This window comes from Nocardioides ferulae, from assembly GCF_003660455.1.
In the GTDB taxonomy this organism is placed as follows: Bacteria; Actinomycetota; Actinomycetes; order Propionibacteriales; family Nocardioidaceae; genus Nocardioides; species Nocardioides ferulae.
On the sequence record NZ_QZVR01000011.1, the window covers coordinates 1 to 57,671 of the forward strand.

Sequence of the window (57,671 nt, forward strand, 5' to 3'; positions counted from 1 at the left end):
GACTACTGCAACTCCGGGGCCGGGCCGGTCGACACGTTCGACTACACGCTGAACGGTGGGGACTCCGCGTCGGTGTCGGTGACGGTGGCCTGTGTCGACGACCGGCCGGTGGCGGCTGGCGACAGTGCGACGGTCGACGAGGACGATCTGGCGACGGCGGTGGACGTGTTGGGCAACGACACCGACGTCGACGCCGGCCCCCTGGCCATCGCCTCGGTCACCGACCCTGGGCACGGCACCGTGGTGCTCACCGGTGGCGCGGCAGGTGCGCACACCGGACTGACCTACCGCCCGGACCTGAATTACTGCAACAGCCAGACCGGCGGCTCGCCGGACACGTTCTCCTACGAGCTGAACGGCGGCTCGAGCGCGACGGTTTCGGTGACGGTGACCTGCGTCGACGACGCCCCGGTCGCCGTCGGCGACTCCGCCACCGTGACCGAGGACGATCCCGCGACCGCGTTCGACGTGCTCGACAACGACAGCGACATCGACGCCGGGCCGATGGCGATCGCGTCGGCGACGGACCCCGCGAATGGCACGGTGGTGCTCACCGGGGGGAGCGCGGGCGCTCGCACGGGGCTGACCTACCGACCGGATCCGAACCACTGCAACACCCAGTCGGGCGGCACCCCGGACACGTTCGACTACACGCTCAACGGTGGCCGGTCCGCGACGGTGTCGGTGACGGTGTCGTGTGTGGACGACGCGCCGGTGGCGGTGGCCGACGGCGTGACGGTGACCGAGGACGACGCTGCGAGCCCGGTCGACGTGTTGGGCAACGACACCGACGTCGACGCAGGTCCGATGTCGGTCGTGTCGGTGACCGACCCGGCGCACGGGACCGTGGTGGTCACCGGTGGTGGTTCGGGGCTGACCTACGAGCCGGATGCGGACTACTGCAACTCCGGTGCCGGGCCGGTCGACACGTTCGACTACACGCTGAACGGTGGGGACACCGCGTCGGTGTCGGTGACGGTGGCCTGTGTCGACGACCCGCCGTCGGCGGTCGACGACAGCCCGACCCTGGCCGAGGACGACGCGGCGACGGCGGTCGACGTGCTGGCCAACGACGCCAACGCGGACGGCGGGCCGCTGTCGATCGCGGCCGCGACCCAGCCGGCGAACGGCACGGTGCTGCTGACCGGCGGTGTGGCCGGAGCGCACGAGGGGCTGACCTACGAACCGGACGCGGACTACTGCAACAGCCAGAGCGGCGGCTCGCCGGACACGTTCGGTTACACGCTGAACGGTGGGGACGCCGCGACGGTGTCGGTGACCGTCACCTGTGCCGACGACGCGCCGGCGGCCGTGGACGACAGCGCGACGGTGACCGAGGACGACCCGGCGACGGCGGTCGACGTGCTGGCCAACGACACCGACATCGACGCCGGCCCGATGAGGATCGCCTCGGCGACCGACCCCCAGAACGGCACAGTGGCACTGACCGGTGGCAGCGCGGGCGCGCACACCGGTCTGACCTACCGACCGGACGCGGACTACTGCGACACCGGGGCGGGCCCGGACGACACGTTCGACTACACCCTGAACGGGGGCGACACCGCGACCGTGTCGCTCACGGTGACCTGCGTGGACGATGCGCCGGTCGCCTTCGACGACACGGCCACCGTGCGGCTCGACGCCACGGCGACCGCGGTCGACGTGCTGGCCAACGACACCGACATCGACGGCGGACCCAAGCGAATCACCTCGGCGACCGACCCCGACCACGGGACCGTGGTGCTGACCGGCGGCACGCCCGGGGCGCACACCGGCCTCACCTACCGGCCCGACCCGGCGTACTGCAACGACCCGCCCGGCACCTCGCCGGACACCTTCGACTACAGCCTGGCCGGTGGCTCGACCGCGACCGTGTCGGTGACCGTCGTCTGCGACGCGCCGCCCACAGCGGTCGATGACAGCGCCACCGTCGCCGAGGACGCCGCCGCCACGCCGGTCGCCGTGCTCGCCAACGACACCGACACCGACGGTGGCCCGAAGGTCGTCGCATCGGCCACCGACCCCGCGAACGGCACGGTCGCACTGACCGGTGGCACGGCGGGCGCGCACACCGGCCTGACCTACCGACCGGACGCGGACTACTGCAACTCCGGTGCCGGGTCCGACGACACGTTCAGCTACACGCTCAACGGCGGCTCGACCGCCACCGTGTCGGTGACGGTGACCTGTCTCGACGACGCGCCGGTGGCGGTCGACGACAGCGCGACCGTCGACGAGGACTCCGGCGCGACCGCCGTCGTCGTCCTGACCAACGACACCGACGTCGACGACGGGCCGAAGACGATCACCACGGTGACGCAGCCGACGAACGGCACGGTCGTGATCACCGGCGGTGGCTCCGGGCTGACCTATGCCCCGGACGCGGACTACTGCAGCAGCCAGACCGGTGGGTCGGCTGACGCGTTCACCTACACGCTGAACGGTGGGGACACCGCGTCGGTGTCGGTGACCGTGACGTGTGTCGACGACGCGCCGTCGGCGGTGGCCGACAGCCCGACCCTGGACGAGGACGCCCCGGCGACGGCGGTGGAGGTGCTGACCAACGACGACAACGCGGACGGCGGGCCGCTGGCGGTCGCCTCGGCGACCCAGCCGGCGCACGGGACGGTGGTGCTGACCGGTGGCGTCGCGGGGGCGCACGAGGGGCTGACCTACGAGCCGGACCCGAACTACTGCAACAGCCAGACCGGCGGCACGGCCGATACGTTTGACTACGCGCTCAACGGCGGCTCGAGTGCGACGGTGTCGGTGACCGTGACCTGCGTCGACGACGCCCCGACCGCCGTGGACGACGTCGCGACCGTGCGCCTGGATGACCCGGCGACGGCGGTCGACGTGCTCGCCAACGACACCGACATCGACGCCGGCCCGATGAGGATCGCCTCGACGACCGACCCCGCGAACGGCACGGTGGCACTGACCGGTGGCACCGCGGGCGCGCACACCGGCCTGACCTACCGACCGGACCCGGGCTACTGCAACGAGCCCCCGGGCACATCTCCGGACACCTTCGACTACACGCTCGTCGGCGGGTCGAGCGCGACGGTGAGCCTCACGGTCATCTGCGACACCCCGCCCGTCGCGGTCGACGACACCGAGACGGTGGCCGAGGACTCGAGCGCCACGGCCGTCGACGTGCTGGCCAACGACACCGACGTCGACGGCGGGCCGATGACGATCGCGTCGGCGACCGACCCGGTGAACGGAACGGTGGTGCTGACCGGCGGGACGGCGGGCGAGCACACGGGCCTGACCTACGAGCCCGACGCCGACTACTGCAACCTGCCACCGGGCGCGACGCCGGACACCTTCACCTACGCCCTCAACGGCGGCGACTCCGCGACGGTGTCGGTGAGCGTCACCTGCGTGGACGACGACCCGGTCGCCGTCGACGACCTCGCCACGGTGGCGGAGGACTCCGGAGCCACCGCGATCCCGGTGCTGGCCAACGAGAGCGACGTCGACGGTGGCCCGAAGACGATCACCGCTGTCACGCAGCCCGCGAACGGCACGGTGGTGATCACCGGCGGCGGCACGGGCCTGACCTACGCCCCGGCTGCGAACTACTGCAACGAACCGCCCGGCACGGCGACCGATGACTTCACCTACACCCTCGCCGGCGGTCCCACGACCGCCACCGTCTCGACCACGGTGACCTGCGTGAACGACGCACCGGTGGCCGACGACGAGTTGTTCGACGGGGCCGGCAGCGCCGTCGGCAACACGGTGCTCGTCGTCGACGACCCCACCGACGCCGCGCCCGCGCACAGCGGGCCCCGCAAGGCGATCACCGGCGACATCCTCGCCGGGGACACCGACATCGACACCACCGGACCGCTCGCCGTCACCGCCGGCACCTTCGCGACCAACGACGGTGGCTCGGTCGTGCTCCAAGCCGACGGCGACTTCGTCTACACCCCTGCCCCCGGCTGCTCCGACGGCTCGGACCACTTCGACTACACGGTCTCCGACCAGGAGACCCCGACGCCGGGCACCGACACCGGACGGGTGACGATCAACGTCAGCGGCTGCGTCTGGTACGTCGCCAACGACGCGGCCGGCAACGCCGGCACCTCCACGGCGCCGTTCGACACGCTCGTGCAGGCCCAGGCGGCGTCCGGCACCGGGCACACGATCTACCTCTACGAGGGCGACGGCACCGCCACCGGCCATGCGGCCGGCATCGACCTTAAGGCCGACCAGCGCCTGCTCGGCGAGCTCGCCGACCTCGAGGTCGGCGGCCACCTGCTGGCCGCCGGCGTCGCCGGCGCCCGCCCGATCGTGGCCAACGCTGGCGCCGACGTCGTCTCGCTCGCCGCCGGCAACACGGTCCGCGGGCTCCGGATCGACCCCCAGGGCAGTGGCGGCGGCATCGCCGGTGGCGCGGGCGACGCGGCAGGCACGATCGCGGACGTGCAGATCGTCGACACCGGTGTCGCCGGGACCCAGCCGGGCCTCGAGCTGGACGGCACCAGCGGCACCTGGTCGATCTCCGACCTCGTCGTCGACAACAGCGCGGCCACCGGCACGTCGGCCGGCTCGGTCGGTGTCCGCCTGAGCAACGCGGGCACCGTCACGTTCGCCGACGCCGGCACGGTGTCGGTCACGACCAAGGGTGCCAAAGCCCTCGACGTGACCGGCACGGGGCTCGGCACCAGCGTCTTCGACGCGCTGACCGTGACCGGCTCCTCGTCGGGGGCGGTGTCGCTGGTCACCACCACCGGGAGCACGACGTTCTCGAACCTGGCGCTGGCCACGACCTCCGGGGCGACGGCCGCGTTCGCGCTCGGCAACGCCGGCACGGTCACGGTCCCCGCCTCCGGGACCGCGAACGTCACGGCCGTGGGCGGCCCGGCCATCGACGTCACCGGCACCGCCGGTGCCACCTTGGGCTTCGACACCGTCATCTCGACCGACAGCGCGCACGACGGGGTCAACCTGTCCGGCCTCGGGTCCGGCACGTTCAGCGCCGGTCCGAGCAGCGCGATCAGCAACGCCACCGAAGTCGACTTCGACCTGGACGGCGGCACCGGCGCGGTCACGTACGACGGCACGATCACCGACGACGTCGGCCAGCTGGTGCGGGTGGCGAACGCGACCGGCGGCACCAAGGACTTCAACGGGACGATCACCGACGGGGACAACGGGAGCGGGCAGGGCATCGCCCTGAGCGCGAACACCGGCGCGACGGTCCGCTTCGACGGCGGGGTCACCCTGTCCACGGGCACGAACCCGGCGTTCTCCGCGACCGACGGCGGCACGGTGGCGGTCACCGACCCGGCCGGAGCAGCGGCCAACGCGCTGACCACCACCTCGGCCACCGCGCTCACCGTCACCAACACGGCGATCCACGGCGACGGCCTGACCTTCCAGAGCATCACCTCGAACGGGGCGCCCCGCGGCATCCTGCTCAGCACCACGGGCAGCTCCGGCCGCCTGGTCGTCACCGGTGCAGGCGGCACCTGCACGGCCGCGTCGTCCGCGGGCTGCAGCGGCGGCGTCATCGCCAACGGCTCCGGCGGCGACGACTCGGGCGCCACCCCGACCGGCACCGGCATCGTGCTGGCCAACACCCTCGGCCCGTCGCTCACCCGGATGTGGATCCACGACCACACCAACTACGCCATCCGGGGCACCGGCGTCACCGGCTTCACGCTGGCCGACAGCGTGGTGAACGGCGCCAACGGCAACAACGGCGGCACCCCGTTCGACGACTCGAGCATCCGGTTCGAGAACCTCGCCGGCGCGGCATCGATCACCGACAGTCACATCAGCGGCGGCTTCGAGGACAACCTGCGGGTGCAGAACGACACCGGCTCGCTGAACCGGCTCACGATCACCCGGACGACGTTCGGTCTCGGCAGCGACCGGCCGACCAACGACGCGGTGTTCCTGGGGTCGACGGCCGGGGCCGGCCAGCTGCAGGCGACCATCACCGACAGCACGTTCAGCAGCGCCGGCGGCGACCTGCTGCAGTTCGACCACATCGGCTCCGGCGCCGGTGACCTGGTGCTGACCGGCAACACGTTCAGCAACGCAAACTCGACGATCGCCACCGGCGGCGGCGGCGTCTCGCTCTTCTCGGGCGGCACCGGCGCCGGCACCACCATGACGATCAGCGGCAACAGCTTCCGCGACGCGGTCGGCACCGCCGTCCTCCTGGTGAAGACACCCGGATCCGCGGGCCAGACCGGCACGTTCCAGAACAACATCGTCGGGGTGAGCGGGGTGGCCAACTCCGGCTCGGCGGAGGGCTCCGGGGTGAAGATCCAGCACGCCGGCGGTGGGACGCAGCGCTGGTCTGTCGCCGGCAACCAGATCCGGCAGTACAACAACTTCGGCATCGACGTGCAGGCAGGCGCCGGCGTGGTCGCGGACGGCACGGTCGTCACCACGATCACCGGGAACACGATCGAGCAGCCGGGCAACTCCTCTGGCACCGTGGGATTCCAGAAGTACGGCCTCCACTTCAACATCGGCGTCACACCCAGTGACTCGTTCCTCGCGTGCGGCGTGATCACCGGCAACACGCTGTCGGCGAGCGGCTCGAACTCCGGCAACTTCGACGTACGGCTCCGGCAGCGGCAGAGCACGACGTTCCGGCTCCCCGGCTACCCCGGCGTCGCGGGCGACACCACTGCCGTGTCGGCGTTCGTGAGCGCCGCCAACGGCGCTGGTACGGACGTGTCGGCCTCGGCCGCCTATCCCGGCTCGGGTGGAGGCTTCACCGGCCAAGGCTGCCCCTGACCGGTGAGGCCCGCCCAGACCTGCCCAGACACCCCCGACCCCCACCGAGAGGAGACCGACCATGGCCGAGCCCTTCCTGTCCGAGATCCGGTTGATGTCGTTCGGCTTCGCCCCGAGGGGGTGGGCGCAGTGCAACGGGCAGTTCCTCCCGATCAACCAGAACCAGGCGCTGTTCTCCCTGCTCGGCACCACCTACGGCGGCAACGGGCAGACGACCTTCGCCCTGCCCGACCTCCGCGGGCGGACGCCGATCCATGTCGGCGCCGGGCACACGCTCGGGGAGCGCGCCGGCGAGCAGGCGCACACGATCTCCATCGCCGAGATGCCCCAGCACACGCACCCGGTCAACGTGTCCTCCGTGGCTGCCGGTGGCAGCGCGAACCCGGCGGGAAGGTTCCTCGGCGGGGCCAACAACGCCTACCAGACCGGGCCGGGCTCGACGTCGCTCAACCCCGCCACCGTGACCAACGTGGGGGGAAGCCAGGCGCACCTGAACATGCAGCCGTTCCTCGCCCTCAGCTTCTGCATCGCCCTCCAGGGCATCTTCCCGAGCCCTACCTGAAAGGAGCGCCGCCATGGCCCAGCCCTACGTCGGCGAGATCAGGATGTTCGCCGGCAACTTCGCCCCCGCTGGCTGGATGTTCTGCGAGGGGCAGATCCTTCCGATCTCCGAGAACGAGACCCTCTTCCAGCTGATCGGCACCACCTACGGCGGGGACGGGGAGAACACGTTCGCCCTGCCCGACCTGCGCGGCCGGATCCCGATCCACCTGGGCAACGGGTTCATCCTCGCCGAGACGGGTGGCGCCGAGGAGATCACGCTCACCGTGCCCCAGATCCCCGCGCACTCGCACCCCCTCCTCGCGGTCGCCGAGGGTGCCGGCAACCAGATCAGCCCGGCCGGCAACGTTCCCGGCCCGTCGTACAACGTCTCGCCGTACCTCAACGACAGCCCCACCGGCGACTTCAACGCCGCCGCGATCGCGCCGGTGGGCGGAAGCCAGCCGCACACCAACCTCCAGCCCTACCTGTGCGTCGACTTCATCATCTCGCTGTTCGGCATCTTCCCCTCCCCGACCTGAGCCCCGCGAAACGAGCACTGACCATGGCCGACCCCTTCGTCGCCGAGATCCGGATCTTCCCCTTCAACTTCGCACCGAAAGGCTGGGCGTGGTGCGACGGGCAGCTGCTGCCCCTCTCGCAGAACACCGCCCTGTTCTCGCTGCTCGGCACCACCTACGGCGGCAACGGCAAGTCGAACTTCGCGCTGCCCGACCTCCAGGGCCGCGCCCCCATGCACCCCGGTCAGGGGCCGGGCCTGAGCCTCCACGATCTCGGTGAGAGCGGTGGCAGCGAGACCGTCACGCTGCTGGAGAGCGAGATCCCGCACCACACCCACACGCTGCGCGCGAACACGTTGGACCCCGGGGACGTGAACGTCCCGAGCCCCTCCGCGGTCTACGCCAACTCCACGGGAGGGACCCTCTACCAGTCCACGACGGACGCCCAGCTGGCCCCGGGGGCGCTTGCGCCCACCGGCGGCGGCCTGCCGCACAACAACATGCAGCCCTACCTGACGTTCTACTTCTGCATCGCGATGCAGGGCGTCTTCCCGCCGAGAGGCTGAGCCCGATGAGCAGTTCGCCCGCCACCGACGCCGCCGCTCCCGCCGGCGTCGTCTCGCTGCGGCCCACGACCGACACCGACCGCCCGTTCCTGCTCGAGGTGTACGCCGCGACGCGCGCCGAGGAGCTCGACCAGGTCGTCTGGGCGCCCGGTGCCCGCGAGGCATTCCTGCGCATGCAGTTCGAGGCCCAGGACGTGCAGTACCGCCAGCACAACCCGCACGGTGCCTTCGACGTCGTGGAGGTCGACGGCGTGCCCGCCGGGCGGCTGTACGTCGACCGGCGCCCCACCGACGTCCGCATCGTCGACATCGCCCTGCTCCCGGCGTACCGCGGAACCGGGGTGGGGAGTCACCTGCTCCGCCTCCTCCAGGCGGAGGCGGCGGCCTCGGGGCGGTCGCTCAGCATCCACGTCGAGATCCACAACCGGGCCGCGGGCCTCTACTCGCGCCTCGGGTTCGTCGTGGTCGCCGAACACGGCGTCTACCGGCGCATGGAATGGCGCGCGCCATGAGGTGTCCCGCGAGGCGCGCCGGGCGGTCGCGTGCCTCAGGCGAACGCGGCCTCGTAGCGCACGCCGTCCGCGTCCTTGCCGATCGGCACCAGGAACAGTTGCAGCTCACCCACCTCGGGATGGGTCAACGGGTAGGTCGCCTGCGGCAGTACCGGCTCGGCCGGTCCGCGGAACACCAGCGAGAACTGCCGCCGCTGCTCGCCCCGCGGCCCGGGGCCACCCTGCTCGGTGCTCTCCCAGGCGTCGGCCAGCTCGAGGGCCACGGTCTGCTCGCCGGTCCGGGCGTCGAACCGCTGGCCCACCCGGGGCGCGAACTGCTCGTAGGTGAGCCACTCCAGGTCGGTCATGGACCGATGCTATGCCCGACCGATCCACACCCGAGGAGAGCACCGTGACACCCGTACCGCTCGCACGACGGGCCCTCGTCCGGCTGGGGGCGAGCGCCCTCGTGCTCGGCCCGCTGGCTCGGACCGGGCAGGCCTCCGCGAGCGTCGAGACCGCCTCCGGCGCCTACCTGCGGTCGCGCTTCACGCCGTACCTCGGCCGGCAGTTCCGACTCGGCAACGGCTCGCGGGCCTGGGTGCTGCGGCTGACCGCCGTGGACGACCTGCCGTCTGCCGCGGCCGGTGCCGAGGGGTCCTTCAGCCTGACCTTCTCGGCCCGGTCCGCCGGTCCTCCCCAGGGGACCTACACGCTGCGCCGCGCCGGGTTCGCGGCCACCACCCTCTTCGTGGTGGCGGTCGACGCCAGCGGCCGGACCGTCGAGGCGGTCGTCAACAACGGCTGAGCGCCGAAGGGTGGCCGCCTGGCGGGAGGACGCCCGCTGGACGACGCGGCCGGGACCGAGGTCCCACAGATGTGAGGACTCGGGGCCGGCTCGATAGGTTGGCGCACATGACCGATCACGCCCGCACCCAGCAGATCCGCGACAAGGTCCAGGAGGTGCTGCCAGGGGTCCGCAGCGACCTCGAGGCCCTGGTCCGCATCCAGTCGGTGAGCGCCGACCCCGAGCGCGCCGGCGAGGTACGCCGCAGCGCCGAGGAGGTCGCCCGGCTGCTGCGTGAGGCCGACTTCGACCAGGTCGACGTCGTCGACGTCGAGGGTGGTGTGCACCCGGCCGTGATCGGCCACAAGGCCGGGCCGGAGGGCGCGCCGACGGTGCTGCTCTACGCCCATCACGACGTGCAGCCCGAGAACGACCACGCCGAGTGGGACTCCCCGCCGTTCGAGCCCACCGAGCGCGGTGACCGGCTCTACGCCCGCGGCGCTGCCGACGACAAGGCCGGCATCGCCGCTCACCTCGGCGCGCTGCGGGTGCACGGCGACCAGCTGCCGGTGAGCGTCACCGTCTTCGTCGAGGGCGAGGAGGAGACCGGCTCGGAGAGCCTCCCCGCGATCCTCGAGCAGTACCGCGACCGGCTGCGCGCCGACGTGATCGTGATCGCCGACTCCGGCAACTGGGACATCGGCGTCCCGGCGCTGACCACCAGCCTGCGCGGACTGGTGCGACTCGACGTCGAGGTCCGCACCCTCACCCACGCCGTGCACTCGGGCATGTGGGGCGGCCTGGTGCCCGACGCGCTGATGACGCTGTCGCGGCTGATCTCGTCGTGCTTCGACGAGTCCGGACGGGTCGCCATCGACGGCCTGCACAGCGGCCCGGCCGCTGACGTGGAGTACCCCGAGGAGCGGCTGCGCGCCGAGTCCGGCGCCAACCCGGGCGTCGAGTGGATCGGCTCCGGCCCGGTCGTGGAGCGGCTGTGGACCCAGCCGTCGCTGTCGATCATCGGCCTCGACGCGCCGAAGGTGGAGGGCTCCAGCAACACGCTGGTGCCGGCCGCCCGGGCCCGCTTCTCGCTGCGGGTCGCCCCCGGTGACACCTGCGCCAACGCCCGAGCGCGGCTCGAGGAGCACCTGCGCGCCCACGTGCCGTGGGGCGCCGAGCTGTCCACGGTGCTGGTCGACGACGGCGAGGCCACCTCGATCGACGCCACCGGCCCCGCCTACGACGCCGCCCGCGAAGCGTTCACCGAGGCCTGGGAGGGCACCCCCCCGGTCGACATGGGCGTCGGCGGCTCGATCCCGTTCATCGCCGAGTTCCTCGACGCGTTCCCCGAGGCCAGCGTGCTGGTCACCGGCGTGGAGGACCCCGACACCCGCGCCCACGGCGCCAACGAGGGCCTGCACCTCGCCGAGTTCGAGCGGGTCATCGTCGCCGAGGCGCTGCTGCTGGAGAAGCTCGCCCGCTGACCCGCTGCTGATCCGCTGCCGCTCCGCCATGCGGCGCGGCGGCGAGCCGTCGATCGTTCCCCGACACGCCGCGAAACGACGTGAATCAGTGACGGGTCGGCGTCAGGGGGCGGCGGGGAGGTGGACGCGGAACGTGCTGCCGACCTCCAGCGTGGAGTCGACCTCGATCCGGCCGCCGTGGGCGCGCGTCACCCTGGCGGCGATCGCCAGACCGAGACCAGTGCCCGGGTGGGCCAGCGCGCGCGCGTTGGTGCTGCGGTAGAACTCCGTGAACACCTCCTCGAGGTCACCCGGTGGGATGCCGTACCCCCGGTCGGCGCAGGTGAGCACGGCGTCGTCGCCGTGACGCTCGACGCTCAGCCGCACCGTGCCGCCCGCAGCGCTGTAGGTCACCGCGTTCTCCACGAGCGCGTCGACGAGGTGCTGCAGGTCGACGGCGCTGCCCAGCACCCGCACCGGGTCGGCCGGTCGCGCCGCGGAGAGCGACACCTCCCGCTCGGCCGCCAACGGCGCATACCGGGCCACGGCGGCGTCGACCAGCTCGCCCAGGTCGACCGGACTGCTCACCAGCGCGCGCTCGTCGAGCCGCGAGAGCACCAGCAGCTCCTCGACCATCCGCTGCATCCGGGCGGCGCTGCGCTGGATGCCGCGCAGCGACGTGGCGAACGCCGGGCCGTGGTCGGTCTCGGCGAGCACCTCGGCGTAGCCGAGGACCGCACCGAGCGGGTTCTTCAGCTCGTGCGCGACCGTGGAGATCAGCCTGCTCTTCGCCTCGCTGGCCGCCCGCAGCTCCGCGGTGAGGGCGCTGTCCTGCTCCAGCCGCTGGGCCTGCAGCACCGCCCGGCCGAGGTCGTGTCCGATGTCGAGCGCCGCGGCCGCCTGCTGGTCGTTCCACTCCAGCGAGGTGTCGACCCGCCCCAGCAGCGCCCAGCCCAGGCAGTTGCCGGCCGCCCCGATCGGCATCAGCACCAGCGACCCGAGCCCGCGCTCGAGGCTGCGCTCGAGGATGCGCCGGTGCTCGTCGGGGCTCAGCAATCCCGGAGAGGTCCGGTGCTCGCTGATCACCGCCACCCGGTGGGCGTCCCAGCAACGCTCTGCCAGTTCCAGGAGCAGGTCACGCTGGGGGCCGGCGCTGTTGTCGAGCACCGGGGGCGAGGTGACCGTGCGACTCGGCGAGAACGGGGTCTGCAGCGTGGTGATCCGGGCCAGCTCCACCTCGAACGCGTCCCGCAGGGCATCGGTGACCTCCAGCAACAGCTGGTCCAGCGGCATCCGGGTCGTCGCCGTGCGCACGACGCGGCGTACGGCGTCGGTCAGCCGGACGTGCTCGGCGCGCTGGTCCCGCTCGAGCGCGGTGCGGATCGCCGCCGCGGCCCGGTCGATGTAGGGCCCGACCCGCTCACGCGCGGCCGGTCCGGGGCGCACCCCGTCGGCCGGCTGGTCGAAGCTGAGGACGCCGATGACGTCGCCCGCGTCGTTGGTGACGGGCGCCATCAGCACGTCGTAGGGCCGCCAGGCGTCCGCGGACGCCGGCTCCTCGAGGTAGGCCTCCGGGGCGGCGTCGATCCAGATCTTGTCGGACCAGGTCACCGCCTCCGCGTGTGGCAGGAACCGCAGCCGACCCCAGTCCTCGGCCTGGGCCAGGATCGTGTGGATGTAGCCGGCGGGGGCGGTGTCGCCGAGCAGCTCGGCCCGGGCCTGGTCGCTGCCCGCGACCGCCATCAGCTCCAGCTCCTCGGTCTCCAGGAAGACGCCGATGGCGACCACCCCGAAGCCGGCGACCTCCCGCACCGCCTCCGCGATCACCTGCAGCTGCTCGCGCAGGGCCCGTCGGCTCCACTCCTCGGGCAGCCAGGCGTCCACGCGCGCGGCGAACAGGCCCCCGCCCTCGGGTGCCGCGGCCGCGCCGGCGACGGACATCTCGGCTCAGGCCGCGGCTGGTAGGAACACGCGGAACGTGCTGCCGGCGCCGAGCGCGGACTCGACCTCGATCCGGCCGCCGTGACGAGACACGATCCGGCTGACGATCGCCAGCCCCAGGCCGGTGCCGGGCTGGGCCACGGCCTCGGGGTTGCTGGATCGGAAGAACTCGGTGAACAGGCCCTTCTGGTCCTCGGCGGAGATGCCGATGCCCTCGTCGGTGCAGGTCAGCACCACGAGGTCGTCCTGCCGGGCCAGGCGCACCAGCACCCCGCGGCCCTCGGGGGTGTACTTCACGGCGTTGCTGAGCAGGTTCGCGCAGACCCGGTCCAGCTCCCCGGGGTCACCGGCCGCGTGCAGATCGTCGCCGTCGGTCTCCAGCCGCACCGTGATCCGCTTGCGCTGAGCCTGGACGCCGACCAGGTCGAGGACGTCCTCGATGGTGCGCCGCAGGTCGACCGGCGTGGCGATCACCGGGTTGTCGGGATCGCCGACCTTGGACAGCAGCAGCAGGTCGTCGACGACCCGCGCCAGCCGGTGCGCGCCGCGGTCGATGGCCGCCAGCGACGTGAGCGTGCGCCGGTCGAGGTTCTCGACGCCCTCGAGCATCTCGAGGTGGCCCAGGATCGCGGCCAGCGGGTTCTTCAGCTCGTGGGAGACCGTCGCGATCAGCTGGCTCTTGTAGGTGTCGAGGGCCTGCAGCTCGACCCGGGCGCGGTGCTCACGCTCGAAGAGTCGGGCGTTGAGGATGGCGTGCCCGAGGTCGTGGCCGATGTCGAGCGCGGCGCCCTTCTCGACGTCGCTCCATTCGGGGGCGTGCGGCCGGCGGGTCAGCACCAACAGCCCCAGGCAGGCGGGTCCGGCCCCCAGCGGTGTCGCCAGCAGCGACCCGGCACCCAGCGACTCCAGGAGCTGACGCAGCAGCGCCCAGTCCTCGGAGGTCAGCAAGGGGGCAGCTTCGTCGGCATGCACGTCGACGCTGAGGGTGGCCTGCGCCTCCCAGGTCTGCCTGGCCACCCGGTCGCCCAGGGCCATCAGGTCCCGCGACGGACTGATCCGCGCGGACGAGGCGGTGTGGATCGCGCCCTGGCCGCCCTCGTGGAGGGTCTGGATCCACAGGCCCGCCGCCCGGAAGCCCTCGACCAGGGCCTCCCGGCTCTCCGCGAGCACCTGCTCCAGGCTGAGCTTGGCGCTGGCCCGGCGCACGATCGTGCGGGCCGCCTCGGCGAGCCGCACCTGCTCGGCCAGCGCCTCACGCTCCAGCGCGGTGACCACCGCGCGGCCGGCTTGCGCGGCGTACAGCTCGAGCAGCCGGCGCTGCGCGGCGTCGGGGCGGCGGCCGTCGCGGGGCAGGTCGATGCTCAGCGAGCCGCGCAGCACGCCATCGGCGTCGCGCAGCGGTGCTACGAGGAGGTCGAGTGGGTGCCAGGCGTCCGGGACGTCGAGGGGCTCGTAGTCGGGGACCCACCCCCAGCTTCCCTCGTCGAGGTCGAGCCGCTCGTGCGGGACGAACTTCAGCAGACCCCAGTCGTCGGCCTTGGCGACCTCCTCCATCAGCTCCGCGATCGGGGTGCGGGCGCCCTCGAGCGTGCGGCGGGCGTCGTCGCTGCCGGCGACCGCCATCACCTGCATGTAACCGTCGTCGCGGGCGACGCTGATCGCCGCGACTCCGAAGCCGGCCACCTCGGTCACGCCCTCCGCGATCAGGTGCAGGGCGTCTCGAGAGTCGCTCGAGGTCCAGTCGACCCCGCCGGGGCGGCGCGGCCGCACCGGACCCGCTCCGACCGAAGGGTCGCCGAACCGGGCGCCGGGCTCGATCAGGCGGTCGGACATCTCACCTCGGGGGCTGGGGGGGGTGAGTTCATCGTACGTGGGGCGGGCAGTCGGTGTCGGAGGATCGAGGACCTCGTACGCCGTGAGGTGCGTGCCCGGGGCGCGGGACACGCGGAGGACCTCCGGTGGGGACGACTAGTGGTTGCCGCCGGAGGTTCGTCGGGGGTGGCCCGTGGTTCGGGTGCGTGCATCGCCAGGCGCCGGAGCGAAGCCGTACTGGCTCGTCCAGCGAGCGACGGCAACGCCGCGAGGTGCGTGCCCGGGGCGCGGGACACGCGGAGGACCTCCGGTGGGGACCACTAGACTGCGGAAACGTGCCCTACCTCAGCAGCTCGCCGCGCAAGGGCGGCGACGGCCGGCTCACCGCTTCGCTGGACCCGCAGGACCAGGGACCGCAGGACGCCTGCGGGGTCTTCGGGGTCTGGGCACCCGGCGAGGACGTCGCGAAGCTGACCTACTTCGGGCTCTACGCCTTGCAGCACCGCGGCCAGGAGTCGGCCGGCATCGCGGTCAGCAACGGCCGGCAGATCCTCGTCTACAAGGACATGGGCCTGGTCTCGCAGGTCTTCGACGAGACCACACTCGACTCCCTCAAGGGCCACCTGGCGATCGGGCACGCCCGCTACTCCACGACCGGTGCCAGCACCTGGGAGAACGCCCAGCCCACGTTCCGCCCCACCGCGGAAGGCTCGATCGCGCTGGGCCACAACGGCAACCTGGTCAACACCCACCAGCTGCGCGACCTGGTCGACGCGCTGCCGGGCCCCAGCGACGAGCTCGAGCTGCACACCCGGCCGGTGGCCGAGTCCACCAACGACACCGGCTTCGTCACCGCCCTCCTGGCCCACCACCCCGACACCTCCCTGGAGCAGCGGGCGATGGAGGTGCTGCCGCTGCTGCAAGGGGCGTTCTCGTTCGTCTGGATGGACGAGGACACCCTCTACGCCGCGCGCGACCCGCAGGGCATCCGACCGCTGGTGCTGGGGCGCCTCGAACGCGGCTGGGTGGTCGCCAGCGAGGACGCCGCCTTGGCGACGATCGGCGCCAGCGTGGTCCGCGAGGTCGAGCCCGGCGAGATGCTCGTCATCGACGAGAGCGGGCTGCGCTCCCACCGGTTCGCCGACGCCGACCCGAAGGGCTGCGTCTTCGAATACGTCTACCTGGCCCGGCCCGATGCCACGATCGCCGGGCGCAGCGTCCACGAGGCGCGCGTCGAGATGGGCCGGCGGCTGGCCCGCGAGTTCCCCGTCGAGGCCGACCTGGTGATGCCGGTGCCCGAGTCGGGCACCCCCGCCGCCGCCGGCTACGCCGAGGAGAGCGGCATCCCGTTCGGTCAGGGGTTCGTGAAGAACGCCTACGTCGGGCGCACGTTCATCCAGCCCAGCCAGACCCTGCGCCAACTGGGCATCCGGCTCAAGCTCAACGCGCTCGAGCACATGATCCGCGGCAAACGGGTGGTCGTCGTCGACGACTCGATCGTCCGCGGCAACACCCAGCGGGCCCAGGTGCGGATGCTGCGCGAGGCCGGTGCCCGGGAGGTTCACGTGCGGATCTCCAGCCCGCCCGTGAAGTGGCCGTGCTTCTACGGCATCGACTTCGCCACCCGGGCCGAGCTGATCGCCAACGGACTCGACGGCGACGAGATCGCCGCGAGCGTGGGCGCCGACAGCCTCGGCTACATCTCGCTCGAAGGCATGGTCGAGGCCACCGGTCAACCGTCGGAGCGGCTCTGCCAGGCCTGCTTCACCGGCGCCTACCCCATCGAGCTCCCCGACGAGAGCCTGCTCGGCAAGCACCTGCTCGAGGTCTCGCTGTCCTCCCCCACCATGGGCAAGGCACTGCCGGTCCTGAACAACCCGTGAGCACACCCCAACGCCCGAGCCCGCTGAGCGAGGACCCATGACCGAGCAGGAGCAGTCCGCCTACGCCGCCGCCGGCGTGTCGATCGAGGCGGCCGACACCGCCATCGAGCTGATGAAGGGCTGGGTGGAGAAGGCCCGCCGTCCCGAGAGCATCGGGGGGCTCGGCGGCTTCGCCGGGCTGTTCGACGCCTCCGCGCTGACCCGCTACCAGCGGCCGCTGCTGGCCACCTCGACCGACGGGGTCGGCACGAAGGTCGCGATCGCGCAGATGATGGACGTGCACGACACCATCGGGTTCGACCTGGTCGGCATGGTCGTCGACGATCTGGTCGTGTGCGGGGCCGAGCCGCTGTTCATGACCGACTACATCGCCACCGGACGCGTGGTGCCCGAGCGGATCGCCGCGATCGTCAAGGGCATCGCCGAGGCCTGCGTGCAGGCCGGCTGCGCGCTGCTGGGCGGAGAGACCGCCGAGCACCCCGGTCTGCTGGCGCCCGACGAGTACGACGTCGCCGGCGCCACCACGGGAGTGGTCGAGGGCGACCGGCTGCTCGGGCCGGCCCGGGTGCGCCCCGGCGACGTGGTCCTGGCCATCGAGTCCAGCGGGCTGCACTCCAACGGCTACTCGCTGGTGCGGCACGTCTTCCTCACCGAAGCGGGCTGGTCGCTCGACCGGGACGTGCCTGAGCTCGGCCGCACCCTCGGCGAGGAGCTGCTCACCCCGACCCGCATCTACGCCAAGGCCTGCCTCGACCTGGCCGCCCGCACCCGCACCCACGCGATGTCGCACATCACCGGCGGCGGGCTCGCCGCCAACCTCGAGCGGGTGCTGCCGGTCGAGCTGACCGCGACCCTCGAGCGCGGCACCTGGACCCCCGCGCCGGTCTTCGACCTGGTGCGGCAGGTCGGACAGGTCTCACAGCCCGACCTCGAGGCGACCCTCAACTGCGGCGTCGGCATGGTCGCGCTCCTCGAGGCCGACGACGTCGACACGGCGATCGAGCTGCTCGCCGGCCACGGGCTGCGCGCCTGGGTCGCCGGTGAGGTGCGGCACGCCGCGTCCGCGGACGACGGTGGGAAGGTCCGGCTCGCCGGACAGCACGCTGGTTGGTAGGTCCGCTGCGCGGGGCTTCCGCTGCGCGGGGCTTCGTGGTGCTGGTGAGGACCGGTGGCGTGTGTGGGTGGGGCGGGTCGGCTGCGCCGGAGGGGCCCCGGCCGGCCAACCACCCGCTCCGCTCGTTCCTCACGGAGCGGGGGCCAGGCCCATCCACGGCCGTCCGGGGGGCCCCTCCGGCTCCGCCGCCCCACCCCGCGCCCGGCGCCGGGCTCACCGACCCTGAGTGAAAGGGAAGATGCGGCTACGCCGCGTGACCCGGCCGACCCGCGACCTCCGCCGACCGTGACCAAGCGGGGGTCGGTCTGAAACCCAGCCCCACGCCCACCATGAGTGACAGGTCAGCGGGTCCACGCCGACCACGAGTGACAGGTCAGCGGGTCCACGCCGACCACGAGTGACAGGTCAGCGGGTCCACGCCGACCACGAGTGACGGGTCAGCGGGTCCACGCCGACCACGAGTGACGGGTCAGCGGAGAGACCGATCACCCGGGGTCCGCCGGGTGTCGCGCGGTGGCGGACCAGCCACGACCTGGGACTTCGTGACGAATCTGGAACCGGATGTGCGGGAACAGCCGGGGAGCAGGTAGCGTTGCCCCCACGAGACATCCAAGACAGTCCGGGCGCTTCGATGCCCCGGCCAAGCGTGCGAGGGGGTCGACCCTATGGGGCGCGGCCGAGCGAAGGCCAAGCAGACGAAGGTCGCCCGCGACCTGAAGTACCGCACTCACGAGACGGACTTCGGGGCACTGGCCCGCGAACTGCATGGCGGCGAAGACAGCAGCGACGAGTCGTCCGAGGCTTCGGACGACTACGACGATTGGTCGGACTACTCCGAACCCCGCCGCGACTGACCTGACCGCGAGTGCGCCGGTCCGACATCGAGCGATGTCGGACCGGCGTCCTCGGGTCGGGGCGCGAGGCTCAACTGCCCGGCAACCAGATGCCGCGCAGGCGGCCGACCTCGCGTAGCCGCTGCTCGGCGAGCCGGTCCGCCGCGACAGCCGGCGGCACCCCGTCGCGCTCGGCGAGCTCGAAGACCCGCCGGGTGGTGTCGAGGATCCCCTCGGCGCGCTGCTTGGCGCGCTCGAACACGAAACCCTCGAGCTCGTCGGCCACCTGGATCAGGCCGCCGGCGTTCACGCAGTAGTCCGGCGCGTAGAGCACGCCACGGTCGGCGAGCACCTTCTCGATGCCCGGGTGGGCCAGCTGGTTGTTGGCCGCGCCGCAGACGACCCTGGCGGTGAGCACCTCGACGACGTCGTCGTCCAGCGCCCCACCGAGCGCACAGGGGGCGTAGACGTCCAGCGGCGAGCGCACCAATGCGTCGGTCGAGTCGACGACCCGCACCCGGGGGTGCTCGCTGCGCAGGCTGCGTACGGCGGCGTCGGAGACGTCGGCGACGACCACGTCGGCGCCGTCCTCGAGCAGGTGGCCGACCAGGTGCCGGCCGACCTTGCCGACGCCGGCCACGCCGACGGTGCGACCGGCCAGGGACGGGTTGCCCCAGGCGACCTCGGCGGCCGCGCGCATGCCCTGGAACACGCCGTACGCGGTGAGCACCGAGCTGTCACCGGCACCGCCGTGCGCGACCGTGCGGCCGGTCACGAAGGAGCACTCGCGGGCGACCTGGTCCATGTCGGCGGAGTAGGTGCCGACGTCGCAGGCGGTGAGGTAGCGCCCGCCGAGGGACTGCACGAACCGGCCGTAGGCACGCAGCAGCGCCTCGGACTTGTCGCGGGCCGGGTCGCCGACGATCACCGCCTTGCCGCCGCCGAGGTCCAGGCCGGCCAGAGCGGCCTTGTAGGTCATCCCGCGGGAGAGCTCGAGCACGTCGGCGAGGGCCGCGGCGGTGGTGGGGTAGGGGTGGAAGCGGGTGCCGCCAAGCGCCGGTCCGAGGGCGGTGGAGTGGATCGCCACGATGGCCCGGAGCCCGGACTCCTCGTCGCTGGCGAAGACGACCTGCTCGTGTTGGGCGGCGGCGGAGAAGACGTCGCTGTCGGGGGCGGCTTCGGGGTCGTGGGTCTCGACGCTGGGCTCGGTCATGGGTGGTGTCCGTTCGGTTCGGCCACGGGGTGGTGTGGCGTGGGTCGGGCCCGCAGGGGTGGCGCGGGTCACCTCCCACGGTAGTGGGAACGGAGCGACCGGTGGGTCAGCTTCGGGCGGCGAGCTCGCGTTGGAGCGTGAGCACGGCCTGGTCGAGCTCGGCCTCCAGGTGGGCGAGCAGCTCCGCGCCGGTGTGCTCGCCGTCGCCCGCGCCACTGCGGCCCGCGGCCGTGGGGCTGGAGCGCTCGGCCAACGCCTCGAGTCTGTCCGCCACCGCCGCCACGCGGGGCAGCCCGAGGTTGAGCGCGGTGCCCTTGACCGCATGGGAGGCCAGGCCCAGGGCCTGGTGGTCCGCCGCGGAGAGCGCCTCGCTCACCGCCCGCAGCAGGTCGGGGGCACGGCCCAGGAACGACCGCGCGGTGCGTTCGAAGAAGGTGATCCCGTCCTTGCGCAGCTGCTCCAGGGTGCGGACCCGGTCGTGGTCGAGCACCGGGAGCTCGGCGGGCGTGGTCGGTGACGCGGCCGCTCGGTCCGCCACGGTCGCGTCGTCGCCGGACGAGGACGGGATCCAGCGGCGCAGGACGCGTTCGAGCTCGACGGCTGCCACAGGCTTGGTGAGGAAGTCGTCCATGCCGGCGTCCAGGCACCTCTCCCGGTCGCCCTCGAGGGCGGAGGCGGTCATCGCGATGACCGGAACCCGCTCGTCGTCCGCCTCGCGGGCGCGCAGGCGGCGAGTGGCCTCGAAACCGTCGAGGCGAGGCATCCGACAGTCCATCAGCACCGCGGCGAAGCCGTGTCCTGGTCCGAGCAGGTCGAGCGCGACGAGTCCGTCGCGGGCCACGACGGCGGCGTAGCCGAGCGTCTGGAGCAGTCCGCTGGCGACCAGCTGGTTCACCTCGTTGTCCTCGACGACCAGCACGCGGCCGCCCGGTGCGCTCGGGACGGGATCGCGGGCGGCCGCGGGCTCGCTGCCCGCGACGGCACGCGAGTCGGTCTCGGAGCCGAGAGCGGTCCTGAGCGCCTCGCGGAGCTCGGAGTGTCGCACCGGCTTGTCGAGGGCGAGGTCGAAGCCGGCGGCGGCCCCCTCGCCCTGGTCGGCCGGGGCGGTCGACAGCAGGATCAGCACCGTGCCGCGGAGGTAGGGGTCGTGGCGGATGACGCGGGCCAGCGCGGCGCCGTCGGTGCCGGGCATCGATCCGTCGAGGAGGGCCACTTCGAACGGTTGGCCCGCGGCGGTGCCCTCACGGAGCGCCGCGAGCGCCTCCTCGGCGTCACCGACCGCGTGGGGGCGCAACCGCCAGGCGGTCAGCTGCTCGGTGAGCGCGAGCCGGTTGCTCTCGTTGTCGTCGACCACCAGCACCCGGCGGTCGGCCGGCACGGTGGTCGCCTCGGGTGAGAGCCCACCCGGGGCGCCGGAGCAGCGCTCGAATCGCGCGGTGAACGTGAAGGTGCTGCCGTGGCCGGGCTCGCTGTGCACCGTCACCTCGCCACCCAGCGCGTGGGCCAACTGCTGGGAGATGGCCAGCCCGAGCCCGGTGCCGCCGTGGCGTCGGGTGGTGGAGGCGTCGGCCTGGGTGAACGCGTCGAAGAGCCGGCCCTGCACCTCTGGCGGGATGCCGACACCGGTGTCGGTGACCTCGACGCTGAGCACCACCTCCACGGGTGTCAGCTCGGCGAGCTCCACCCGCACCACGACCTGCCCGCGGTCGGTGAACTTCACCGCGTTCGAGCCGAGGTTCGTGACCACCTGGCCGAAGCGGGTGGCGTCGCCGCGCACCATCCGGGGGACCTCGGGGTGACAGGCGACGACCAGCTCCAGCCCCTTCTCCCGGGCGGGCCCGGCGAGGATGCCGGCGGTGTGGTCGAACAGCTCCCGGACGTCGAAGTCGGCCGCCTCGAGCTCGAGCTTGCCGGACTCGATCTTCGACAGGTCGAGGATGTCGTTGATGATGGCCATCAGCGTCGTGCCGGCGGTCTGCAGGCCCTCGGCGAGCCGCCGCTGACGCGGGTCGAGGTCGGTGTGCAGCAACAGCTCGCCCAGGCCGATGACGCCGTTCATGGGGGTGCGGATCTCGTGGCTCATCGTCGCGAGGAACGCCGACTTCAGCCGGGAGGCCTCCATCGCGGCATCGCGCGCTTGGGCCAGGGCCCGGGCCGTCTGCTCGCGCCCGGCGACCAGACCGAGCTGGGTGGCCACCTGGTCGATCAGCGCGTGGCTGTTGTCGTCGAGTGGCGACTCGTCGGCCAGGGCCTGTACGACGCGCACCAGCGCGCCGTCGCACAGCACCGGGATGGAGACCACGCTGTGGGTCTCGGCCAGCGGCCCGGGCCCGGGTGCCACCACCACCGCGCGCTCCTGCGCGGCCCGAGCCGCCAGCACGGGGTCGGCCGGCACCGGCGGGTTCCAGGTCTGCCGGACCTCGAGGCGTCCCTCGGACGGCGTCGGGGCGAACGAGGCGACGGCGCTCCAGCCCGTGTATGCGGGGAGACCGGCGGCGGCCAGCTCGACGGCCTCGTCGAGGCTGCCGGCCTGGTTGGCGCCGGCGGCCATCTGCTGGAGCAGGTTGAGCCGCCGGGTCGCCTGCTCGGCCTGCTCGCCGGCTTCCATCAGCGCGGTGATGTCCTGGACCACCCCACGGGCCCGGACCGGGGTGCCGTCCGGGCCCCACTCGGTCATGCCCCGCCCGTGCATCCAGCGTTCCCGGCCATCGGGGAGGACGATGCGGAAGTTGGTGTCGAAGCTGTCGGCGGAGCCCTGGGCGTCGACGGCGGCCTGGTCGAACTGGGGAAGGTCCTCGGGGTGGACCCGGAGGCGGAACGAGTCGACTTCAGGCTCGAAGTCCCGGCCCTCACCGGTGATGCGGTACATCTCGTCGGACCATTCGACCCTGCCGGTCTCCAGGTTCCACTCCCAGCTCCCGATGGCGGAGATCCGCTGAGCAGCGGCCAGCTGCTGCTCGCGCACCCGCAGCCGGTCCAGGTGGGCCGGGCAATGGCTGTGCTCGCTGACCCGGTGCCACCAGCCGGCCGGCCGCCCGTCGTCGTCGTACAGGGGGCCGAAGCTGGCCACGGTCCACACGACGCTGCCGTCGGGTCGCTCCCAGCGGGTGTCGACGTCGTCGCGCGCGTCACCGGCCCGCAGCCGGTCCAGGTGGGCGGCGAGCAGCTCCAGCTGGTCTCCGGAGAAGACCTCTTCCAGAAGCCGCCCCTCGAGCTGCTCGCGGGGGCGGCCCACCAACTCGGCGAGTCGCTGGTTGGCGTAGAGGGTGCGGCCGTGGGCGTCGACGACCCACAGGCCGTCGGTGGTCGCCTCGGCGAGCCACCGCCACACTCCCGAGTCCTGGTCCATTCCGCCTCTCCCGTGGGGCCCCCATCATCACCAGTGCCCAACCTGGGCGTGGTCGAACCCGGCAAAGCCGAGACCTCACTCACCCGGGCGGGTGAGGGGTCAGTCGTCGGTGCCGGACCAGGAGAGCTCGCTCGGCGCCGCCCGGGTCAGCTCGGCCCACACGACCTTGCCGGAGCCGGGCCCGGCCGCATCCGAGCCCTCGCCCGGACCCACGTCGATGCCCCACGACGCGGAGAGCGCCGAGACCATGAGCAGGCCACGGCCGTGGTCCTGGGTCATCGTGGGGGGCTGCGGCTCCGGGGTGCCGGTGCCGGAGTCGCAGATCTCGATGCGCAGCGCGGTCGGGCTCAGCGAGAGCCGCACCTGGTAGTCCGACGCAGCGTGGGTGAGCGCGTTCGCGGCCAGCTCGCTCACGACGAGGAAGGCGTCGTCGCGCATCGACTCCAAGCCCCAGTCCAGCAGCTGCTGCATCACGAACCGGCGGGCCTCCTTGACGCTGGCGAGGTCCTGCGGCAGGTCGAGCACCGCCTCGTCGGGCCTCGGCGCGGCCACGGACTCCAACAGGTCGACCAGGTAGTCGAGATCGGCGTCCTTGAGCACGTAGCCGGCGGTGCGGTCCTCGAACCAGGAGGGGTCCGAGGCCTCCGCCGCGGAGAACACCACGACCTGGCTGGGCGGGGAGCTCTCGCGCACCCGGGCGATGAGGTCGCGTCCGGCCAGGTCGGGCAGGCCCAGGTCGAGCACCACGATGTCGGGATGCAACTCGGCGGCCTGGGCCACGGCCTCGGCGCCCGTCGCGGCCTCGCCCACCACCTCGAACCCGCCCCGGAACCTCAGGGCGGTGCGGATCAGCCGCCGGATGTCCTCGGCGTCGTCGACGAGGAGCACCCGGATCGACGCGGTGGAGTTCGCGGAGCCGGCGGCGGTCATGGCTCCTCCCGGTGGCGCGGGAAGCTGGCGACGAACGCCCGGTCCTCGGCCCGGTAGAAGGCGTCGCCCCCCTGGGCCCGGCAGAGTTCGCGCACGATGAACAGGCCCAGGCCGGTGCCGCCGCTGCTGCTGGTCGCGAACCGGTCGAAGAGCCTCGGCAGCATGTCAACGTGGACCCCGGGGCCGGCATCGCGCACCACGACGTCGACGGTACGCCGGTGCGCCTCGACGTCGATCCGCACGGGGGAGGCGCCGTGGCGCAGGGCGTTGAGGACGAGGTTGTCCACCGCCTGCACCAGGCGCCCCGGGTCCGCGAGCACCGCGACGTCGCGGGCCACGCCCTCCGGGTCGAACTCGAGCACCGCGCCGGGGTGCGTGCTCCGGGCGCCGGCGACCACCGCCGAGAGCCGGTCGGCCAGTGGCACCCGCACGGGGTTCAGGTCGAGCGCGGAGGCATCGAGCCGGGCTGCCGTGAGCAGGTCGCCGAGCAGCCGTCTGAGCTGCCCGGCGCTGGTGGCCATGCTGGCCAGGAAGTCGTCACGCTCTGCCCGCTCGAGGTCGGCCCAGTGCCGCGAGAGCGTCTCGGCGGTCATGCCGAGCACCCCGACGGGCGCACGGAGCTCGTGGGCGGTGACCGCGAGGAAGTGCGCCTGGTCGTCGGCGGTCCGGCGGAGCTGCTGGTTGGCCTCGGCGAGCTCGTCGAGCATGCGGCGGCGCTCGGAGGTGTCGCGGGTGACTTTCGCGAAGCCGACCAGGCGGCCCAGTTCGTCGTGCACCGCGGTGATCGTCACCTGCGCCCAGAACCGGCTGCCGTCCTTGCGGATCCGCCAGCCCTCCTCCTCGTAGCGTCCGTCGCGGATCGCCAGCTCGAGCTCGTGCTCGGGGTGGCGGGACTGCTGCAGCTCCGGCGGGTAGAAGACCCGGAAGTGCTGGCCGAGGATCTCGGCGGCGGTGTAGCCCTTGGCTCGCTGGGCGCCGGCGTTCCAGCTCGCGATGTGCCCGTCGGGGTCGAGCATGAAGATCGCGTAGTCCTGGACGGCGTCCACGAGCAGCCGGAACCGCTGCTCGCTCTGCCGCAGTGCCTCCTCGGCACGTCGCTGGCGGCTGACGTCCTGCACCTGGAGGAAGAGGTAGAGGGGGCGCTGCCGGGAGTCGCGCACCGGCGACAGGGTGGCGAGCAGCCGGCGCTCGTCGAGCCCGGCCACCCGGTGTTCGACCTGGACGGCGTCCTCGCCGCCGTCGAGCACCCGGCCCAGGGCCCGCCGGAACGGGCCGGGGTCGTGGAGGAGGTCTGGGTAGGCCGCCCCGACGAGGGCGTCGACCGGGCGGACCAGCAACTGGGCCAGGCTGCGGTTGGCCCGCACGACGCGGCCGGAGAGCGTCATCGTGGCCATGCCGATCGCGGCGTCCTCGAAGACCTCCCGGAACCGTTCCAGGTGCTCGTGGAGCACCGCACGCTCGGCGGCGTCGACCGCCTCGACCGCGGCCCGCTCGGTCTCTGCCGGGTCGGCGCGCGGCACCGGGATCGGGGCCCCCACGGACCCGTCGAGCACCTGCAGCAGGTCGTCGGCGAGCGTGTCGAGCGAGGTGGACTTCTCCAGGAACGCGGCCGCCCCCAGGTCGCGCGTGCGGGCGGCCAGACCATCTTCGGAGAACCCGCTGTACATCACCACCCGGGTCTCGGGGGAGGCCCGGCGCACCAGCGGCAGCGCCTCGAGCCCGTCGGTGCCCGGCATCGAGACGTCGAGGAGCAGGAGCGCGGGCTGGTGCTCGCGGGCCAGCTCGACGGCCGCGGCCCCGTCGGCACCTTCGCCGACCACGTCGAGCCGCCGCGAGAGCCGCAGCCGGGCCCGCACCAGGGCGCGCACCTCCGCGGCGTCGTCGACCACGACGATGGTGGGACACCCGGGCATGCCCGGGAAGTTACCGGAGTCGGATGAGTCGGTCATTCCTCCCGGACCACGTGGACGGCCGCTTCCTCGGCGCTCGCGCCGGCACCGTCGATGCCGACGTCGGTGGCGGTCAGGTCGCCGTCGGTGTCGGTGCGGGCGCCCTCGTCGGGCTCGACCAGGCGGCCGGCCCGCCCGTCGCCCACCTCGGGGTCGGCCACCTCGCTGTCGAGGTCCTGCTCCCGCGCGGCCTGGTCGTAGGGGTCGGGCTCCGGCACCTCCTGGGCCAGCCGCTGGTCGAGGCTCTCGCCCAGCGCCTCCTCCAGTGGCGTGTTGCCGTAGCCCTGGGCGGCGGAGTACTTCTCCGGCGGGCTGTAGCCCTCGTCGAGCGGCTCCTCGAGTCCGCGCTCGTCGACCAGGCTGTCGCCACTGCCCTGCGGCTGGTCCTCGTCGTCGACGGAGTAGCCGTGGTAGCTCTCGGCGTCGTGGTCGTTGCCGGTCTGCTCGGTCATGGCGCTCCTTCGTCGGGGTCGGGGTGCACCCTGGCGGTACCCGACGCCCGGTCCGTGATGCGGCGCGCGAGCAGCTGGTTCAGACCTCGCGCGCCCGGGCCGCGGCCGCGAGCCCGGTCAGCCGATCTCGGCCAGGGCGGCCGGGACCTGGGCCGGGATCTCCCGGGCGAGGTAGCCGACGGTGCCGACCTCATGCGCCAGGCGCTCGCCGGCCCGCGCATGCAGCTGCGCCCCCCACACCGCGGCCTGGGCGGGCTCGGCGCCGCGGGCGAGCAGGCCCGCGACGATGCCGGCCTGCACGTCCCCCGAGCCGGAGACCCCCAGGCCCGGCCCGCCGCCCTGCACCACCCAGCCGCGGCCGTCGGGATCGGCGACGTGCTTCTCGGACCCACCGCACAGCACGACCACACCGCTGCGGGCGGCGACCTCCCGGGCGGTGCCGAGCGGGTCGGCCTGCACCTCGCGGTCCTCGCGGTGCGCCGTACGGGCGAGCTCGGTGGGGTTGACGCACAGCACGGCCCGGCTGTCGAGATGGAGCAGCCCGCGCGGGTGCTCGGTGAGGTACGCCGAGGCGAGGGCGTCGAGGACCGTGCTGGCGGTGACGCGGGGCAGCAGGGCCTCGAGCAGTCGGACCGACGCGGCCACGTCGCTGAAGCCGGAGCCGAGCAGCAGCACGTCGACGCGGTCGGCCAGCGCGACCACTTCGCCGACCGCGCTCGGGTCGAGGCGGCCGGCCGCTGCGACCTCGAGGCCGTGCACGGCCGCCTCCGGCACCGCGACCGCCAGCGTCGGGGCATGCCCGGCGGCCGTGGCGATCTGGAGCTTGCCGGCGCCGGCGCGCAGCGCGGCCTCGCCCGCCAGTCGCACGGCGCCGGGGGTGGACTCGTCGCCCCCGACGACCAGCAGCTGCCCACGGGCGTGCTTGTCCTCGCCCGGAGGGGGCAGCGGCCACCCTCGCAGCACCGCCGGAGTGACGACCGTCGCCGGCCCGCCGGCCGGCCGGCGCGGCGTACCCCTGCCCGGCGGAACCGCCGGCTCAGTCGTGCTCACGGCTGCCTGCGCCGGCCTGATCGGCCTCGCGCGTCACGTCGGCGTCGGCCTGGTCCACGTGGTCCGTGCGCGCGAACTGCTCCAGCTCGAGGAACGCGCCGTCTCGGCGGTAGGTGGTCAACGAGGCGTTCGGGATCTGCAGCCGGCGGTCGACGTCGAGGATCTGCTCCTCCGAGAGCCCCTCGAGGACGTAGCGGAACGTCATGATCACCGCCTGGTGGGTGAACAGCCACACGTGCTCGCCGTCGAAGCCGTGCCGGAGGTCGTCGAGCAGCCCGCGCACCCGGAGGGCGACGTCGGCCCAGCTCTCGCCCGCCGGAGGCTGGTAGTAGAACTTGCCGAGCTTGCCGCGACGGGCGGCCTCTTCGGGGTGCCGGGCCCGGATGCCGGTGCCGGTCAGGCCGTCGAGCACGCCGAGGTCGCGCTCGCGGAGCCGCTCGTCGAAGTCGAGGTGGAGCCCGGGCTCCGAGGGAAGCCCGCTCAGCGTGCGCTCGGCGGTCTGCGCCGCGCGGCGGTAGGGCGAGCTGATCGCCGCGGTCGGCCGGGTCTCGTCGTCGCAGCCGGCCAGCCAGGCGGCGAGCGCGTCGGCCTGCTCCCTCCCGGTGTCCGACAGCTCGACGTCGGCGTCGCGGACGTCGAGGTCGAGCTGCTCGGCGCCCGCCTCGCGGGCCTGTGAGTCGGCGTGGTTGCCGACGCTGTGCCCGTGGCGGACCAGGGTGAGCCGGGCCGGTCCGGTGCTCCAGCGGGGTCGCACGGTTGGCTCCTCGTGACGTGGGGACGGGTCGGTGCCGGTCGTCCGGCGAGAGCGGGGTACCCATCCCGCGGGCCGGGCAACGCGGATGCGGCCTGTCGGCTCACGGACGCTCACAGGAGCCGCACAGCCCGACCGCATCGTCCTCGCAGGCTCCGGCGGTGAGGTGGGCGTCATGGACAACCACACGACCTCCCTGCCGCACCTGCCCGCAGTCGCCGAGACCCCCGCGGTCACCGGTGCTCCACCTGCCCGCGGGCGCCGGATCTGGTACTCCGCCGGTGTCGCGGCCGCGGGCGGTGCCCTGCTCGCCGCCTCGGTCGCGGTCCCGGTCACCTGGGCCTTGACCGACGGCGACGCCGTCGCGGTGAGCGGCGGCGCCGTCGCGCCGGCGTACCAGGGCGCGGCCTTCCCGGGCAGCCTCCCCGGCACGTCCCCCGGCCTGGGCGATGGCCTGGACGAGGGTGTCGGCGACAGCACGGAGACCGGCCCGCAGGACAGGTCCGTCGCCGACTCCGGCGCCGCAGCGACCGAGGCGCAGTCGCAGGGCGTGGTGCTGATCGAGACCACGACGGCGTCCGGAGCCGGGGCCGGGACGGGGATCGTGCTCACCTCGGACGGCCTGGTCATCACCAACTACCACGTGGTCGAGGACGCCGCCGAGGTCACCGTGACCGTGGCGACGACCGCGGAGAGCTTCACCGCCGAGGTCGTCGGCTTCGACGAGACCGCCGACGTGGCGCTGCTCGAGCTCGACGGCGCCGAGGGGCTGACCGTCGCGGTCCTCGACGACGACGGGGACGCCGTCGACCCTGACGGAGAGGCCGGAGACGAGGTCACCGCCGTCGGCAACGCCGGCGGCCAGGGCTACCTGTCCGCCGTAGACGGCACGGTCACCGCGACCGACCGGACGATCACCACCTCCGACGGCTACGGCATGCCCGGCAGCGCTGAGCAGCTCACCGGCCTGCTGCAGACGACGGCGGCCGCGGTGCCCGGCTACTCCGGCGGTCCGACGCTGGACGCCGAAGGTGAGGTGCTCGGGCTCACCACGGCCGCCTCGAGCGCCGCCGCGGAGAGCTTCGCGGTGCCGATCGAGGACGTCCTCGACGTGATCGAGCAGATCCGGGCCGGAGACGAGAGCGGCTCGGTGCAGGTGGGAGCGTCCGCCTACCTGGGCGTCACCGTCAGTGAGAGCGGGAGTGGCGTGGGAAGTGCTGCCGGCGTCGCTGTGGCCGAGGTCGAGGCCGGGACGCCGGCCGCGGAGGCCGGGCTGGCCGCCGGCGACGTGATCACGGAGGCGGGCGGCCGCGTCGTCGCCCGGGTCGAGGAGCTCACGGACCTGCTCGGCCAGCGCGAGCCGGGCGACCGGGTCGCGCTCACCTGGACCACGAGCGCCGGCAAGCAGCGCACCGCCGTCGTGACTCTCGCCGAGAGCCCCTACGCGTGAGACCCGGCGCTGGGCGTCCGCGGGTGCGCGGGATCGCTGCTGAGGAGCTCGGCTGCCCGGGCGACCCGGTCGGCAGCCGGCGGCGCGACAACTCGGCGGCGCCCCGCGGCGTCGTCTCCTAGGGTGACCAGCGTGACCACCGACGCCGCACGCCCTGTCGACGCCGCCTCCGACCGCTTCGTGGAAGAGTACGCCGCCCTCGACCCGATCGCCGCCACCTACCTCGGGATCGCCGGGCACGAGCACCGGCTCACCGACCTCTCGCCCGACGGCTTCGACGCCCGGGAGGAGCTGACCCGCCGGGCGCTCGCCGAGGTCACCGCGGCCACGCCGGTCGACGAGCGCGAGGCGGTGGCCCGCGACGCCTTCCGCGAGCGGTTGGGCCTCGATGTGGAGCGCGCCGACGCGGGCGTCGTCCGCCCCGAGCTGTCGGTGCTGACCAGCGGGCTGCACGAGATCCGGCAGGTGTTCGACCTGATGGACACCGAGGGCACCGAGGCCTGGGAGGCCGTCGACGCCCGGCTCGCCGCGGTGCCCGCCGCGGTCGAGGGCTACCGGATCACGCTCGCCGAGGAGGCTGCGCGCGGGCGGGTGGTGGCCGCGCGGCAGTACGCCGAGGTGGCCGACCAGGTGCGGGCCTGGACCGGGCAGCAGGGCGAGGGCGGCGACTTCTTCGCCGGCCTGGTCGCCCGCAGCGGCCAGTCGGGGGCGCTGCAGACCCAGTTGGAGCAGCACGCACGGGGTGCCAGCCGGGCCTTCGCCGACTTCGGGCTGTTCCTCGAGGACGAGATGGCGCCGCGCGGTCGATCGAACGAGGCGGTCGGGCGCGAGCACTACGCGCTGGCCTCGCGCTACTTCCTCGGCGCCGAGGTGGACCTCGAGCAGACCTACCTGTGGGGCTGGGAGGAGCTGAAGCGGATCACCGACGACATGGCCGCCACCGCGCAGCGGATCGTGCCCGGTGGCAGCGTCGACGACGCCGTCGCCGCGCTCGAGGCCGACCCGGCGCGCAAGATCTCCGGCCGCGAGGCGTTCCGCGACTGGATGCAGGAGCTGGCCGACCAGACCATCGCCGACCTGCACGGCACCCACTTCGACATCCCCGAGCCGGTGCGGCGCATCGAGTGCTGCCTGGCGCCGACCAACGACGGCGGCATCTACTACACGGGCCCGTCGGAGGACTTCACCCGCCCCGGTCGGATGTGGTGGGCGGTGCCTGACGGCATCGATGAGTTCGCCCCGTGGCGCGAGGTCACCACGGTCTTCCACGAGGGCGTGCCCGGCCACCACCTGCAGGTCGGCCAGACGGCGTACCGCAGCGAGGTGCTCAACCGGTGGCAGCGGCTGATGTGCTGGGTCAGCGGCCACGGCGAGGGCTGGGCGCTGTACGCCGAGCGGCTGATGGACGACCTCGGCTACCTGGCCGACCCGGCCGACCGCCTCGGCATGCTCGACGGCCAGGGCATGCGCGCCGCCCGGGTGGTCGTCGACATCGGGATGCACCTGGAGCTGGAGATCCCGCGGGACAACCCGTTCGGCTTCCACCCCGGAGAGCGGTGGACCCCCGACCTGGGGCTGGCCTTCATGCGGGCGCACTGCCGGATGGACGACCCGGTGATCCAGTTCGAGGTCAAGCGCTACCTGGGCTGGCCGGGCCAGGCGCCGTCGTACAAGGTCGGCGAGCGGATCTGGCTCGAGGCGCGGGCCGAGGCCCAGGCCCGCGCGGGCACGGCCTTCGATCTCAAGGAGTTCCACCGCGCGGCGCTCGACCTCGGCTCGCTCGGACTCGATCCGCTCCGCCAGGCGCTGTCCCGGCTCTGAGGCGCCCGCCGTCGCGCGGCGCGGAGAGCGAACCCCAGTTGACCCGGCAGATGTAACGCGGTGTCCCCGTAGCTATCGCGGTGTTGCAGCACCGCGATAGCTACGGGGACACCGCGTTACAGCGAGACCGGTGGCCGCTCAGCGGGCGGCCAGCACCCGGCCAGCCTCGACCGCGGCCTCCTCGGCTGCCTTGCGCATCAGCGCGGCGGGCTCGGAGAACTCGTCGAGCGCCGGGTTGACGCCGACCAGCGTGAACTCGCGCTCGACCACGGTGAGGTCGGCCTGCCAGCAGTCGACGAGGATCCGCCGCAGGTAGTCGGTGTTGTGGTCCCAGCCCTCGCGGGGTTGTGCCGAGGCCGGTCGCCGCACCTCCGTGCGGCTCACGCCCGCGGGGCTGGCGAAGCTGCGGGCGGCCGCTCCCGACCACGTCCGCGAGGCGCGCCGGCTCGTGGTCGACGCGCTCACCCCGCAGCAGCTGGCCGCGCTCGGCGAGGCCTCGCGCGTGGTGCTCCGCGGCATCGACCCCGAGGCCGCCGCCCGCTTCGAGGGCGGCCCGCAGAGCGTCACCCCGGCCGGCGCCTGACGACGAGGGCCTTCACCCTCCGGGGGGTTGAGTTCCGGGCGCCGCTGCTGCACCGTGCCGCCATGCAGCGCGCGCCCCACGAGAACGTGGCGACGGTCCTCGTCGACCCGGCCGTGCTGCCCGACCTCGAGGTGGCGCTGATGGCGCTCGACCTGTGGGTGTGGCCGGTGGCCACCGCGCCGAACTGCCCCGACGGGCCGCGGGCCGCGTTCCAGCTGTGCCGGAGGCTGGTGATGGCACGACGGGGTGCCTGGGACGACGCCGCGACGTGGACGCCGGTGTGGGTGTCCTTCGGCGCCCGCTGGCGGCAGGGCGCCGAGCCGCTCCCGTGGGAGGCGCACCAGCGGCTGTGGCAGACCCTCGAGCAGTTCGCCGACGGCGTCCGCTACCGCAAGGCCCTCGGCGGCGTCCCCCCGTTGGAGATCCCGCGGGAATGCACCGCCTGAGCAGGGCGTTCCCCTCTCAGTCGGGCGCGTCCCGCATGTGGCCGGCACGGCGTCCGCCCGGCCCGGTGGACGCCGGCGCGCCCGGGACGCAACAATGGGCCACCGCACCCGCGAAGGAGAGAGGCATCGTGAGCATCGCTGCGCCGCGTCCGGCTCTCGCCGGTCCGACGACGCCCGACCTCACCCGCCGCCGCGCTGTCGACCACTGCCTGGTGCGCTCGGCGCTCTGTCGGGCCCACTGACCGCGGCCCCGCCGCTCCCGCCCCGCTCGCCGACCGCGACCACCGCCGTCCGAGCCATCGCTCGTCCCACCCGGCCGACGCCTCCTCGCGCGTCGCCACCGTCGAGATCTCAGGAGAGACCACCATGCGCGTCTACGACGACGTCACCCAGCTTGTCGGCAACACCCCGCTCGTCCGCCTCAACCGGGTGGTCGGTGACGCCGGCGCCACGGTGCTGGCCAAGCTGGAGTTCTACAACCCCGCCAACAGCGTCAAGGACCGGATCGGCGTCGCGATGATCGACGCCGCCGAGGCCTCCGGCGAGCTGAAGCCGGGGGGCACGATCGTCGAGGCCACCTCCGGCAACACCGGCATCGCGCTGGCCATGGTCGGCGCCGCGCGCGGCTACCGCGTCGTGCTGACCATGCCCGAGACCATGTCGAAGGAGCGGCGCGCCCTGCTGCGCGCCTTCGGCGCCGAGCTGGTGCTCACCCCCGGCAGCGAGGGCATGAACGGGGCGGTCAACAAGGCCGAGGAGATCGGCCGTGAGCAGGGCGCGGTGCTGGTGCGCCAGTTCGCGAACCCCGCCAACGCCGAGGTGCACCGCCGCACCACCGCCGAGGAGATCTGGCGCGACACCGACGGCGGCGTCGACATCGTCGTGGCCGGCATCGGCACCGGCGGCACGATCACCGGCGTCGGCCAGGTGCTCAAGGAGCGCAAGCCCGGTGTGCAGGTCGTCGCGGTCGAGCCGGAGGAGTCCGCGATCCTCAACGGCGGCCAGCCCGGCCCGCACAAGATCCAGGGCATCGGCGCGAACTTCGTGCCCGAGGTGCTCGACACCGAGGTCTACGACGAGGTGCTCGACGTCAACGCCGCCACCGCGTTCGAGTGGGCCCGCCGGGCCGCCCGCGAGGAGGGCCTGCTGGTCGGCATCTCCTCCGGCGCCGCCATCTCGGCCGCCGTCCAGGTCGCCTCGCGTCCCGAGAACGCCGGCAAGACCGTCGTCGTGATCATCCCGTCGTTCGGTGAGCGCTACCTCTCCACGCCGCTGTTCGAGGGCCTGGTGGACTGACCATGGCAGCCCGCGCCACCCTTCCCTCGCTGACCCTGCTCCGCTCGGACGTGGAGCTGCGCCCGGTGCCCGCCGACGCGCAGGCCGCGACCGAGGCGGACGACGCCGGGCCCGACGCCGCGGGCGAGACGGCCACCGAGCCGGCGCCCCGGGCGCTGGCCCGGCTGCTCGAGGACCTGCGCGCGGCCCGCGAGCGCGACCCGGCCGCCCGCTCCTGGGCCGAGCTGGTGCTGGCCTACCCGGGCCTGCACGCGGTGTGGGCCCACCGGGTCTCGCACCGGCTCTGGCAGCGCCGCGGCACCCGGCTGCTCGCCCGGGTGCTCTCCCACGTGGCCCGGTCGGTCACCGGCGTCGAGATCCACCCCGGGGCGGTGATCGGGCGACGGGTCTTCATCGACCACGGCATGGGCGTGGTGATCGGCGAGACCGCCGAGGTGGGCGACGACGTGCTGATCTACCACGGGGTCACCCTCGGCGGCCGCACCACCAAGCGCGGCAAGCGCCACCCCACCGTGGGCGACGGCGTCGTGCTCGGTGCCGGCGCGAAGGTGCTCGGCCCGATCCTCGTCGGCGACGGCGCCCGGGTCGGCGCCAACTCCGTGGTGGTCGGCGACGTGCCCGCCGGCTGGACCGCACTCGGCGTACCAGCACAGGTCTCGGCTCCCGGCACCCGCGGCGCGATGGCGGACCCGGCGCTGTTCATCTGACCCGTTCTATCTGACCCGGGGCTCGTTGACCGGTCCCGGTCGGGTTGCTGCAGTTTCATCAAGGGATGCAGGCGAACCCGCAGTTCCCCAGGTCTGCCCATCGAGGGGAGTGCCGGTTGGTCTGCATCCCTAGATGAACCTGCACCGAGCCCGGGGCCACCCACCGGACCGTGCCCCAAATCTGACCGGGAAGTCAGTCAGAATCCCCCCGCTGGACAACCCCGGTGCCCTAGGGTGCGCCGGTGACCCACGCCCCGCAGCCGCCCAGCGCCGTCCCGCCCGCCGAGGCCGAGCAGCGCACGAGCCCGACGTACGACGCCGACGTCGTCGTGGTCGGCAGCGGCTTCGGCGGCGCCACCGCCGCGCTGCGCCTCACCGAGGCCGGCCACCAGGTCGTGGTCCTGGAGAAGGGGCGCCGGCTCTCCGACGACGACCTGCTCCGGGCCCGTCGTGACCCGCGCGCCTACCTGTGGCAGCCCGGCCTCGGCATGCGCGGGTTCTTCTGGCAACGGATCCTGCGCCACGTCGCGGTGATCGGCGGCACCGGAGTCGGCGGCGGCTCCATCGTCTGGGCCGGGGTGCTCCTCGAGCCCGGCGCCGACTTCTACGACAACCCCACCCTGCGCCGGCTCGGCCTCGACTGGCGGGCCGAGCTCGGCCCGCACCTGGCCACGGCGTCCGGCATGCTCGGCCGCGCCACCTGCCCGCACAGCGGGCCGATGGACGAGCACCTGCGCGCGGCCGCGGAAGCGGTCGGGGCCGGCCACACGTTCGGGCCGGTGCCGGTCGCGATCCACTTCGGCCGGGAGGGCGTCACCGAGCCCGACCCGTTCTTCGGCGGCGAGGGCCCCGCGCGCACCGGCTGCCGTCTGTGCGGCGAGTGCCTGCTCGGCTGCCCCTACGGCGCCAAGAACCAGCTCACCCGCAACTACCTCCACCTCGCCGAGCGGTACGGCGCCCAGGTGCGCCCCGAGCACGAGGTGACCGCGGTGGCCCCGCTGCCGGGAGGCGGCTACGCCGTCACGTGCCGCCACCCCTGGCGCGGCGGCGCCGAGACCCGGATCACCGCGCGACGGGTCGTACTGGCGGCCGGGGTCCTCGGCACCGTCGACCTGCTGCTGCGCTGCCGCGACGAGCTCGGCACCCTGCCACACCTCTCACCGCTGCTGGGCCGGCACGTGCGCACCAACTCCGAGGCGCTGACCGCCGTGCTCCAGCCACCCGGAGAGGACCTCTCCCGCGGGCCCACGATCAGCAGCGACTTCCACCCCGACGCGACCACCCACGTCACCCAGAACCGGTACGTCGGGGGGTGGCACATGCGGGCCCAGCTGGGGCCGTTGGTCGACGACCACCGTCCGGCGGTGCGGGCGGTCAAGACGCTGGCCGCGATCGCGCTCCGGCCGCTCGCCCAGCTGCGGGTGGCGCTGGCTCGCGGCTTCGAGCGCCGGCTCAGCGTCCTCACGGTGATGCAGACCGTCGACAACGAGCTCTCCCTGGTGCGCGGCCGCTCCCCGGTCCGGCCGTGGCGCACCGCGCTGCGATCGCGGTCGGTGGCCGGCAGCAGCGCCCCGAGCCACCTGCCCGTGGCCAACCGGGTCACCCGCGCGTTCGCCGAGGCGTCGGGTGGCCGGCCGCTGAACCTGCTCGGCGAGACCGTCGGCGGGCTCTCGGTCACCGCGCACGTGCTCGGCGGCGCGGTGATGGGCCGCTCCGCCGCCGAGGGCGTGGTCGACGCCGACCACGAGGTCTTCGGCCACCCGGGGCTCTACGTCGCCGACGCGAGCGTGATCCCCGCGAACCTGGGGGTGAACCCGTCGCTGACGATCACAGCGCTGGCCGAGCGGTTCGCCGCCCGGTTCCCGGCGGCACCCGCCGGGCGCACCCGGCGTACCCCCGTCCGCGGCCGGCCGGCGACCACCGCTCCGGCGCCGGAGCCGGCGCGATGACCGCGTCCGGCCTGCTCGCGACCCGGCGGTCGTGGTCCTCGCTGGCGGTGCCCGACCCCGCGGACCTGGTCGGCGACCTGGCCGCCTCGTTCCTGCCGCCGCTGCGGCGGGTCGCGCCCGCCGGCCTCGGCCTGGTCGGTCTGCCGCGCTGGTGGGGCAAGCGGTTCGTGCTCGCGGGCGACGGGCTCGACGGCGTCAACCTGGTGCGCCCACGTGACGGGGGAGTGCTCGCCGAGGTGCTGCCGATGACCGCGCGGGTGGCGCCGTCGCTGGCCGACGGGCGGCCCGCGCTGGTCGTCTCCTACGCCGCGGACGCCCCGCGACCGTGGCGCTGGGTGCGCGACGAGCTCCGCACCCGCCCCGACGGCACGATCGTCGGCCTGACCTTCGTCGACCTGCCCGTGCTGCGCCGGCTCGGGGGCACGCCGTTCCTGCTCAGTCGCGGGCCGGGCTGACGGGCGTCGCGGGTGCTGGCGACCCGCCGCGGTTTCATCAAGGTATGTCGCCGAACCTGCACTCCCCTCGGCGTGCAGACCCAGGGAAGTGTGGGTTGACCTGCATCCCTTGGTGAAACAGCAGGCCCGCGCTACCGCAGCCGCCCGAGGTACGCCGCGGCGCGGCGCAGGTCGCGGGCCCGGGCCTCCCAGGTGACGCCGACGACCACCAGCGCGGTGCCGGCGGCGCCGATCAGCACCCACTGCGGGGTCTGGGCCGCCCACGGGGCCAGCTCGCGCAGCACCAGCAGCGCCCCGACGACACCGCCGGACACGACCGGCGCCGACCAGCGCAGGGCCGCCCCGCCGAGCACCAGACCCAGGCAGGCGATCCCGAGGAGCACCGCCCGCAGCGAGACCGGGTCGTCGAGCGTCCACAGCAGCGAGGGCAGCGTGGCCAGCCAGAGCCCGGCCCCGAGCGCCCGCTGCGTGGGCAGGGTGACATCGCGGTGCAGGGCGACCAGGCCGACGGCGACCAGCGCGAGCGCGCTCGGCAGGGTGTAGGCCTCGGGCTGGCCCACCCCGAGGTCGGCGAGCCGCACCCACGACGCGAGCGCCAGCAGCAGTCCGCCGAGCCAGCCGAGCCGTCGGCGTCCGGGGTTGACCAGGGCGCTCGCGGTGACCAGGGCGCCGGCGAGCGTCAGGTGCACCGCCAGCGACAGGTGCAGGTCGCCGGAGAGCGCGACCGCCACGGCCGCACCCACCCAGCCGGACGCCGCGGCGCCCAGCTCCACCGACGGGCGCGGCCAGGCCACCGCGAGCAGGCCGACCACGACCAGCAGCGGCACGCCGCGGACGTCCGCGTCGATGCCGGCCACCTCGCCGACGGTCCACACCAGCCCGGCGAGGAGCGGCGCGACGGCGCCGCCGCCGAGGTCGGTCGCCGACGGGAACCGGCCGCGCCAGGCGACGACCGCGGCGGTCGCGGAGCCGAGGGCGACCGCGGCCAGCGTCAGCACCGCGCTCGGCAGCGCTGCGGCCCCGGCGAGCCCGAGGAGGCCGGCGCCCGACAGCGCGAGGAGCAGCCCCCGGTCGTCCTCGCGAGGCAGCGCCACGCCGACCGCGGCGGCACCGGCGGCGGCGAGCAGGCCGGCGACCAGCGCGACCGGCACCGGGTAGAGCGCCGGCACGGCGAGCCCGGCCAGCAGCAGGACGGACCCGGCCGGCCCCCACGGCGTACGCCGCAGCCCGGCCAGCCGGCCCGCGGCCCAGCCGGCGGCGACCAGAGCGGCGGCCATCGGCAGCAGCAGGGCGGGGGCGGCCCAGGTGGTCTCCGGGTCGACCCGCAGCGTCCAGTCGCTCGACCAGGGGCCGGCCAGCGCCAGGGCGCCCTCGGCCGCGGCGAGCAGCTGCTCGGCGAGCAGGGGGAGCAGCGCGGCGGTGGCCAGCGCCAGCGGCCCGACCGCGAGCCATGCCACGGTGTGCCGGCGTCCGACCAGGGTGACCGGCGCCCATCCGGCGACGACGGCCAGGGCGACGAGCGCGAGCGCGTCGGGCCCCTCGTCGAGGGCCGGCGCCGCGACCGTGAGCGTCGCCAGCAGGGCAGCCACCGAGCCGGCGACGCGCGGCAGCGGCTGGTGCCGGAGACCGGCGGCGGCGACCGCGGCGGCGAGCAGCGATGCCCCCACCAGCTCGCCGGCCTCGCCGTCGAGCCACCAGGCCTGCAGGGTGACGCCCACCTCGAGACGGTCCAGGCCGCGCCCGAGCAGGCCGAGCCACCACAGGCCGGCGCCGCCGACCGCGACGACGGTCAGCGTCGTCATCCGGACGTAGCGCGCGCCCACGCCGACGGCCGCGGAGCAGAGCGCGGCCGCGAAGACGACGACGCTCGGGTGGTCGGTGCCCGTCAGCACGCCGAGGCCGAGGACGGCGAGCCCGAGCCCGGCGGCGACCTGGGGCAGGTGCAGCCGGGCCGGGACGGCGGCGGCGAGCGTCACGCCGGCGAGCAGGGTCGCCGCGCCGCCCCAGCGCAGTGCGGCGGGCAGCGACTCGATCTCGACCCAACCTGCCGACGCGGCCCCGGCGAGGTCGAGCAGCAGCAGGCCCAGCGCCACCACCGACAGTGACTCGGCGGCCACGCGGAGCCCGCGGCGTCCCAGCCCGGCGGAGAGGCCGGCCGCGGTCGCGGTCAGCGCCACCAGCACCGTGGTGCGCCCGGCGACACCGAGCCAGGACCACGCCACAGCCAGGAAGATCACCGCGGCCACCAGCAGGCACAGCGCGCCGAGGCCCAGCAGCACCACCGGCACCGACGAGCCGCGCAGGCCCCGGCTCCTCGCGGAGGCGGCCGGCGCCGCGGGAGCCGACGCCGGGAACGGCTCGTACGTCGCGGCGGAGACCCGCGGTCCGCCGGTCGCGGCGTCGCCGCCGGCGGCCACCCCGGCCGCCACCGCACGGACAGCCGGGGCGCCGCTCGCGCGGAGCGCGACGAGCAAGTCGTCGGCGCGGCTCAGCGTCTGCAGCAGCGACACCGCGATCGGCCCCCGCAGCGGGAGCGCGCACCTCGGGCAGGTGGCGACGTCGAACGGCAGCGGGGTGTGACAGTCGGGGCAACGGGTCGGATCGGCGTAGCGGGCCATGCCTCCAGTAGAGACCCGCAGCGGCTCACCGGGGCAGCGATCGACGACTCACCTCGGCTGAGTACCCGTGCTCATCCCGGGCTCGATCGAGTCGGCGCTGGTGCCGGCGGGGATCCGGTCGAGCCGGCGTGAATGCGGGGCGTGCGTGGCCGAGTCGGCGTGAATGCAGGTGCGATCCCGCCGAGTCGGCGACTCAGCTGCCGACTCGGCATCCCGCCCCCGCCCGAGAACGCATCGTGCGGTATGACGGAGACCACACCGACCGGACCAGGCATCTCCGCCACCAGACCGTGACCAGGCCCGCACCAGGAGGACCCGTTGCCCCCCACCACCCCCGACACGACCGCGGCCTCGGCACGCGCCAGCACCGTCGACGGCATCCTGACCCGCAGCGCCGCCCGCCACCCCGACCGGCCGGCGCTGTCGTTCGCCGACCGCACCTGGACCTACGCCGAGCTCGACGCCGCCGTCACCCGGGCCGCCGCCGCGCTGCGCGGGCTCGGGCTGACCCGCGGCGCCCGCGTCGCGGCGTACGGCCGCAACTCCGACGCCTACCTGATCGCGTTCCTGGCCTGCGCCCGCGCCGGCCTGGTGCACGTGCCGGTCAACTACGCGCTCACCGGCGAGGAGCTGCGCTACCTGGTCGGCCAGTCCGGCAGCAGCGCGGTGCTGGTCGACCCCGCCCTGCGCGAGCAGTACGACGCGGCGGGGCTCGAGGTCACCACGGTGCTGCCGCTGCGAGACGCCGACGGCTCGCTGCTCGAGCTGGCGACGCGCGAGGCGGTGCCGGACCGGGTGCTGCCCGCCGACGAGCCACCGGTCACCGACACCGAGCTGGTGCAGCTGCTCTACACCTCCGGCACCACCTCGCAGCCCAAGGGCGCGATGATGACCCACCGGGCGCTGGTGCACGAGTACGTCTCCGCGATCACCGCGCTCGAGCTGCGCGCCGACGACGACCCGCTGCACGCGATGCCGCTCTACCACTCCGCGCAGATGCACGTGTTCCTGCTGCCCTACCTCGCGGTCGGCGCCCGCAACCACCTCGTCGAGGCGCCCGACGTGCCCGAGCTGCTCCGGCTGGTCGCCGAGCAGCGGCACGGCGCGCTGTTCCTCGCCCCGACCGTATGGGTGCCGCTGGCCAACCACCCCGACTTCGCCACCCGCGACCTGACCTCGCTGCGCAAGGCGTTCTACGGCGCCTCGATCATGCCCGGGCCGGTGCTCCAGCGGCTGCGCGACGCGATGCCCGGACTGGCCGTCTACAACTGCTTCGGCCAGTCCGAGATCGGGCCGCTGGCCACGGTGCTGCGACCCGAGGAGCACGACGAGCGGCCCGAGTCGTGCGGCCGGGCGGTGCTCTTCGTCGAGCTGCGGGTGGTCGGCGACGACGACGCCGAGGTCGCGCCCGGCGAGGTCGGCGAGGTCGTCTACCGCTCTCCGCAGCTGTGCGAGGGCTACTGGGACAAGCCCGACGCGACCGCCGAGGCGTTCCGCGACGGCTGGTTCCACTCCGGCGACCTGGTGCGCGTCGACGAGCAGGGCTTCCTCACCGTCGTCGACCGGATCAAGGACGTCATCAACACCGGCGGCGTGCTGGTCGCCTCCCGCGAGGTCGAGGACGCCCTCTACACCCACGAGGCCGTGGCCGAGGTGGCGGTCGTCGGCCTCCCGGACGAGCGCTGGATCGAGGCGGTGACGGCGTACGTCGTGCGCCGCGACGGCGCCGAGGTCACCGCCGACGAGCTGGTCGCCCACGTCAAGGGGCGGCTGGCCGGGTTCAAGGTGCCCAAGCAGGTGCACTTCGTCGAGGAGCTCCCGCGCAACCAGTCCGGCAAGCTGCTCAAGCGGGTGCTGCGGGACCGGCCCGTGGACTGATCGGCATTCTCACGGGCGGGCTGGGCACCGCCCCTGCATGGACCTCGACGTGCTGCTGCTCACCGTGGGCCTGCTCGCGGCGGTGGTGGCCGCCCTGTCGAAGAAGCTGCGGCGGCTGCCGCTCTCGGAGCCGCTGCTGGCGCTGGTCGCGGGCGGAGCGCTCGGCGCGTCCGCGACCGGCGTCCTGTCGCTGCCGACGTTGATCCGCGACCCCGCCGTGCTGCACGAGGCCGGCCGGCTGCTGCTGGCGGTCTCGGTGATGGGCGTCGCGCTGCGCTACCCCTGGCGCGACGTACGCCGCCGGCTCGCGGCGGTGAGCGTGCTGCTGCTGGTCGCGATGCCGGCCATGGCGGTGGTCTCCGCGGCCCTGGGCGGGTGGATCCTCGGCCTGCCGGTGGCTGCGGCCGCCCTGCTGGGCGCGGCGGTGGCACCCACCGATCCGGTGCTCGCCTCGAGCGTGGTGACCGGTGAGGAGGCCGAGCGCGACATTCCGGCCAAGGACCGGGAGCTGCTGTCGCTGGAGTCGGGGGCCAACGACGGTCTGGCGCTGCCGCTGGTGCTCGCCGCCGTCGCGATCGCGGGTCCGCTCACGGCGAGGGACGCCGTGGTCGAGTCGCTGTGGCAGGTGCTGGGTGCGGTCGCGCTCGGGGTGCTGCTGGGCTGGCTGGGCGGCCGGATGCTGCTGCTCGGCGAGGAGCACGGCGCCGCCGAGCACGCTCCGGCGCTGCTGTTCACCGTCGTGCTCGCCCTCGGGGTGATGGGCGCCTCCGGGCTGCTGAAGGTCGACGGAGTGCTCGCGGTCTTCGTCGCGGGCCTGGCGTTCAGCCTGACCAGCACCGGCGCCGAGCGCACCGCGGAGCTGCAGCTGGACGAGGCGGTGAACCGGTTCGCGGTGCTGCCGGTGTTCGCCCTGCTGGGCGCGATGATCCCGTGGGCGGCCTGGCGCGACCTCGGGTGGCGTGGCGCCGCGCTCGTGGTCGCCGTCCTGATGCTCCGGCGGCTTCCGGTCGTCCTCGCGTTGGCGCGTCCGCTGGGGCTCCGGCTGCGCGACGCCGTCTACCTCGGCTGGTTCGGCCCGGTCGGCGTGTCCGCGGTCTTCTACCTGACCCTCGAGGCCGAGCGGCTCTCCGTGCCCGAGAACGTCCTGGCCGCCGGGTCGCTGCTGGTGGTCGCGAGCACCGTGGCGCACGGTCTCAGCAGCTCACCAGGGCGGGCGCTCTACCGGCGCGCTGCCCGCCGAGGAGTCGATGGTTCCCCGACACGCCGGGTCTCGACGGGCTCGACCACCGAGATGGGAATCGGTGACGCGTCGGCGGGCCAGCGGTGACCACGGGGCGAGCCCGGGCCTGGTGACCGGCGTCACGACGGCCTAGGTTTGCCGGCACCACCACCGGGCCGGCCGGGGCGGTCGACGTCGAGGAGGGTGCCGTGGCCGAGCGGGAGGTCTACGACTACGTGGTGGTGGGGGCCGGCAGCGCAGGGGCGGTGGTCGCCGCCAGGCTCACCGAGGACCCGTCGACGCGGGTGCTGCTGCTCGAGGCCGGCGGCGCCGCGGACGCCGACCAGATCACGATCCCCGCCGCGTTCTCGAACCTCTTCAAGACCCGCTGGGACTGGAACTACCAGACCACCGAGCAGAAGCAGCTGCACAGCCGCCGCGCCTACTGGCCGCGGATGAAGGCGCTGGGCGGCTGCTCCTCGATGAACGCGATGATCTACATCCGCGGCAACCGGCTCGACTACGACACCTGGCGCGACGCCTACGGCGCGGCCGGCTGGGGCTACGACGACGTGCTGCCGGCGTTCGTCCGCTCCGAGGGCAACACCCGGCTCGGCGGCCGCTACCACGGCCAGGACGGCCCACTCCACGTCGAGGACCGGCGCTACACCCACCCGCTCACCGATGCCTGGGTCGACTCGGCGGTGGCCGCCGGCTTCACGCCCACCGACGACTTCAACGGCGCCGAGCAGGAGGGCGCGGGGCGCTACCAGGTCACCTGTCGCAAGGGCCGGCGCTGGTCGGTCGCGAAGGCCTACCTCGAGCCCGCCGCCGACCGGCCCAACCTCACCATCCGCACCGGTGCGCTGGCGGAGCGGGTCGTGGTCGAGGGCGGCCGCGCGGTCGGCGTGCGCTACCAGCACGGCCCGGCCAGCCACACGGCGTACGTCGAGGGCGAGGTCGTGCTGGCCGGCGGGGCGGTGAACTCCCCCCAGCTGCTGATGCTCTCGGGCATCGGGCCCGGCGCGCACCTGCGCGAGGTCGGCGTCGACGTGCTCGTCGACCTGCCGACGGTCGGCCAGAACCTGCACGACCACCCCGCGGTGCCGCTGGTGTTCCGCACCTGCGGCGTCTCCGACCTGATGGACCACAACAACCTGGTGCAGTTCGCCCGGGCGAAGGCCACCGGCACCGGCCCGCTGACCTCCAACATCGGCGAGGGCGGCGGGTTCTGGCGCAGCCGTGACGACCTCGCCGCCCCCGACCTGCAGGTGCACGTCGCGCCGACCGGCTTCTACGACAACGGCCTGCACGAGGCGACCAGCCGCAACGTCACTGTCGCGCCCACGCTGGTGCACGTCGCGAGCCGCGGGTCGCTGCGGCTGCGATCGGCCGACCCGCGCTGGCACCCCGAGATCGACCCCGGCTACTACGACGACCCGGCCGACCTCGACGCGATGGTCGCCGGCGTCCGCCGGCTGCTCGAGACGGTGTCGACCGGCCCGCTGGCCCAGCACATCGCCGGCCCCGGGCTGCCCACGATGCAGGGCTGGGGGAGCGACCCGAGCGACGCCCAGATCGTCGAGCACATCCGTGGCAACACCCAGACCCTCTACCACCCGGTCGGCACCTGTGCGATGGGCGGTGACGAGCGTGCCGTCGTCGACCCGGAGCTGCGGGTGCGTGGCGTCGAGGGGCTGCGGGTCGCCGACGCCAGCGTGATGCCGATGGTCACCCGCGGCAACACCAACGCCCCCTCGATCATGATCGGCGAGCGGGCGGCCGACCTGCTCCGCGGCCGCGCCACCGCACGACCCACCCCACAGAGCGCAGGAGGGGACCCCCGATGACCCAGACCGCCGCCACCGCCACCTTCGAGTCGCTGAACCCGGCCACCGGCGACGTCGTCGGCGTCCACCCCGTCCACGACGCCGCCGCCGTCGACGCGGCCGTCGCCCGGGCCCGCGCCGCCGCCGGCTGGTGGGCCGCCCAGGGCTTCGACGGACGCCGGCGGGTGCTCGACCAGTGGCGCGGAGTGCTCACCCGGCGGATGGCACAGCTCGCCGACGTGGTCCACCAAGAGACCGGCAAGCCGCACGGCGACGCCCAGCTCGAGATCGGGCTGGCCATCGACCACCTCGCCTGGGTCGGCTCGCACGCATCGAAAGTGCTCGGTCGCAAGCGCGTCGCGCCCGGCCTGCTGCTGGCCAACCAGGCGGCGTCGGTGGAGTACCTCCCGCTCGGCGTCGTCGGCGTCATCGGGCCGTGGAACTACCCGGTCTTCACGCCGATGGGCTCGATCGCCTACGCGCTCGGCGCCGGCAACACCGTGGTGTTCAAGCCCAGCGAGCTCACGCCCGGAGTCGGCCTCTGGCTCGCCGACAGCCTGCGCGAGGTCGTGCCCGACCACGACCTCCTCCAGGTGGTCACCGGCCACGGCGACACCGGTGCCGCGCTGTGCCGCGCCGACGTCGACAAGATCGCCTTCACCGGCTCCACCGCCACCGGCAAGCGGGTGATGGCCGCCTGCGCCGAGCGGCTCACCCCGGTCGTCATCGAGGCCGGCGGCAAGGACGCCCTGCTCGTCGACGAGGACGCCGACGTGGTCGCCGCCGCCGACGCCGCCGCCTGGGGCGCGTTCGCCAACGCCGGCCAGACCTGCACCGGCATCGAGCGTGTCTATGTCCACGAGCGCGTCTACGACCGGTTCGTCGACGAGCTGACCAAGCGGGCCCGGTCGGTGCACGCCGGCACCGACGCCGACGCCAAGCTCGGCCCGATGACGATGCCCAGCCAGCTCGACGTCGTACGCCGCCACGTCACCGACGCGCTCGCCCGCGGCGGCCGGGCACTGGTCGGGGGCGAAGGCGCGATCGGCGACAAGTTCGTGCAGCCGACCGTGCTCGTCGACGTCCCCGAGGACTCGCTCGCGGTCACCGAGGAGACCTTCGGCCCCACCGTCACCGTGCGCAAGGTGCGCGACATGGACGAGGCGGTCGAGCTCACCAACGCCGGCCACTACGGCCTCGGGTCCTCGGTGTTCTCGGCGTCCCGCGGCCCCGAGATCGCCCGCCGGCTGCGCACCGGGATGACCGCGATCAACTCGGTGATCTCGTTCGCCGGGGTGGCGGGGCTGCCGTTCGGCGGGGTCGGCGACTCCGGCTTCGGGCGCATCCACGGGCCCGACGGGTTGCGCGAGTTCTGCTACGCCAAGGCGGTGACCCGCACCCGCTTCAAGGCGCCGCTGAACCTCACCACGTTCGACCGCACCCCCGAGCAGGACACGGTGGTCGCGACCCTGCTCACCGCCCTGCACGGCCGGGCCAGCCAGCTGCCCAAGCGCCCGCTGCGGGCCCGCCGCGACCGACGTTCCTAGGTCGGGATTCGGGGTCGTGTGCCTGAGGTCGCGCTCGGGCGCGTTGTGAAGGATCAGGACATCGCGCTCGGGCGCGTGCTCAGGCACACGACCCGTCGGCGCAGGCGGGCCTCAGCGCAGGGCGGCCACGACCGCGAACGACGCGGCGAACGACAGGGCGAGCACCAGCAGCACGAGCAGCACGAGGACGGTCGGGCTCGTACGCCGGGCGGGAGCAGCGGGGCGGGCCGGGGCCGCGGGGTTGGGACTCGCCGGGGCGGGCTGGCCCGGCGGGCGCCTGCCCGGCGTGTTCAGGGCGGGGGCGGCCACGACCGGCCCGCCGTCCACCGCCTCGTGCAGCGCGGCCACGAACGAACCGACGTCGGGCCACCGCTCCTCGGGACGAGGGTGCACCGCCCGCAGCAGCACCCGGTCGACCGCCTCCGGCAGGTCGGTGAGCGCGCTGGGCGGCACCGGCGGGACACCGTCGACCAGGTCGCCGAGGCCGCCGTCGCGCAACAGCCGGCCGGTCAGCATCTGATAGCTCACCGCCGCCAGCGCGTGCACGTCGGAAGCCGGTCCGACCGGGGCTCCGGTCGCCTGCTCGGGCGCCATGTAGGCGGGGGTGCCGACGACCTGAGTGAGCCCGCTGGCGTGCAGCACCGCCTTGGCCACTCCGAGGTCGGCGACCAGCAGCCGGCTGCTCGCCAGGTCCGACGTCACGGGATCACGCTGCTCGGGGTCCGGCACGCCGTCGCCGCGCAACAGCAGGTTCTGCGGCTTGACGTCGCGGTGCACCACACCGCGGGCGTGCAAGACCGCCAAGCCGCTCGCGGCCTGCTCCATCAGCGGCAGCACCACGGCCGGCGACAGCGGAGTGCCGGCGGTGAGGTAGCGGTCCAGCGACCCCCGATCGGCGTACGACATCACGAACCAGGGCGTGCCGTCGGTCTCGCCGATGTCGTGCACCCGCACGACGTGGTCGGAGTCGGCCGCGCGCAGGATGCGCGCCTCCTCGAGGAACCGGTCGCGGACGTCGAGCCGCTGCGCCCAGTTGTCGGCGAGCGCCTTGACCGCGACGTGGGAGCGCAGCTCGTCGTCGCGGTAGAGCCACACAGTGGCGAAACCCCCGGCTCCGATGCGACGGACCCGGCTCAGTCGGCCGAGACGCTCCGGGAGTGACACGGCCGCTATCGTGCCAGAGCGCCCGCCCGGTGCCGTCGGGTCGGGGATAGGCGGTCCAGGAGGTGCGATGGAGTCGACCGGTGAGGCTGCAGCCGCCGACGCGCTCGATGCTTTGGCGCTCCGCGCGGCCGGCGGCGACCGGGACGCCCTCGAAGACCTGCTCGCACAGGTGCAGCCCCGGGTGAAGCGCATCTGCGGGCGCATCCTGCTCTATCCCGAGGACGCCGAGGAGGCGGCGCAGGACGCGCTGCTGCTGGTCGCCACCCGCATCGGCTCGTTCGCCGGGCGCAGCCGATTCACCACCTGGCTGCACGTCGTGGCCTCCAACAGCGCCCGCTCGACCTACCGCACCCTCAAGCGGCGGGCGGCCGAGCGACTGACCGATGAGCTGCCGGTGGCCGCGGACCCACGCACCACCAGTGTGATCGCCGGCAGCCGGCTGGACCTGCTCGAGGCGCTCGAGATCGTCGGCCGCGAGCACCCGGAGTACGTCGAGCCGCTGGTGCTGCGCGACGTGCAGGAGCTCGACTATGCCGAGATCGCCCGGGTGCTCGACCTGCCGCTCGGCACGGTGAAGGCGCGCATCCACCACGCCCGCAAGGCGGTCCGCCCGCTGCTGGCGACCACCGACTGACGCCGGCGCCGGACAGCTCGGCCGAACTGGTCAGTTCGTGTCGCCGAGCACCGCGGTCTCGGCGGCGTCGCCGGCGCGGGCGACCGGGTCGCAGGCGCCGTCGAGGTCGCAGCGGTAGATCACGGTCCCGTCGCCGTCGAGGTTGCGGGCGCCGAGCAGCAGCACCTCGTCGTCGTCGAGGAACTTGCCCTCGAGCACGGCGTCCGGGGCGTCGACCTCTCCGAGCATCGTGCGCTCCGCGCTGTCGAGAACGCGGAACAGCGCGGGACCGAACCCGTCCAGCGGGGGGACGACCGTGAGCAGTCTGGTGCCGTCGGGGCTGAACGAGGGGTAGCCGCCGAACGTCGAGCCGCAGTCGACGAGGCGGTCGCTCGGGTCGGCCGTGCTGCGGATGTCGGCGCAGGTCTCGACGCCGGCCTCGGGGTCGGACTCGGTGGCGGAGATGCCGGCGAGCCAGGACCCGTCGGGTGAGGCGTTCCAGGATGCCCCGACCAGGTCGTCGGCGACCACCCGATGCTCGCCGCTGCCGAGCCGGGTGGCGATCACGCGCGGCTCCTCCTCGTCGGTGCGCCACTCGGCCAGCAGGGTCGCGACGTCGTCGGAGAACGACGCCAGGCCGCCGGGCCACCAGCCGGCCTCGGGCGCCCTGACCGTCTGCACGAGCTCGCCGGTGGCGGTGTCCCAGATGCCGTAGCCGCGTCCGTCGTCGCGCATCGCGGCGTACCGCGTGCCGTCACGGCTCACGTCGCCCCGGCCGAAGGTCTCGGCCAGGAAGATCGTGCTGCCGTCGGCGTCCACCCGCCAGGCTTCGTACGACGGCTCCTGGGGGCTCGCCATCGTGGTCATCAGCCACCCCGTGGCCGTGCGGTGCAGCTCGGCGGGCCGGTCGATGAGGTGGATCGCGACCTCCTGGTCGCCGTCGTGCAACGAGCGCTGGTTGGCCCACAGCACGCCGTCGAGCGCCGGGTCGGGCGCGGCGGTGGCGGGCTCGCCGTCACCCGGCGACTCTGTGGTGCCGCTGCTGCGGGTGGCGGTCGGGGTGCCGCCCCCGTCACCGGCGAGCTGGGTGGCGGCGATGGCGCCGGCAGTGCTGCCGACGACGGCGGCGGCGAGGGCGGAGGCGAGGGTGCGGTTCACGGAGGCTTCCTCTCGGTGGGTGCCTGACGTCCGGTCTGATGCTCGCGGCCGCGAGATGGTTATCGACGATCCTGCCGCGTGGGCCATGGCCGCCTGGTCCTGGCTGGTCGCGGACAACGCCGGACCACCACCCCGGACGACGCCGGACCACCACCCCGGACGACGCCGGGCGGCCCCGGGCGGCCCCGGGCGGCCCCGGGCGGCCCCGGACGGCCCCGGACGGCACAGCGCCCCGCCGGGGGAGGCGGGGCGCTGCTCTCGGCCATCAGCGGGCGGGGGATGCCCCCGACGACCGAGCTTGGGAGGCGGCCAGGTGGGCCGCCATTCAGTTGTGGTCAGGTGAAGTCAAGATGTGGTCAGTAGTTGTCAGGGGGCCCTCCGTCCCGGACGGCCGCGGTTCACCGGTCCAGCCCGACAGTGACGGTGCCGCCCCGGGGGTCGACGTGGTCGAGCACGTCGGAGGGAACTCGGAAGACCCGGCCGGGCGCGGCCGGCCACGGCACCCGCTTGCGGGCCACCACCCGCCCGTCCTGCACGAGCACCACCCGGGGCGCGGCGACATGCTCGTCGGTCCACAGCAGCAGCCGCTTGCGGGGCGGGGCCGGGTCGCCGGCGCGGAGGATGCCGGGAGCGACCCACCGGAAGGGCGCCTCGGCCTGCAGCCGCACCGAGTCCGGGGCCGGCCGCCGCCCGTCGAGGTAGCCGCGCACGTGCTCGGCGACTGCTGCCCCGTCGAGGGCGGCGATGTCGGCGGTGTCGACAGGGTGCAGCGCGTTGCCGATCGCGAAGACACCGGGGCGGTCGGTGCGCAGCGCGGTGTCGACGAGCGGTCCGAGGCTGCCCGGGTCGAGCGGCAGGCCGGCCGCCCGGGCCAGCTCGTTGTCGGGGATCCAGTCGCCGGTGAGCACCACCGTGTCGCACTCGACTAGCCGGCGTCGGCCGGTGTCGAGGTGCTCGATCTCGACCGCCTGCACGCGGGGCCGGCCGATGATCCGGGTGACCCGAGTGCGGGTGGCGACCTGGGTGCCGAACACCATCCGTCCGGGCCGGTGGAAGAGCCAGTACGACTCGGACTGCGGGTAGGACGTGGTCATCAACGCGGTCTCGCACCCGGCGTGCTTCAGCGTGAGGACCGCCGACCAGCTGACCAGCTCGGCGCCGACGACGACGGCCCGCTTGCCGACCGTGCCGTGCTTGAGGTGCACGACGTTCTGCAGGGTTCCGGTGGTGTAGATGCCGTGGGCGCGGTCTCCGGGGATGCTGCGGGCGGCCCGGGGGCGCTCCCGGGCGCCGGTGGCGAGAACCACCGACCGCGCGTCGACGCGGAGCCTCCCCTGGGGCGAGGTCACCATCAGCGAGCGGGGGCCCGCCCAGTCGGTGGCCATCGCCTCGGTGAGGATCGTGGCTCCGGCGTCCTGTGCCTTCTCCCGCAGCAGCCGGGCGTACTTCGGCCCGGTGACGAACCGCCCCAGGTCGCGCATGCCGTAGCCGGGATGGTCGCTGTGCCGGGGGATGCCGCCGGCCTCGCGCTCGCGCTCGAGCACCAGCACCTGGCCGGGCAGCTGCCCGGCCAGCTCGGAGGCGGCGCGCAGGCCCGCCGGGCCGGCGCCGACGATCACCACGTCGGGCGTGAGCACGCTGCTCGGCTCGGTGCTGCTGGGCGTGGTGGGTGTCGCGCTCATCGCTGGACCTGCCCTTCCGGAACGCCGGCGCCCCGAGTGGCGAACAGCTCGGCCACCTCGGCGCCGCAGTAGAACCCCTGGCAGCGCCCGTTCTGGACGCGGGTGCGGCGACGCAGGCCCTCCAGCGTGGTCGGCGGGATCGTCGCGGCGAAGGTGTCGCGGATCTCGCCGGCGGTGACCCGCTCGCAGAAGCACACGATGCGGCCGTACGCCGGGTCCGCGGCGATGCGGGCGGCGTCCTGGTAGGGCCGGAGACCGGCCTCGCCGATGTTCGGCATCCGGGGCGGGTCGGGCAGGTCGTCGCGGGGCTGGAGCTCGAGCGCGCCGGTGTCTGCCAGCAGACCGGCGACGTGCTCGGCGACGGCCATGCCCGAGGTGAGCCCGGTCGAGCGGATGCCGCCGGCGAGCAGGTAGCGCTGGTCGGTGTCGACCTCGATGACGTAGTCGGAGAACTCGGTGGCCGCTCGGAGGCCGGCGTAGGTCGCGGTGACCTCCTCCTCGAGCAGTCGCGGCATCAGCCGCTGCCCCTTCTCGCGCAGGAAGGCCAGGCCGCTCTCGGAGGAGCCGGTGTCGGTGCGGTCGGTGAGGTCCTCGGCGGTCGGGCCGAGCATCACGTTGCCGTAGACGGTGGGGCTGATCAGCACGCCCTTGCCGACGGCGCTGGGCACCGGGAGCACGATCTTGTCCACCAGCGGGCGGGCCTGCTTGTCGAAGACCAACAGCTCGCCGCGGCGGGGCGTGACGTGGAACCGGTCATAGCCGAAGTGCTGGTCGACCAGGTCGGCGCCGAGCCCGGCGGCGTTGACCACCCAGCGGGTGCGCAGGTCGCCGCCCTCGGTGTGCAGCACCGTGGTCTCGTTCTCCACGGTGACGCCGGTGCACCGGTGACCGAGCAGCAGCGTCGCGCCGCGGCGTACAGCGTCGGTGGCCAACGCGAAGTTGGTGGTCCAGGTGCAGATGATCGACTCGCCGGGCACGGTCAGGCCGCCCAGGGCACCGGGCCCGATGTGCGGCAGCTGCCGGTAGACCTCGTCGGCGGCGACGATCTCGGTGTGGGGGTAGCCGTTGGCGACCGCCTTCTCCTGGAGGCCGGGCAGGTTGCCCAGCTGCTCGGCGTCCCACGCGACCAGGATCGCGCCGACCCGCTCGACCGGGATGCCTGTGGCGGCCGCGTAGTCGCCCAGCAGGTGGTAGCCCTCGTGGACCATCCGCGACTCCAGGCTGCCCGGCTTGGCGTCGAACCCGGTGTGCAGGATCGCGGTGTTCGCCTTGCTGGTGCCCTCGCCGACGTCGTCGCGGGCGTCGACGAGCGCGACGGAGAGCCGGTAGCCGGCGAGCGTGCGCGCGATCGCCGAGCCGACGATGCCGGCGCCGAGCACCACGACGTCGTACGTCGGGGCCGCTGCCGCGCCGGAGGAGGCGGCGCCGGTCGAGGGTGCGGTGGTCATGGGAGGGGTCCTCGATTCCGAGAGGCGGGTGGTCACGCGGTGGCCGCCGCGGCGTTCCACCGGGCGCGGAAGTCGGCGGCCTGGTCGGCGCTCCACTGCGGGGAGTAGACGAGGCTGGGCTGCCAGGGGACGATCGCGTCGACCAGGGGGAGGCCGGGCGTGTGGGCGATCCGGGCCAGCGCCGCCGCGCCGAGCGGGGTGGCGTGGGGCGACGGGTAGAGCTCGATCTCGATCTGCATCAGGTCGGCCACCGCCTGCATGAGCGTGCGGCACTGGGTGAGCCCGCCGTCGACCCGCAGTCGGGTGAGCGGCCGGCCGAGGTCCCGCTCGACCGCGGAGCCGAGCTCCGCGACCTGGGCGGCGATGCCCTGCAGGATCGCGGTGACCAGGTGGCCGACCGTCGTCGAGAGCGTCATGCCGCTGACGGTGGCCTTGGCGTCGGGGCGCCACCAGGGTGCGGCGAGGCCAGCCAGGGCGGGCACGGCGAGGACGCCGCCGGCGTCGGGGGCGGCGGCCTGGTCCATGTCGGCCGCTGTTCGGATGTAGCCGAGCTGCTCCATCCAGCGCACCGCCGACGCGGCGGTGTAGACCTGCCCGTCGATGCAGTACGTCGTCTCGCCGCCGACCTGCCAGGCCACGCAGGCGGCGAGCCCGGCGCGGGACCGCGCCGCGGTCGTGCCGGTGTTGGCGAGCAGGAACGCGCCGGTGCCGAAGGTGCACTTGGCTTCGCCGGGCTGCAGGCAGCCTTCGGCGACCAGCGCGGCCTGTTGGTCGACGACCAGGCCGCCGACCGGGATCGAGCCGCCGAACGCGGTCGTGGTGCCCACCTCGACGTCGCACGGCACGATCGTGGGGAGGCGCTCGTCGGCGAGTCCGAACAGCCCGAGCAGCTCGGGGTCCCAGGCGGCCGTGTCAAGATCGGTGACCAGCGACCGGCCCGCGGTGGACGCGTCGGTGACGAACTCGCCGGTGAGCTGGTGCACCAGCCACGTGTCGGACGTCGTCACGACGCCCTCGCGGGTCACGTTGCGGCGAAGCCACGCGAGCTTGGGTGCGGTGAAGTAGGGGTCCAGCACCAGCCCGGTGCGCTGGGCGAACAGCTCCTGGTGCTCGCCGAGCTCCTGGCAGATCGCCTCCGCGCGGCGGTCCTGCCACACCACCATGTCCGAGAGCGGTCGGCCGGTGTCGGGGTCCCAGGCGAGCACGGTCTCGCCTTGATTGGAGAGCGTCACGACGTCGACCGGCAGCCCGGCCGCGGCGACCGCCTCGCGGCCGGCCTCGAGCACCGAGTCGAGCAGGGCCTGCGGGTCCTGCTCGACGCCGCCGCCGGGCAGGTAGCGCGGGCGCACGGTCCGCTCCGCCAGGCCCCGCACCCGACCCTCGTCGTCGACGACGAGGGCCTTGGTGCCGGAGGTGCCCTGGTCGATGGTGAGGACGGTGGTCACAGCCGGTCGTCCTCGAGCGGTGCCTCGGAGTCGAGGATCTTGTCGACGTCGGCCAGGTCGGGCATGGTCATGCCCTTCCGCCCGTGGCGGACCAGCAGGTAGGTCAGGTAGACGGCGCCGATCGCGAACATGACCAGGGCGTAGAGGATCGGCTCCGAGAACGACTCGTCACGGAAGATCGCGAGCTCGTAGAGCAGCCACACGGACGCGAGCACGATGATCGGGGTCTCCCACCTGCCGAGCGAGAACCCCTGGCTGGGCGGCAGGGTCCGCCGCTTCAGCACGTACATCAACACGGTGCCGGCGTAGATGAGGGCGGGCAGCAGGGTGCCGGCGGAGAACAGGGAGAAGAGCGCGTCCTCGGACATGGAGAAGATCGCCAGGATCGCCTGCGCCACCACGAGCATGAACAGCGAGGCCCCGAGCGGGGTGCCGCGGCTGTGGCTGATCTTGTGCAGGGCCTGCCAGCCCGGGAACCGCTCGTCGCGCGACATGGCCCACACCAGTCGGGTGCCGCTGAGCGTGATCACCAGGCCGCAGGAGAAGATCGAGATCACGACGAGCACGAGCAGGAAGTTGCCGACCACGGGGCCGAGCACGTCGGTGATGACGGTGGCGATGGGGGTGGCGGACTTGGCGAGCTCGGCGGTGTCGCCGGCCAGCGCGGTGACCGCGATGAGGAACAGCATGCCGAGCACGCCCAGCGAGAGGACGGCCTGGGCCATCGCCTTGGGAATCACCCGCTCGGGGTTCTTGGTCTCCTCGGCGAGGTTGGCCGCCGACTCGAAGCCGACGATCGTGAACGCGCCGAGCAGGAACGCCAGCGGGAACGGGCCGGCGTGGTCGAGGTCGCCGAAGTCCCAGTAGCCCTCGGAGGCGACCGGTGCGGTCTCGAAGAGGTTGCCGAAGTCGAGCAGACCGCTGGCCGCGCCGACGACGAACAGCAGGACGGTCAGGCCGATCATGCCGATGATCTGGATGGTGACCGCGACCTGGTTGACCTTGTTGGTCATCCGGGTCGACCAGGCGACCAGGATCGCCTGGACCAGGACCACGACGGCGGTGATCGCCCACGCGTTCTGCAGCGTGTAGGTGTAGCCGAACAGCTCCGGGAGGATCGTGGCGGCGATGGTGTAGTCGACCGCGACCACGACGACGCCGAGGAACGTGAAGGAGATCCAGCCCATCACCCAGCCGGCGATCGGGTTCGCGATACGGGAGACCCACTGGTAGGCGTAGCCGCTGATCGGGATGCGGGCGGCCAGGGCGCCGAAGATCAGCGCCACGGCCAGCTGGCCCGTGACCGCGATCGGCCAGGCCCAGATGCCGCGCGGACCCGAGCTGTTCAGGACGGCCCCGTAGGTGGTGAAGATGCCGGTGGCGATCGAGACGAAGCCGAAGGCCACCGCGAACGAGGCGTACCAGCCCAGCTCCCGGGCCATCCTGTCCTGCCGGTAATTCTCGGTCAGCCCGGAGCCGGCGTCGCCGCTGGCGGCACCCGTGGGTCGGTCACTGCGCGGAGCGGTCACTGCTCCTCCGTCCTTCGGTGATGATGGTCCCCTCCGGTATGGTCTATACCGTTTGGTCCGTACCAACCTGAGGCCTCGACCGGCCCTTGTCAACGGGTTCGGCGAAATTCGGAGCCGGGAAGGACGAGACGGCGGCGATTGGTATAGACCAAGTGGCTCTTCCGCGTATCGTGGAGTCGTGTCCGCCCAGCACCTGCGCCAGAGCACGCCGCGCTACGTCGGCATCGCCACCGAGCTGCGCGAGCGGATCCTCGACCAGCAGCTGGCACCGCACACGCTGATGCCCTCCGAGCGGGAGCTCAGCGAGCAGTTCGCGGTCAGCCGGATGACGGCCCGCCAGGCGCTCACGCTGCTGGAGAGCGAGGGGCACGTCTACCGGCGGCCACCGCGCGGCACCTTCGTGGCCGAGCCGCGGGTCCGCTTCCAGATCGGCAGCTTCTCCGAGGAGGCGAACCGACTCGGCCGTGACGCCTCGGCCCAGCTGCTGTGGGCCAAGGCCCTGGTGGGGCCGGGGAACGGCGCGACCGCGGCCCGGGCCGCGCTCGGCCTGGCGGCCGACGACGTGATCCACGCGTTCCGTCGGCTGCGGCTGATGGAGGGCGAGCCGCTGGCGATCGAGACGACCTACTTCCCGGCGTCGCTGACGCCGGGCATCCTCGACGTCGAGGTGCACGGCTCGCTGTGGCAGCTGCTGCGGGGGCGCTACGACCTGCGTCTCGAGCGGTCGAAGGCGGTGCTCGAGTCGATCGTGCTCGACGAGGGGGCCTGCGAACGGCTCGCGGTGCGGGCGGCGTCCAACGGCATCCTGCTGACCCGGACCACCGTCGACGACCAGGGACGCTGCGTGGAGTACGCGCGCGACGTCTACCGCGCCGACCGTGCGGCGTTCGAGGTGACCGCCTCGGTCGCTCGATGAGCCGCGGCGCCGTCGTCTTCGACCTCGACGGAGTGCTCACCCGCCGCGACACGTTCGCGACGTTGGTGCGCCGCCGGCTGGTCCACCACCCGTGGCGTCTCGCCCTCGCGCTGCCGGCGCTGCCGCTGATGGCACTCACCGGCACCCGGCCCCGGTGGCGGGCGCCGGTGACCCGCTACCTGGTCCGGGTCGCGCTGCTCGGTCGCGACCCGGACCGAGTCCGGCAGGAGGCCCGCGCGCTGGCCCAGGAGTTCGCCCGCACTCCCACCTGGCTGTGTCCGGCCGGGCTGGACGCCGCGCGGCGCCACGTCGCGGCCGGTGACCGCGTCGTGGTGGTCACGGCGACCGAGCAGACGCTGGCCCGGACCCTGCTGGTGGAGGTGGGCCTCGGCGAGGTCGAGCTGCTCGCCTCCGGGCTGGCTCCGGCGCCCGGCGGCAGCCGGATGCGCCCGCACAACTTCGGCCACCACAAGGTGCGGGCCCTGCGCGAGTGCGGGCTGCCCCGGCCGTGGACGGTGATGTACACCGACTCCTGGTCGGACAGCCCTGTGCTCGCCGAGGTCGAGCGCATCGTCCTGGTCGACCCCACGTCGACGCTGCTGGCGCGGGCCCGCCGGACCTGGCCGGGGCGGGTCGAGGTGATCGGCGCCACGCCGACATCGGGCGGAACGGCCGCTGCCCAGTGACCTCGGGACCCATTGACCCCCAGGTCGGGACCTTCGGCCAAGGGATTGTGGCCGCCCGAGGAGAAGACTGGGGGTCGAAAGAGCAAGCACACTGCTGGAAGGCACATCATGTCGCTCGTCCAAATGACCCGAGTCGCACCCCGGAACCTGCGGGACTCGGTCTACACCGCCGTTCACGAAGGGGCCTGGTCGGTCAGCGACGTCGTCGCCACCGTGACCTCCGAGATGGACGCCGCACGCTGCGACGTCGTCGCGGTGCTGTGGGACCTCGCGGCAGAGGGTGTGCTCTCCTACGACACGATCGCCTGCCACTTCCGCCCGGCAGTGCCCGCGCTCGTCCACTGACCCGGACCCTCCCGCTCGCCTAGCCTCCGCCGCCGGTCTCTCCGGCCGCGAGGCGTGCACCCGCACGCCGGTGTCGGTACCGTCCCCCCACCGGGGACCGCCGCTGGCCCACGGGTGACGCGCCGGAGGTGGGCTCGAGATGAGCAGGGGGCACCGCTCGGCACCGTTCGGCGCCCGGGTGCTCGGCCCCCGCGACCAGTCCGTCTTCAGGCTGCGGCTGCGCGTCCAGCTGCTGCTCACCGTGCTGCTGGTCGGCACCAACGTCATCGCGGCCGGAGTGGTGTTCCTCATCGCCAGCTTCGTGGTGCCCTCGCCGTCGCCGACGGGGGCCACCCGGCTGGCGCTGGCGATCGCGGTGCCGACCTATGTCGGTGTTGCCGTGCTCGTCGGCGTCACCGTCGGCACCCGGCTGAGCCTGCGCGCGCTCGGCTGGGCGACCCAGGGAGACCGGCCCCACCAGCGCGAACGGCTGGC

Annotated in this window: 45 protein-coding genes (1 of these 45 running past the window's edge); 27 read left to right on the forward strand and 18 right to left on the reverse strand. The window is 73.8% G+C overall.

Features of this window, described 5'->3' with window-relative positions:
- Nucleotides 1-78: 78 nt before the first annotated feature.
- From D6B71_RS13655 to D6B71_RS13675, 5 genes are all read left to right on the forward strand, one after another.
- Complete coding sequence (locus tag D6B71_RS13655; protein ID WP_206051759.1) at nucleotides 79-6,768, forward strand: Ig-like domain-containing protein; 6,690 nt, start codon at nucleotides 79-81, stop codon at nucleotides 6,766-6,768.
- Between the two features lie 61 nt (nucleotides 6,769-6,829).
- Nucleotides 6,830-7,330: a phage tail protein gene (locus D6B71_RS13660; protein WP_121255976.1), complete on the forward strand. Its 501-nt coding sequence runs from the start codon at nucleotides 6,830-6,832 to the stop codon at nucleotides 7,328-7,330.
- 13 nt (nucleotides 7,331-7,343) lie between these two features.
- A complete protein-coding gene (locus D6B71_RS13665; RefSeq protein WP_121255978.1) occupies nucleotides 7,344-7,850 on the forward strand; it encodes a phage tail protein in 507 nt (168 codons plus the stop codon).
- A 23-nt stretch (nucleotides 7,851-7,873) separates the two neighbouring features.
- Entirely contained in the window at nucleotides 7,874-8,395 is a 522-nt protein-coding gene (locus tag D6B71_RS13670; RefSeq protein WP_121255980.1) for a phage tail protein, read from the forward strand.
- Nucleotides 8,396-8,400: 5 nt separating this feature from the next.
- Nucleotides 8,401-8,907 carry a GNAT family N-acetyltransferase gene (locus tag D6B71_RS13675; protein ID WP_121255982.1) on the forward strand — a complete coding sequence of 169 codons (507 nt, stop codon included), beginning with the start codon at nucleotides 8,401-8,403 and terminating at the stop codon, nucleotides 8,905-8,907.
- A 35-nt stretch (nucleotides 8,908-8,942) separates the two neighbouring features.
- Here D6B71_RS13675 and D6B71_RS13680 read toward each other — a convergent pair whose 3' ends face one another.
- The gene (locus tag D6B71_RS13680; protein WP_121255983.1) at nucleotides 8,943-9,254 is read right to left on the reverse strand and encodes a DUF6916 family protein; all 312 of its coding nucleotides are present in this window, start codon (nucleotides 9,252-9,254) and stop codon (nucleotides 8,943-8,945) included.
- 44 nt (nucleotides 9,255-9,298) lie between these two features.
- Here D6B71_RS13680 and D6B71_RS13685 point away from each other — a divergent pair, with 44 nt between their 5' ends.
- Both D6B71_RS13685 and D6B71_RS13690 read left to right on the forward strand, forming a co-directional pair.
- Nucleotides 9,299-9,694: a DUF6916 family protein gene (locus D6B71_RS13685; RefSeq protein WP_126688273.1), complete on the forward strand. Its 396-nt coding sequence runs from the start codon at nucleotides 9,299-9,301 to the stop codon at nucleotides 9,692-9,694.
- Nucleotides 9,695-9,801: 107 nt separating this feature from the next.
- Entirely contained in the window at nucleotides 9,802-11,157 is a 1,356-nt protein-coding gene (locus tag D6B71_RS13690; RefSeq protein WP_121255987.1) for a dipeptidase, read from the forward strand.
- Between the two features lie 102 nt (nucleotides 11,158-11,259).
- On the opposite strand, the gene D6B71_RS13695 is transcribed toward D6B71_RS13690, so the two are convergent.
- Both D6B71_RS13695 and D6B71_RS13700 read right to left on the reverse strand, forming a co-directional pair.
- The gene (locus D6B71_RS13695; RefSeq protein ID WP_121255989.1) at nucleotides 11,260-13,077 is read right to left on the reverse strand and encodes a sensor histidine kinase; all 1,818 of its coding nucleotides are present in this window, start codon (nucleotides 13,075-13,077) and stop codon (nucleotides 11,260-11,262) included.
- A gap of 6 nt (nucleotides 13,078-13,083) precedes the next feature.
- Entirely contained in the window at nucleotides 13,084-14,910 is a 1,827-nt protein-coding gene (locus D6B71_RS13700) for a sensor histidine kinase (protein ID WP_121255991.1), read from the reverse strand.
- Between the two features lie 314 nt (nucleotides 14,911-15,224).
- On the opposite strand from D6B71_RS13700, the gene purF reads away from it, so the two are divergent.
- From purF to D6B71_RS13715, 3 genes are all read left to right on the forward strand, one after another.
- A complete protein-coding gene (purF, locus tag D6B71_RS13705; protein WP_121255993.1) occupies nucleotides 15,225-16,772 on the forward strand; it encodes an amidophosphoribosyltransferase in 1,548 nt (515 codons plus the stop codon).
- A gap of 37 nt (nucleotides 16,773-16,809) precedes the next feature.
- Complete coding sequence (gene purM / locus D6B71_RS13710; protein WP_121255995.1) at nucleotides 16,810-17,886, forward strand: phosphoribosylformylglycinamidine cyclo-ligase; 1,077 nt, start codon at nucleotides 16,810-16,812, stop codon at nucleotides 17,884-17,886.
- Between the two features lie 665 nt (nucleotides 17,887-18,551).
- Nucleotides 18,552-18,740 carry a DUF3073 domain-containing protein gene (locus tag D6B71_RS13715; RefSeq protein ID WP_121255997.1) on the forward strand — a complete coding sequence of 63 codons (189 nt, stop codon included), beginning with the start codon at nucleotides 18,552-18,554 and terminating at the stop codon, nucleotides 18,738-18,740.
- 70 nt (nucleotides 18,741-18,810) lie between these two features.
- On the opposite strand, the gene D6B71_RS13720 is transcribed toward D6B71_RS13715, so the two are convergent.
- The 7 genes from D6B71_RS13720 to D6B71_RS13750 form a co-directional block, all read right to left on the reverse strand.
- Nucleotides 18,811-19,932, reverse strand: coding sequence for a Glu/Leu/Phe/Val family dehydrogenase (locus D6B71_RS13720; RefSeq protein ID WP_121255999.1), 1,122 nt, complete (start codon nucleotides 19,930-19,932; stop codon nucleotides 18,811-18,813).
- 106 nt (nucleotides 19,933-20,038) lie between these two features.
- A complete protein-coding gene (locus D6B71_RS13725) occupies nucleotides 20,039-23,281 on the reverse strand; it encodes a hybrid sensor histidine kinase/response regulator (protein WP_121256001.1) in 3,243 nt (1,080 codons plus the stop codon).
- A gap of 99 nt (nucleotides 23,282-23,380) precedes the next feature.
- Nucleotides 23,381-24,211 (reverse strand): response regulator, encoded by an 831-nt coding sequence (locus D6B71_RS13730; protein ID WP_121256003.1) that lies wholly within the window; start codon nucleotides 24,209-24,211, stop codon nucleotides 23,381-23,383.
- Nucleotides 24,208-26,124 (reverse strand): PAS domain S-box protein, encoded by a 1,917-nt coding sequence (locus tag D6B71_RS13735; RefSeq protein ID WP_240641413.1) that lies wholly within the window; start codon nucleotides 26,122-26,124, stop codon nucleotides 24,208-24,210. Before D6B71_RS13735 ends, D6B71_RS13730 begins: the two co-directional genes overlap by 4 nt.
- Nucleotides 26,125-26,156: 32 nt before the next feature.
- Nucleotides 26,157-26,612 carry a DUF5709 domain-containing protein gene (locus D6B71_RS13740; protein ID WP_121256007.1) on the reverse strand — a complete coding sequence of 152 codons (456 nt, stop codon included), beginning with the start codon at nucleotides 26,610-26,612 and terminating at the stop codon, nucleotides 26,157-26,159.
- A 117-nt stretch (nucleotides 26,613-26,729) separates the two neighbouring features.
- Nucleotides 26,730-27,662 carry an NAD(P)H-hydrate dehydratase gene (locus D6B71_RS13745; RefSeq protein WP_121256009.1) on the reverse strand — a complete coding sequence of 311 codons (933 nt, stop codon included), beginning with the start codon at nucleotides 27,660-27,662 and terminating at the stop codon, nucleotides 26,730-26,732.
- Nucleotides 27,649-28,416 carry a histidine phosphatase family protein gene (locus D6B71_RS13750; RefSeq protein WP_206051760.1) on the reverse strand — a complete coding sequence of 256 codons (768 nt, stop codon included), beginning with the start codon at nucleotides 28,414-28,416 and terminating at the stop codon, nucleotides 27,649-27,651. Before D6B71_RS13750 ends, D6B71_RS13745 begins: the two co-directional genes overlap by 14 nt.
- Nucleotides 28,417-28,588: 172 nt before the next feature.
- On the opposite strand from D6B71_RS13750, the gene D6B71_RS13755 reads away from it, so the two are divergent.
- Nucleotides 28,589-29,863: a S1C family serine protease gene (locus tag D6B71_RS13755; RefSeq protein WP_121256013.1), complete on the forward strand. Its 1,275-nt coding sequence runs from the start codon at nucleotides 28,589-28,591 to the stop codon at nucleotides 29,861-29,863.
- A gap of 132 nt (nucleotides 29,864-29,995) precedes the next feature.
- Nucleotides 29,996-31,684, forward strand: a complete 1,689-nt coding sequence (locus tag D6B71_RS13760) for a DUF885 domain-containing protein (protein WP_240641414.1) — start codon at nucleotides 29,996-29,998, stop codon at nucleotides 31,682-31,684.
- A gap of 138 nt (nucleotides 31,685-31,822) precedes the next feature.
- Here the strand turns inward: D6B71_RS13760 and D6B71_RS13765 are convergent, their stop codons facing one another.
- Entirely contained in the window at nucleotides 31,823-32,068 is a 246-nt protein-coding gene (locus D6B71_RS13765; protein WP_206051762.1) for a hypothetical protein, read from the reverse strand.
- Between D6B71_RS13765 and D6B71_RS13770 the strand changes: the two genes are divergently transcribed.
- From D6B71_RS13770 to D6B71_RS13795, 6 genes are all read left to right on the forward strand, one after another.
- Nucleotides 32,058-32,267 (forward strand): hypothetical protein, encoded by a 210-nt coding sequence (locus D6B71_RS13770; protein ID WP_121256015.1) that lies wholly within the window; start codon nucleotides 32,058-32,060, stop codon nucleotides 32,265-32,267. The two genes, D6B71_RS13765 and D6B71_RS13770, sit on opposite strands and share 11 nt — an antisense overlap.
- A gap of 62 nt (nucleotides 32,268-32,329) precedes the next feature.
- Entirely contained in the window at nucleotides 32,330-32,713 is a 384-nt protein-coding gene (locus D6B71_RS13775) for a hypothetical protein (protein WP_121256017.1), read from the forward strand.
- 366 nt (nucleotides 32,714-33,079) lie between these two features.
- Nucleotides 33,080-34,009, forward strand: coding sequence for a cysteine synthase A (cysK, locus tag D6B71_RS13780; RefSeq protein ID WP_121256019.1), 930 nt, complete (start codon nucleotides 33,080-33,082; stop codon nucleotides 34,007-34,009).
- Between the two features lie 2 nt (nucleotides 34,010-34,011).
- On the forward strand, nucleotides 34,012-34,716 hold the full coding sequence (gene cysE / locus D6B71_RS13785) for a serine O-acetyltransferase (RefSeq protein ID WP_121256021.1): 705 nt from the start codon (nucleotides 34,012-34,014) through the stop codon (nucleotides 34,714-34,716).
- 242 nt (nucleotides 34,717-34,958) lie between these two features.
- The gene (locus D6B71_RS23825; protein ID WP_121256023.1) at nucleotides 34,959-36,665 is read left to right on the forward strand and encodes an FAD-dependent oxidoreductase; all 1,707 of its coding nucleotides are present in this window, start codon (nucleotides 34,959-34,961) and stop codon (nucleotides 36,663-36,665) included.
- Nucleotides 36,662-37,120 carry a hypothetical protein gene (locus tag D6B71_RS13795; protein WP_121256025.1) on the forward strand — a complete coding sequence of 153 codons (459 nt, stop codon included), beginning with the start codon at nucleotides 36,662-36,664 and terminating at the stop codon, nucleotides 37,118-37,120. The genes D6B71_RS23825 and D6B71_RS13795 overlap by 4 nt, the downstream gene beginning before the upstream one ends.
- A gap of 131 nt (nucleotides 37,121-37,251) precedes the next feature.
- Here the strand turns inward: D6B71_RS13795 and D6B71_RS13800 are convergent, their stop codons facing one another.
- Nucleotides 37,252-39,738 (reverse strand): SCO7613 C-terminal domain-containing membrane protein, encoded by a 2,487-nt coding sequence (locus D6B71_RS13800; RefSeq protein ID WP_121256027.1) that lies wholly within the window; start codon nucleotides 39,736-39,738, stop codon nucleotides 37,252-37,254.
- A 318-nt stretch (nucleotides 39,739-40,056) separates the two neighbouring features.
- On the opposite strand from D6B71_RS13800, the gene D6B71_RS13805 reads away from it, so the two are divergent.
- The 4 genes from D6B71_RS13805 to D6B71_RS13820 all read left to right on the forward strand — a co-directional run bounded on the left by D6B71_RS13805 (nucleotide 40,057) and on the right by D6B71_RS13820 (nucleotide 46,211).
- Entirely contained in the window at nucleotides 40,057-41,616 is a 1,560-nt protein-coding gene (locus D6B71_RS13805; protein ID WP_121256029.1) for a fatty acyl-CoA synthetase, read from the forward strand.
- A 37-nt stretch (nucleotides 41,617-41,653) separates the two neighbouring features.
- On the forward strand, nucleotides 41,654-42,943 hold the full coding sequence (locus D6B71_RS13810) for a cation:proton antiporter domain-containing protein (protein ID WP_121256031.1): 1,290 nt from the start codon (nucleotides 41,654-41,656) through the stop codon (nucleotides 42,941-42,943).
- Nucleotides 42,944-43,044: 101 nt separating this feature from the next.
- Nucleotides 43,045-44,685, forward strand: a complete 1,641-nt coding sequence (locus D6B71_RS13815; protein WP_121256033.1) for a GMC family oxidoreductase — start codon at nucleotides 43,045-43,047, stop codon at nucleotides 44,683-44,685.
- The gene (locus tag D6B71_RS13820) at nucleotides 44,682-46,211 is read left to right on the forward strand and encodes an aldehyde dehydrogenase family protein (RefSeq protein WP_121256035.1); all 1,530 of its coding nucleotides are present in this window, start codon (nucleotides 44,682-44,684) and stop codon (nucleotides 46,209-46,211) included. The genes D6B71_RS13815 and D6B71_RS13820 overlap by 4 nt, the downstream gene beginning before the upstream one ends.
- A gap of 111 nt (nucleotides 46,212-46,322) precedes the next feature.
- Here the strand turns inward: D6B71_RS13820 and D6B71_RS22815 are convergent, their stop codons facing one another.
- Nucleotides 46,323-47,375, reverse strand: a complete 1,053-nt coding sequence (locus D6B71_RS22815; protein ID WP_164519670.1) for a serine/threonine-protein kinase — start codon at nucleotides 47,373-47,375, stop codon at nucleotides 46,323-46,325.
- 67 nt (nucleotides 47,376-47,442) lie between these two features.
- Between D6B71_RS22815 and D6B71_RS13835 the strand changes: the two genes are divergently transcribed.
- Nucleotides 47,443-48,009 carry an RNA polymerase sigma factor gene (locus tag D6B71_RS13835; RefSeq protein ID WP_121256037.1) on the forward strand — a complete coding sequence of 189 codons (567 nt, stop codon included), beginning with the start codon at nucleotides 47,443-47,445 and terminating at the stop codon, nucleotides 48,007-48,009.
- Nucleotides 48,010-48,039: 30 nt separating this feature from the next.
- On the opposite strand, the gene D6B71_RS13840 is transcribed toward D6B71_RS13835, so the two are convergent.
- From D6B71_RS13840 to D6B71_RS13860, 5 genes are all read right to left on the reverse strand, one after another.
- Nucleotides 48,040-49,146, reverse strand: coding sequence for a PD40 domain-containing protein (locus D6B71_RS13840; protein WP_121256039.1), 1,107 nt, complete (start codon nucleotides 49,144-49,146; stop codon nucleotides 48,040-48,042).
- 398 nt (nucleotides 49,147-49,544) lie between these two features.
- Nucleotides 49,545-50,828, reverse strand: a complete 1,284-nt coding sequence (locus D6B71_RS13845) for an NAD(P)/FAD-dependent oxidoreductase (protein ID WP_206051763.1) — start codon at nucleotides 50,826-50,828, stop codon at nucleotides 49,545-49,547.
- A complete protein-coding gene (locus D6B71_RS13850) occupies nucleotides 50,825-52,276 on the reverse strand; it encodes an NAD(P)/FAD-dependent oxidoreductase (RefSeq protein ID WP_121256041.1) in 1,452 nt (483 codons plus the stop codon). The genes D6B71_RS13845 and D6B71_RS13850 overlap by 4 nt, the downstream gene beginning before the upstream one ends.
- A 32-nt stretch (nucleotides 52,277-52,308) precedes the next feature.
- Nucleotides 52,309-53,721, reverse strand: a complete 1,413-nt coding sequence (locus D6B71_RS13855; protein ID WP_121256043.1) for an FGGY family carbohydrate kinase — start codon at nucleotides 53,719-53,721, stop codon at nucleotides 52,309-52,311.
- On the reverse strand, nucleotides 53,718-55,250 hold the full coding sequence (locus D6B71_RS13860) for an APC family permease (protein WP_206051764.1): 1,533 nt from the start codon (nucleotides 55,248-55,250) through the stop codon (nucleotides 53,718-53,720). Before D6B71_RS13860 ends, D6B71_RS13855 begins: the two co-directional genes overlap by 4 nt.
- A gap of 178 nt (nucleotides 55,251-55,428) precedes the next feature.
- On the opposite strand from D6B71_RS13860, the gene D6B71_RS13865 reads away from it, so the two are divergent.
- From D6B71_RS13865 to D6B71_RS13880, 4 genes are all read left to right on the forward strand, one after another.
- Nucleotides 55,429-56,166, forward strand: coding sequence for a GntR family transcriptional regulator (locus D6B71_RS13865; RefSeq protein ID WP_206051765.1), 738 nt, complete (start codon nucleotides 55,429-55,431; stop codon nucleotides 56,164-56,166).
- A complete protein-coding gene (locus D6B71_RS13870; protein ID WP_121256045.1) occupies nucleotides 56,163-56,852 on the forward strand; it encodes an HAD family hydrolase in 690 nt (229 codons plus the stop codon). The genes D6B71_RS13865 and D6B71_RS13870 overlap by 4 nt, the downstream gene beginning before the upstream one ends.
- A 123-nt stretch (nucleotides 56,853-56,975) precedes the next feature.
- Nucleotides 56,976-57,197, forward strand: coding sequence for a hypothetical protein (locus tag D6B71_RS13875; RefSeq protein WP_121256047.1), 222 nt, complete (start codon nucleotides 56,976-56,978; stop codon nucleotides 57,195-57,197).
- 139 nt (nucleotides 57,198-57,336) lie between these two features.
- Nucleotides 57,337-57,671, forward strand: the 5' portion of a protein-coding gene (locus tag D6B71_RS13880; RefSeq protein ID WP_121256049.1) for an adenylate/guanylate cyclase domain-containing protein. The gene runs 1,210 nt beyond the window's last position; the window shows 335 of its 1,545 coding nt (coding positions 1-335); it begins with the start codon at nucleotides 57,337-57,339; its stop codon lies off the right edge, out of view.

Bases quoted from the DNA above. Each gene is read 5' to 3' on its own strand.
- D6B71_RS13660 (WP_121255976.1), top strand. From the start codon at position 6,830: ATGGCCGAGCCCTTCCTGTCCGAGATCCGGTTGATGTCGTTCGGCTTC.
- D6B71_RS13665 (WP_121255978.1), top strand. From the start codon at position 7,344: ATGGCCCAGCCCTACGTCGGCGAGATCAGGATGTTCGCCGGCAACTTC.
- D6B71_RS13670 (WP_121255980.1), top strand. From the start codon at position 7,874: ATGGCCGACCCCTTCGTCGCCGAGATCCGGATCTTCCCCTTCAACTTC.
- D6B71_RS13675 (WP_121255982.1), top strand. From the start codon at position 8,401: ATGAGCAGTTCGCCCGCCACCGACGCCGCCGCTCCCGCCGGCGTCGTC.
- D6B71_RS13680 (WP_121255983.1), bottom strand. From the start codon at position 9,254: ATGACCGACCTGGAGTGGCTCACCTACGAGCAGTTCGCGCCCCGGGTG.
- D6B71_RS13690 (WP_121255987.1), top strand. From the start codon at position 9,802: ATGACCGATCACGCCCGCACCCAGCAGATCCGCGACAAGGTCCAGGAG.
- D6B71_RS13695 (WP_121255989.1), bottom strand. From the start codon at position 13,077: ATGTCCGTCGCCGGCGCGGCCGCGGCACCCGAGGGCGGGGGCCTGTTC.
- D6B71_RS13700 (WP_121255991.1), bottom strand. From the start codon at position 14,910: ATGTCCGACCGCCTGATCGAGCCCGGCGCCCGGTTCGGCGACCCTTCG.
- purM (WP_121255995.1), top strand. From the start codon at position 16,810: ATGACCGAGCAGGAGCAGTCCGCCTACGCCGCCGCCGGCGTGTCGATC.
- D6B71_RS13715 (WP_121255997.1), top strand. From the start codon at position 18,552: ATGGGGCGCGGCCGAGCGAAGGCCAAGCAGACGAAGGTCGCCCGCGAC.
- D6B71_RS13720 (WP_121255999.1), bottom strand. From the start codon at position 19,932: ATGACCGAGCCCAGCGTCGAGACCCACGACCCCGAAGCCGCCCCCGAC.
- D6B71_RS13725 (WP_121256001.1), bottom strand. From the start codon at position 23,281: ATGGACCAGGACTCGGGAGTGTGGCGGTGGCTCGCCGAGGCGACCACC.
- D6B71_RS13730 (WP_121256003.1), bottom strand. From the start codon at position 24,211: ATGACCGCCGCCGGCTCCGCGAACTCCACCGCGTCGATCCGGGTGCTC.
- D6B71_RS13735 (WP_240641413.1), bottom strand. From the start codon at position 26,124: ATGCCCGGGTGTCCCACCATCGTCGTGGTCGACGACGCCGCGGAGGTG.
- D6B71_RS13740 (WP_121256007.1), bottom strand. From the start codon at position 26,612: ATGACCGAGCAGACCGGCAACGACCACGACGCCGAGAGCTACCACGGC.
- D6B71_RS13755 (WP_121256013.1), top strand. From the start codon at position 28,589: ATGGACAACCACACGACCTCCCTGCCGCACCTGCCCGCAGTCGCCGAG.
- D6B71_RS13775 (WP_121256017.1), top strand. From the start codon at position 32,330: ATGCAGCGCGCGCCCCACGAGAACGTGGCGACGGTCCTCGTCGACCCG.
- cysK (WP_121256019.1), top strand. From the start codon at position 33,080: ATGCGCGTCTACGACGACGTCACCCAGCTTGTCGGCAACACCCCGCTC.
- cysE (WP_121256021.1), top strand. From the start codon at position 34,012: ATGGCAGCCCGCGCCACCCTTCCCTCGCTGACCCTGCTCCGCTCGGAC.
- D6B71_RS13795 (WP_121256025.1), top strand. From the start codon at position 36,662: ATGACCGCGTCCGGCCTGCTCGCGACCCGGCGGTCGTGGTCCTCGCTG.
- D6B71_RS13800 (WP_121256027.1), bottom strand. From the start codon at position 39,738: ATGGCCCGCTACGCCGATCCGACCCGTTGCCCCGACTGTCACACCCCG.
- D6B71_RS13810 (WP_121256031.1), top strand. From the start codon at position 41,654: ATGGACCTCGACGTGCTGCTGCTCACCGTGGGCCTGCTCGCGGCGGTG.
- D6B71_RS13820 (WP_121256035.1), top strand. From the start codon at position 44,682: ATGACCCAGACCGCCGCCACCGCCACCTTCGAGTCGCTGAACCCGGCC.
- D6B71_RS13835 (WP_121256037.1), top strand. From the start codon at position 47,443: ATGGAGTCGACCGGTGAGGCTGCAGCCGCCGACGCGCTCGATGCTTTG.
- D6B71_RS13845 (WP_206051763.1), bottom strand. From the start codon at position 50,828: ATGAGCGCGACACCCACCACGCCCAGCAGCACCGAGCCGAGCAGCGTG.
- D6B71_RS13850 (WP_121256041.1), bottom strand. From the start codon at position 52,276: ATGACCACCGCACCCTCGACCGGCGCCGCCTCCTCCGGCGCGGCAGCG.
- D6B71_RS13870 (WP_121256045.1), top strand. From the start codon at position 56,163: ATGAGCCGCGGCGCCGTCGTCTTCGACCTCGACGGAGTGCTCACCCGC.
- D6B71_RS13875 (WP_121256047.1), top strand. From the start codon at position 56,976: ATGACCCGAGTCGCACCCCGGAACCTGCGGGACTCGGTCTACACCGCC.